Annotated in this window: 51 protein-coding genes and 2 pseudogenes; 4 read left to right on the top strand and 49 right to left on the bottom strand. The window is 35.6% G+C overall.

Features of this window, described 5'->3' with window-relative positions:
- Positions 1 to 431: pseudogene (locus OCV62_RS16230) on the top strand (hypothetical protein); the annotation flags it as partial.
- 14 nt (positions 432 to 445) lie between these two features.
- Here OCV62_RS16230 and OCV62_RS16225 read toward each other — a convergent pair.
- From OCV62_RS16225 to OCV62_RS16125, 21 genes and pseudogenes are all read right to left on the bottom strand, one after another.
- Entirely contained in the window at positions 446 to 2773 is a 2328-nt protein-coding gene (locus OCV62_RS16225; protein WP_262587969.1) for an ABC transporter permease, read from the bottom strand.
- 14 nt (positions 2774 to 2787) lie between these two features.
- Positions 2788 to 3321, bottom strand: a pseudogene (locus tag OCV62_RS16220) (ABC transporter ATP-binding protein); the annotation flags it as partial.
- Between the two features lie 61 nt (positions 3322 to 3382).
- Positions 3383 to 3904 (bottom strand): DUF4314 domain-containing protein, encoded by a 522-nt coding sequence (locus OCV62_RS18735; protein WP_416386355.1) that lies wholly within the window; start codon positions 3902 to 3904, stop codon positions 3383 to 3385.
- 25 nt (positions 3905 to 3929) lie between these two features.
- On the bottom strand, positions 3930 to 4676 hold the full coding sequence (locus OCV62_RS16210) for a hypothetical protein (RefSeq protein ID WP_022462583.1): 747 nt from the start codon (positions 4674 to 4676) through the stop codon (positions 3930 to 3932).
- An 11-nt stretch (positions 4677 to 4687) separates the two neighbouring features.
- Complete coding sequence (locus tag OCV62_RS16205; RefSeq protein ID WP_022462584.1) at positions 4688 to 4912, bottom strand: hypothetical protein; 225 nt, start codon at positions 4910 to 4912, stop codon at positions 4688 to 4690.
- Positions 4913 to 5078: 166 nt separating this feature from the next.
- Positions 5079 to 5984 carry a bacteriophage abortive infection AbiH family protein gene (locus tag OCV62_RS16200; protein ID WP_021651973.1) on the bottom strand — a complete coding sequence of 302 codons (906 nt, stop codon included), beginning with the start codon at positions 5982 to 5984 and terminating at the stop codon, positions 5079 to 5081.
- Between the two features lie 13 nt (positions 5985 to 5997).
- Positions 5998 to 6591, bottom strand: coding sequence for a hypothetical protein (locus OCV62_RS16195; protein WP_021651972.1), 594 nt, complete (start codon positions 6589 to 6591; stop codon positions 5998 to 6000).
- Between the two features lie 164 nt (positions 6592 to 6755).
- A complete protein-coding gene (locus OCV62_RS16190; protein ID WP_055056042.1) occupies positions 6756 to 7226 on the bottom strand; it encodes a hypothetical protein in 471 nt (156 codons plus the stop codon).
- Positions 7227 to 7360: 134 nt separating this feature from the next.
- A complete protein-coding gene (locus tag OCV62_RS16185; protein WP_055056043.1) occupies positions 7361 to 8935 on the bottom strand; it encodes a recombinase family protein in 1575 nt (524 codons plus the stop codon).
- Positions 8925 to 10565, bottom strand: coding sequence for a recombinase family protein (locus tag OCV62_RS16180; protein WP_055218779.1), 1641 nt, complete (start codon positions 10563 to 10565; stop codon positions 8925 to 8927). Before OCV62_RS16180 ends, OCV62_RS16185 begins: the two co-directional genes overlap by 11 nt.
- 43 nt (positions 10566 to 10608) lie before the next feature.
- Positions 10609 to 12276, bottom strand: coding sequence for a recombinase family protein (locus OCV62_RS16175; protein ID WP_055056045.1), 1668 nt, complete (start codon positions 12274 to 12276; stop codon positions 10609 to 10611).
- A gap of 150 nt (positions 12277 to 12426) precedes the next feature.
- Positions 12427 to 12654: a DUF6870 family protein gene (locus OCV62_RS16170; protein WP_158367294.1), complete on the bottom strand. Its 228-nt coding sequence runs from the start codon at positions 12652 to 12654 to the stop codon at positions 12427 to 12429.
- A 26-nt stretch (positions 12655 to 12680) separates the two neighbouring features.
- On the bottom strand, positions 12681 to 13226 hold the full coding sequence (locus OCV62_RS16165; RefSeq protein WP_025578821.1) for a recombinase family protein: 546 nt from the start codon (positions 13224 to 13226) through the stop codon (positions 12681 to 12683).
- Between the two features lie 639 nt (positions 13227 to 13865).
- Positions 13866 to 14321, bottom strand: coding sequence for a sporulation initiation factor Spo0A C-terminal domain-containing protein (locus tag OCV62_RS16160; protein ID WP_025578820.1), 456 nt, complete (start codon positions 14319 to 14321; stop codon positions 13866 to 13868).
- Between the two features lie 26 nt (positions 14322 to 14347).
- Positions 14348 to 14704 (bottom strand): helix-turn-helix domain-containing protein, encoded by a 357-nt coding sequence (locus OCV62_RS16155; protein WP_025578817.1) that lies wholly within the window; start codon positions 14702 to 14704, stop codon positions 14348 to 14350.
- Between the two features lie 552 nt (positions 14705 to 15256).
- Complete coding sequence (locus OCV62_RS16150) at positions 15257 to 15889, bottom strand: PBECR4 domain-containing protein (protein WP_055056046.1); 633 nt, start codon at positions 15887 to 15889, stop codon at positions 15257 to 15259.
- 365 nt (positions 15890 to 16254) lie between these two features.
- Positions 16255 to 16863 carry a hypothetical protein gene (locus tag OCV62_RS16145; RefSeq protein ID WP_055056047.1) on the bottom strand — a complete coding sequence of 203 codons (609 nt, stop codon included), beginning with the start codon at positions 16861 to 16863 and terminating at the stop codon, positions 16255 to 16257.
- 187 nt (positions 16864 to 17050) lie between these two features.
- Positions 17051 to 17380, bottom strand: a complete 330-nt coding sequence (locus OCV62_RS16140) for a winged helix-turn-helix domain-containing protein (RefSeq protein ID WP_055056048.1) — start codon at positions 17378 to 17380, stop codon at positions 17051 to 17053.
- 494 nt (positions 17381 to 17874) lie between these two features.
- Positions 17875 to 19650 (bottom strand): ABC transporter ATP-binding protein, encoded by a 1776-nt coding sequence (locus OCV62_RS16135; RefSeq protein ID WP_055056049.1) that lies wholly within the window; start codon positions 19648 to 19650, stop codon positions 17875 to 17877.
- 64 nt (positions 19651 to 19714) lie between these two features.
- Complete coding sequence (locus OCV62_RS16130) at positions 19715 to 19855, bottom strand: Apre_1838 family putative sactipeptide bacteriocin (protein ID WP_242856411.1); 141 nt, start codon at positions 19853 to 19855, stop codon at positions 19715 to 19717.
- Between the two features lie 123 nt (positions 19856 to 19978).
- Positions 19979 to 21040, bottom strand: coding sequence for a radical SAM protein (locus OCV62_RS16125; RefSeq protein WP_330667438.1), 1062 nt, complete (start codon positions 21038 to 21040; stop codon positions 19979 to 19981).
- A gap of 28 nt (positions 21041 to 21068) precedes the next feature.
- On the opposite strand from OCV62_RS16125, the gene OCV62_RS16120 reads away from it, so the two are divergent.
- A complete protein-coding gene (locus OCV62_RS16120) occupies positions 21069 to 22316 on the top strand; it encodes an IS256 family transposase (RefSeq protein WP_005338314.1) in 1248 nt (415 codons plus the stop codon).
- 127 nt (positions 22317 to 22443) lie between these two features.
- On the opposite strand, the gene OCV62_RS16115 is transcribed toward OCV62_RS16120, so the two are convergent.
- From OCV62_RS16115 to OCV62_RS16030, 18 genes are all read right to left on the bottom strand, one after another.
- On the bottom strand, positions 22444 to 23031 hold the full coding sequence (locus tag OCV62_RS16115; protein ID WP_262587965.1) for a hypothetical protein: 588 nt from the start codon (positions 23029 to 23031) through the stop codon (positions 22444 to 22446).
- 143 nt (positions 23032 to 23174) lie between these two features.
- Positions 23175 to 24413: an ABC transporter permease subunit gene (locus tag OCV62_RS16110; RefSeq protein ID WP_055056051.1), complete on the bottom strand. Its 1239-nt coding sequence runs from the start codon at positions 24411 to 24413 to the stop codon at positions 23175 to 23177.
- Position 24414: 1 nt separating this feature from the next.
- Positions 24415 to 25302: an ABC transporter ATP-binding protein gene (locus OCV62_RS16105; protein ID WP_055056052.1), complete on the bottom strand. Its 888-nt coding sequence runs from the start codon at positions 25300 to 25302 to the stop codon at positions 24415 to 24417.
- A 131-nt stretch (positions 25303 to 25433) separates the two neighbouring features.
- On the bottom strand, positions 25434 to 26498 hold the full coding sequence (locus OCV62_RS16100; RefSeq protein ID WP_055056053.1) for a sensor histidine kinase: 1065 nt from the start codon (positions 26496 to 26498) through the stop codon (positions 25434 to 25436).
- A 14-nt stretch (positions 26499 to 26512) separates the two neighbouring features.
- On the bottom strand, positions 26513 to 27019 hold the full coding sequence (locus OCV62_RS16095) for a VanZ family protein (protein ID WP_055056054.1): 507 nt from the start codon (positions 27017 to 27019) through the stop codon (positions 26513 to 26515).
- Between the two features lie 11 nt (positions 27020 to 27030).
- Entirely contained in the window at positions 27031 to 27726 is a 696-nt protein-coding gene (gene vanR, locus OCV62_RS16090) for a VanR-ABDEGLN family response regulator transcription factor (protein WP_055056055.1), read from the bottom strand.
- A 502-nt stretch (positions 27727 to 28228) separates the two neighbouring features.
- Positions 28229 to 28471, bottom strand: coding sequence for a hypothetical protein (locus OCV62_RS16085; RefSeq protein ID WP_055056056.1), 243 nt, complete (start codon positions 28469 to 28471; stop codon positions 28229 to 28231).
- A 223-nt stretch (positions 28472 to 28694) separates the two neighbouring features.
- Positions 28695 to 29276, bottom strand: a complete 582-nt coding sequence (locus OCV62_RS16080) for an accessory gene regulator ArgB-like protein (RefSeq protein ID WP_055056057.1) — start codon at positions 29274 to 29276, stop codon at positions 28695 to 28697.
- Between the two features lie 4 nt (positions 29277 to 29280).
- Positions 29281 to 29430, bottom strand: coding sequence for a cyclic lactone autoinducer peptide (locus OCV62_RS16075; RefSeq protein WP_081019423.1), 150 nt, complete (start codon positions 29428 to 29430; stop codon positions 29281 to 29283).
- A gap of 141 nt (positions 29431 to 29571) precedes the next feature.
- Positions 29572 to 29985 carry a hypothetical protein gene (locus OCV62_RS16070; RefSeq protein ID WP_026648511.1) on the bottom strand — a complete coding sequence of 138 codons (414 nt, stop codon included), beginning with the start codon at positions 29983 to 29985 and terminating at the stop codon, positions 29572 to 29574.
- Positions 29986 to 30083: 98 nt separating this feature from the next.
- Positions 30084 to 31394, bottom strand: coding sequence for a sensor histidine kinase (locus OCV62_RS16065; protein WP_055056058.1), 1311 nt, complete (start codon positions 31392 to 31394; stop codon positions 30084 to 30086).
- On the bottom strand, positions 31381 to 32109 hold the full coding sequence (locus OCV62_RS16060) for a LytR/AlgR family response regulator transcription factor (protein ID WP_026648513.1): 729 nt from the start codon (positions 32107 to 32109) through the stop codon (positions 31381 to 31383). The genes OCV62_RS16065 and OCV62_RS16060 overlap by 14 nt, the downstream gene beginning before the upstream one ends.
- Entirely contained in the window at positions 32110 to 32484 is a 375-nt protein-coding gene (locus tag OCV62_RS16055) for a helix-turn-helix domain-containing protein (protein ID WP_055056059.1), read from the bottom strand.
- Positions 32485 to 32619: 135 nt separating this feature from the next.
- Positions 32620 to 33282: a DUF6973 domain-containing protein gene (locus tag OCV62_RS16050; protein ID WP_055056060.1), complete on the bottom strand. Its 663-nt coding sequence runs from the start codon at positions 33280 to 33282 to the stop codon at positions 32620 to 32622.
- A 233-nt stretch (positions 33283 to 33515) separates the two neighbouring features.
- Positions 33516 to 33941: a hypothetical protein gene (locus OCV62_RS16045; RefSeq protein WP_117467776.1), complete on the bottom strand. Its 426-nt coding sequence runs from the start codon at positions 33939 to 33941 to the stop codon at positions 33516 to 33518.
- A 27-nt stretch (positions 33942 to 33968) separates the two neighbouring features.
- Positions 33969 to 34751, bottom strand: a complete 783-nt coding sequence (locus OCV62_RS16040; protein ID WP_055056062.1) for an ABC transporter permease — start codon at positions 34749 to 34751, stop codon at positions 33969 to 33971.
- Between the two features lie 2 nt (positions 34752 to 34753).
- Positions 34754 to 35539 (bottom strand): ABC transporter permease, encoded by a 786-nt coding sequence (locus tag OCV62_RS16035; protein WP_055056063.1) that lies wholly within the window; start codon positions 35537 to 35539, stop codon positions 34754 to 34756.
- On the bottom strand, positions 35532 to 36455 hold the full coding sequence (locus OCV62_RS16030) for an ABC transporter ATP-binding protein (RefSeq protein ID WP_055056064.1): 924 nt from the start codon (positions 36453 to 36455) through the stop codon (positions 35532 to 35534). The genes OCV62_RS16035 and OCV62_RS16030 overlap by 8 nt, the downstream gene beginning before the upstream one ends.
- Positions 36456 to 36618: 163 nt before the next feature.
- On the opposite strand from OCV62_RS16030, the gene OCV62_RS16025 reads away from it, so the two are divergent.
- Both OCV62_RS16025 and OCV62_RS16020 read left to right on the top strand, forming a co-directional pair.
- Positions 36619 to 37311 (top strand): response regulator transcription factor, encoded by a 693-nt coding sequence (locus OCV62_RS16025; protein ID WP_055056065.1) that lies wholly within the window; start codon positions 36619 to 36621, stop codon positions 37309 to 37311.
- On the top strand, positions 37311 to 38705 hold the full coding sequence (locus tag OCV62_RS16020; protein ID WP_055056066.1) for a sensor histidine kinase: 1395 nt from the start codon (positions 37311 to 37313) through the stop codon (positions 38703 to 38705). Before OCV62_RS16025 ends, OCV62_RS16020 begins: the two co-directional genes overlap by 1 nt.
- A 39-nt stretch (positions 38706 to 38744) precedes the next feature.
- On the opposite strand, the gene OCV62_RS16015 is transcribed toward OCV62_RS16020, so the two are convergent.
- From OCV62_RS16015 to OCV62_RS15970, 10 genes are all read right to left on the bottom strand, one after another.
- Entirely contained in the window at positions 38745 to 40847 is a 2103-nt protein-coding gene (locus OCV62_RS16015) for a peptidase domain-containing ABC transporter (RefSeq protein ID WP_055056067.1), read from the bottom strand.
- A gap of 70 nt (positions 40848 to 40917) precedes the next feature.
- Positions 40918 to 44055 (bottom strand): type 2 lanthipeptide synthetase LanM family protein, encoded by a 3138-nt coding sequence (locus tag OCV62_RS16010; protein ID WP_055056068.1) that lies wholly within the window; start codon positions 44053 to 44055, stop codon positions 40918 to 40920.
- A 100-nt stretch (positions 44056 to 44155) separates the two neighbouring features.
- On the bottom strand, positions 44156 to 44359 hold the full coding sequence (locus tag OCV62_RS16005; protein WP_055056069.1) for a plantaricin C family lantibiotic: 204 nt from the start codon (positions 44357 to 44359) through the stop codon (positions 44156 to 44158).
- A 354-nt stretch (positions 44360 to 44713) separates the two neighbouring features.
- Positions 44714 to 44878, bottom strand: a complete 165-nt coding sequence (locus OCV62_RS18560) for a helix-turn-helix domain-containing protein (RefSeq protein WP_081019425.1) — start codon at positions 44876 to 44878, stop codon at positions 44714 to 44716.
- Positions 44879 to 44971: 93 nt separating this feature from the next.
- Positions 44972 to 45469 carry a hypothetical protein gene (locus OCV62_RS15995; RefSeq protein WP_055056070.1) on the bottom strand — a complete coding sequence of 166 codons (498 nt, stop codon included), beginning with the start codon at positions 45467 to 45469 and terminating at the stop codon, positions 44972 to 44974.
- A gap of 59 nt (positions 45470 to 45528) precedes the next feature.
- A complete protein-coding gene (locus OCV62_RS15990) occupies positions 45529 to 45819 on the bottom strand; it encodes a winged helix-turn-helix domain-containing protein (RefSeq protein WP_262587963.1) in 291 nt (96 codons plus the stop codon).
- 135 nt (positions 45820 to 45954) lie between these two features.
- Positions 45955 to 46320: a hypothetical protein gene (locus OCV62_RS15985; RefSeq protein WP_128865981.1), complete on the bottom strand. Its 366-nt coding sequence runs from the start codon at positions 46318 to 46320 to the stop codon at positions 45955 to 45957.
- Positions 46321 to 46334: 14 nt separating this feature from the next.
- Positions 46335 to 46991 (bottom strand): P-loop NTPase family protein, encoded by a 657-nt coding sequence (locus tag OCV62_RS15980; RefSeq protein WP_055056073.1) that lies wholly within the window; start codon positions 46989 to 46991, stop codon positions 46335 to 46337.
- Between the two features lie 97 nt (positions 46992 to 47088).
- The gene (locus OCV62_RS15975) at positions 47089 to 47226 is read right to left on the bottom strand and encodes a hypothetical protein (protein ID WP_155512665.1); all 138 of its coding nucleotides are present in this window, start codon (positions 47224 to 47226) and stop codon (positions 47089 to 47091) included.
- A gap of 58 nt (positions 47227 to 47284) precedes the next feature.
- Positions 47285 to 47413 (bottom strand): hypothetical protein, encoded by a 129-nt coding sequence (locus OCV62_RS15970; protein ID WP_257465767.1) that lies wholly within the window; start codon positions 47411 to 47413, stop codon positions 47285 to 47287.
- Between the last annotated feature and the right edge of the window lie 134 nt (positions 47414 to 47547).

The following is a 47547-nucleotide window of genomic DNA, read 5'->3' as shown; positions in this document are numbered from 1 at the left end:
CGTCCCTCTACCCGTTGATTACCTATTATCTGAACAGGCTGAATGACTGGGGGCTTTGCTTCCGGCGGTGCAAGGTCTGTGGGAAATATTTTCTGGCAAAGAGCCAGCGGTATGAGTTGTGCAGCGATAAGTGCCGAAAAGCACAGGCGCTTCAAAACAAGCGGGAATTTGACGAGAGGGCAAGAGAAAATAACTATGACCTGCTTTATAAAAATGAATGCCAGAACTGGCGCAACAAAATAAACCGGGTAAAAAATACCGCAGGCTTTCCGGCTAATCGTCTGGAAAAAATACAGGCTGCCTTTGCCGACTTTAAGAAAGAAGCCTTACAGAGAAAAAAGGCTGTAAAAACAGGAACAGCCAGCCCGAAAGAATTTACGGACTGGCTGTATCAGCAGAGTAATGTAATTGTTGAGCTGACCGAGATATGAAAAACTTTCTATCGTCAATTTCGCATTATTGCAATAACAGATTGCTTCTTCCATGAATGAATAAGCAATATTGTCATCAAACTTTCAAGCATAAACATAGCAACAGCAAAAAGAGTAAAAGCAACAACCGGAAATACAAATCCCGTAGACATGCCTGCATTTTTCAAAAATATACCGATTGCATATCCGCCGGGGATTCCAACAACAGCAGTTATAAGCAATGCAATCAAAGTAGTAAAAAGACCTTCCATCATAAATGCTTGCTCCAACTGCTTATTTGTCATACCAATAGATTTTAGTGTGCCCATTTCCTGTTTCTGTGATAAAAGATTTGTCACAGTAAGATTGATTTGATTGATAACCGCAAATATCCACAAGATGGCTGCAATCGCATAAGCTAATGTAAAACCTGCACGATTGTCTGATTGGTGTTCTACAATAAAATCTTGAAGGGTTTGTAAGCGAACATCCCTATTGTCAGAAACGAGTAATTTGAGTTCTTGCTCGATTATCTCCTGATATTCAGCTTCTGCTTGTATTTCGATTGCGTATGTACAGTCATAACCTGCAAGTTCTTTGAGCATATTTTCCGGCATTCTGAAAATATAGCCACCCATTCCATCATTGCTGGAAGTGATTGCACCAATTTTGAATGCTTTTGTTATTGTTTTACCACTATGATTTTTGAAATTAAAGGTCACAGTATCCCCAATTTGAGGTTTCCAATGGTAAACATCATAAATACGTTCGGGATCACTTACAACTAATTCTGTATCATCAGTAATATTTCCAGACAAAACCGCTGCATTTAGCGACGCCAAATCCTTTTCATTATAGCCGAGCATCAAGGTGCTATCTGAAATATCATTGTCTGTTGAGAAATCAACTGGTACGGTAGCATAAGTAAATATATTGCTAACTCCCTCTATATCTCCAACACGCTTTACATAATCAGAAAAATATTCTTTCTGCAAGAGAGCATCCAAATTTTCACTTTCGTTTTCTAAATCAATGCTGATTTTGAAATCTCCGTACTTCATATCCCAATAACGAGCCATACTCTCGGCATTAAAAGAACTCTGATAACTTGCTGCAAGGAAAAATATAACTCCGCACAGTCCCAATGATAAAATGGTCAATAGAGATTTTTTTCTGTTTCTGGAAAAGCTGATTTTCGCTAAATATACAGGCGTAATACGATGTCTTTTGTGAGTGCGGTAATTTACAATTCCCACTGGATTTTTCAGGGCGGAAATTGGAGAAGTATTCGCTGCAATTTTTGCTGGTTTACGAACACTAATATAAACAAGCAGTATTCCAAAAAGGCATGCGCCACATAGAGAAACAATAAATGCAAATACTGACCAGCCTTTTGATTGCAGACAATAGCTGATGATCGTTCCCATGATACTACCAATTAAAATCCCCGGAACTGCAAGCATATAACCCTGTTTAAGAACTATTTTATAAATTTGCTTTTTACTTGCCCCTATTGTCCGAAGCTGTCCGAACTCAGCAACTTTTTGTCCAACCGAAATATAGAAAATGCTGTAAATTACAAGTGCGGCAGCTAAAAACAAAATGGCAGCAACTACACCATATACCGTATAATTACTGAAGGACAAAGTTGTATTTACATAATCATAGTAACTGCTGACTGTCCAATTATTCAGTCCAGTCTCCTCTGAAATTTGAGATAATATTTCTGTTGCTTCGTCTTTTGTAAGGGTATCTGCATTTTCAAGCCAAACATATCCATTAAGCAGGTCATTTCCACGTAATTCCCGGCATTTTTCAAGTGAAACAAAAACAGGATAAGCGGTAGAAGTTTTATCATGGTAAATACCAACAATAGTATAATTCTTCAAAGTACCATCCAGATTCAACTGAACTATGGCGTTGATTTCCGGAGACTTATTTTCACTGGCAAAAAAGGCATCTGTAACAGCAATTTCACTTGCTTTCTCTGGATATTTTCCGTCAAAGGCAGGAATCAAACTAAGCATGTCATCATCATAATAAATCAGAGACAGTTCTTTAGAATTTTCTTTCACTGTTTTGATATTACAGGAAAGTCCTACACTTTTTACTTCTTCGTTTGCTAACAACTTTTCTTTACTGTCCTGCGTAATGTCAAAGAAAATTCCTTGATGTAATCCTTCGATTTCTTTCTGATTTTGATAAATGATATTTTGCACTGTGAGCAACGACATCATTATCATAGCAACGGCTACAATAATTGCCGAAAGGCAAAATAAGTTTTTCTTCTTATCAAAACGCACACTTTTTCGTGCTAATTTTTTAATTACTGCACTGGTATCATTTTCAAAAGGATAATTCATAATTCCCACCTCCTTTAGCCAACAATTTTACCATCTTCAATCCGTACAATGCGGTCTGCGAGTTGAGCGATCTCGTTGTTGTGAGTAATCATTACAATGGTCTGATTAAATTCTCCGCTGGTACGCTTCAAAAGCCCTAACACATCTGCACTGGTCTTGCTATCAAGATTTCCGGTCGGTTCATCAGCAAGGATAATCGCAGGCTTCGTAATTAAAGCTCGTGCAATCGCTACACGTTGCTGTTGACCGCCTGAAAGATTGTTCGGCATATTTTCCAGTTTATCTTCTAAAGCCAACATATACACAACTTCGTCCATAAATTTCTGGTCTACTGTATCGCCATCCAGTTCCACAGGCAGGACGATATTTTCATATACATTCAAAATCGGAACCAGATTATAATTTTGGAAGATAAATCCGATGTTACGACGGCGGAAAATTGTCAATTCATCATCATTCTTTTTTGCGAGTTCTTCTCCCCGTACAATCACGCTGCCGGAAGTGGGGGTATCAAGTCCTCCCATCATGTGAAGCAATGTAGACTTACCCTATCCTGTCAAGTAATATCCAAAAAAAATTGTCGATTTTTGCAATTAAAGAAAACCATTCTTATCGCTTCTTCTGTACTGGAAAAGGATTTTTCCTCTCCAATTCCTGTCCTTGAATTTCCATCTTTTTTATAAAGATGTGTTGCTGACTGTCAGCTTCATATTGAATTGCTACACCAAGATCTTTCTTTATAAATGCGGCAACTCCCATATCTGCAATAACCTCCTGCCCTTCTTTCTCCTGAAAGCTGATTTTAGGGAAAGCTCCGGATAATTTTTCTGTAATATACAGTTCCATTTTTTCCAAACTCTCAAATGGCATAGCCTGTACTCTTTGTAATATCTCCTGCAAACGTTCCTCTCTCATAATACATCTGCAATGATCAACACCAAATACCATAGCAAGGCTGTGTCCGCAATCCCAGGATACATGAATCTGTCCGGCATCATCTACAAACTGTACGGTTCCTAAATCACCGGGACTCAGTTTTACATACGGATCAGCTTCCATATCTTCCAACTCTACCCGACACCCCGGTGGGTACATATTTCTTAACACAATTCTTTCCGCATTACTTATCACTGTTTTCTTCCTTTCTCCAATCCGGCTACCGTCCCAAAGACTTCTCTGGAACATTTCCCTCCAACAAATGCTCTCTTTCTTTATTCCATTCCAGCACCTTTTCCATAGCAGCTTCCAACTGGTCTTCTGTCGGTTCTCTTGTATAGGTTCTATATTCCTGAAAATATTCTTCCAAAGTGTTCTGCTGTATCTCCAGTTCCTCTTTATCATAACAATCCGGCTCTTCCAGCTCCTTCAACTCCTGCAAGATTTCCCAACATTCCAAAACACTGTCTATCTCCTGCATTTCAAGCAGATAAGATAAAAATGTTTCCTCTGGCATAATACTGAAATAGCATCGGTCAAACCATTGCTCAATATACATGCGTTCATCAGAACCATTGGTATGTGTACCACAAATCAAATCTGCAACAAAGTTTTCAAATAGTTCACCGATTGATAGCCCAACTTTTCCAGACTTCCTACAGAGCTCTTCTACCTCATCTTGATACAACCTGATAGAAATAGTCCGCTTCAGGCTTTTTTCATAGGGTTCTATATCTTCGCCTGTCTCGCAGAAATGCAGATATGTATCCGTATAAATGTTTTCCATATCGCAAAATCTCCGGCTCATTGCCACATAATCCTTACTTTCCCGGTCCCATTCCAGCCGGTAATGATGTTCCCTTGCATGTTCCTCTAAATCTTTCCGTATGATATTTCTGGTTGCTTCCGGCAACTCCGCAATAAAAAAGCTTGTATCTGGAACTGCTAATACTCTTTCTTTTACCACATTTGTCCTCCTTACTTGTAACTATTTCTTGCACGCGGCAAATTCCCCAGTACGTCCATATAGAGGATAATTCCCTGCGAGTCCAGATGTACGGTAATAAATTTCTGTATTTCCTGTAACAGATCACGATCAGAAAACCCAGCCTGGTAGCCAATAAAATTCCTGATTTTTTCTACAATATCCCGTTTACGGAACTCTTGTAACACCAGAATCGGAATCGTGTGCTGACCTCCCATAGCATTATATGGTAGCTTTTTCACAGTCTTTCCATAAAATATATTTCAAGATACATGGCTCTTCTCCCCTTCTTTCTTTTCTAAATTTTCTTCTAAATAAAAGAAGAGGAAGACACCGCAGCGTTTTCCTCTTCTTTTATTAGTCTTTTCTGACTGTATAATCGTATTATAAATTACTTAGCATTACCGGCTGAAAATTTTTAATATCTAACCTTTTTGCAAAATATTCCATATTATCTAAATCACTTTCTGAGAAATATGAAATATACCATTTACACGAATGTAATACTCTCTTTCTAATCTCAACAAAATAATCCATATCTACAGAAGATAACGAATGACCTAATATAAATATTTCATTTATATTTATAAGAGAGTCAAAAAAATTTTGATTCATTTGTATAATACCAAACGTATCTTTATATGTCTTTTGAAAATAGGCTTTAATGATTTCTTTTGTTTCAGTTATTCTAAAATCTTCATCATCATCTTGTATATATATTCCATGTTCTTCCGCTGCATTAAATGGAGAAACAGCTCCGTACTGAAAAGTAGAAATATCATGATGTCCCACTACAAGTTTCTTACTGCTCAGGGCTTTTCCATGAATGTATAAAATATTCTCAGCAGGTACTTTATATGCTCTTTCTAATGTATCCGTATAATTAAAATTTAGAATCTTACACGTATTATTTATTATACGCTTTGATACCAAAGGTAAAACGTTTGTATCTATTTGCTCAATCCATTTCTTAAAATAATATGGAATATAAGATGCAAATGCCAAATCCTGCTCAACCATAAATTGAAAGTCATGATTAGCACTGTCTTTCCAATTTTCATCACCATAATCAAGATAATATGAAGCATTTTCTTCTTGCACTTGATATTTATCTAATTCGCCTAAAGCCATTTCAAATTGAAACCACAATTCTTCTTCTGGTATATATTTACATATAGCTTCATAAAATTCACGAGCATATATTCTCAAATACTCCTTAAAATCATAATACGAAGTGGGCAAATTGTGTGCCCGATCAAAACCATTTCCTATAATAACCAATCTGTCCAATTTCTTTTCTCTCCTAGTAAATATGTTCCAAAAATGTTTGCACTGCTACACAAGCAGCTGTTAGACTTCCGATAAAAGCTGTTAAAGATACTATTAACGAAGAAGCCATTTCTAGCAGATGTACAATTCTGGAAACATTTTGATTTGTACTATTAGGAAACAGTAATCTCCTTACCTTCTGTATTAAAAAATAAAATGTTTTAATGAACGAGATAAGTATATAACACAAATAGGAACACACGATTATGCCCCCTATGCAAAATCCTATATCTCCCAAGTGAGACCCCTTTTTCCAATTAACAAGAATATAATGTATCTCCCAAGAAAATATAATTAAAACAGAAAATGCAGTAATGGCATGGATGCTTACTGTAACTATCTTTTTCTCTTTAGTTTCTCTCGATAAAGCAGGAAAACTAATAAACCAAAATGCAATACATGTGGCTCCTATTGATAAACGTGTTTCATTTGCTCCACCACTATATAAGGCTGGATATGCACCAATCGTTAACATTAAACATCCCATTAACAACAAACCCATATTAAGACTAAGTGCTATTTTCCTTTTATTTTCACGTATCAATGTACCCATTTTAAACATCTCCATTCGTATTCTATTTCTAAGTTAAATTATTAACCTATCATATTTTCTTTGGTTTTTATATTACTTTTAATGCTTATTTTTCTTTATATTTTATTGTACCACTTTTTCAATAATCTTCCTATATCTTATTTTCATAATGATGTCAAAAACCGCTAATACTCTTTCTTTTACCACATTTGTCCTCCCTGTTTGTAAGCATTCCTTGCCACCGGCTGATTCCCCAGTACATCCATATAGAGAATAATTCCCTGCGGGTCCAGATGTACGGTCATAAATTTCTGTATTTCCTGTAACAGATCATGATCAGAAAATCCAGCCTGACAGCCAATAAAATCCCTGATCTTTTCTACAATGTCCGGTTTACGGAACTCCTGTAACACCAAAATCGGAATCGTGTTCTGCCCTCCCATAGCATCATAGGGCAACGCTTTCCGCAATTCTTCTAAGAGATGCCGGTAATAATCAACTACCACCTGGTCTGTTTTCCATGCTTTTTCCTCACAATCCCGGAGTAAAAAATCATACTCTTTTTTTGCCTGTTCCATTTCTTTCAGGATTTCTACTGCCTCCACAGAGCAATACCCTTTCTCTTCTATCAGTTCCATCAGTTCCTCCATAGAATATGTTTCAAGATACATGGCTCCTCCCCCATCTTCTTTGCCTAATTTTCTCCTAATACAAAGAAGAGGAAGACACCGCAGCGTTTTCCTCCTCTTTTATGAAATCTTTTTCTCTACCAGAATCCAGGACAATAAGCTCTCCCGGTTCTTTCTTATCCTACTGCTTCCAGAAATTCGTCCCTGTATTTCCATACAATTTCAATATGTTCCGGATCATAAAAATTTATGACTTCAATCAGCTCATGCAGAACTTCATAAGATAGCTCTTCCAATCCCTTATATTTTACAAAAAGTTGCAGTCCCTCTGATTTCTCCTTTTGTTTTTCCTCCTCCCCTTTTAAAATTTTTGCTTCTATCTCCTGTATCTTTTGCTGATAAACTGCTGTCTTCTCCATACAGGTTTGTTTTCGTGCCAAGTAATCCTTCAGGGAAATCTGTTCTTCTGCATATTGTTCATACAATTCCATTTTCTCCTGTTTACAAAGCGCCAACTTCTTTTCATATTGCTTTTTCCGATATCGGAGTTTCGGAATATTCAAAGTCTGATTGGCTTTCTTTAACTGCTTTATGGTATCCTCTGCAAGGGCTGCCTGCTGTCTTATCATAATTAGCACCAGTTCTTCCAACTCTTTCTGCTTATATTTCTTTGGATAACAGGAAGCATTGGGGGCTGTCGTAACACTTTTACAATAAATCGGCTTTTCTTTGTATTCTGTCCGTATCCGCATTTTCCGACCACAATGCCCGCAGCGGATCAAGCCTGCAAAAATATTCTCAGAAGACGGTGTAGACCCATGATATTTTCTGTCCTTCTGTACCATGTCCTGGATCTTCTGAAGCTCCTGCTCCGTCACAATCGCTTCGTGTCCTCCTTTTACGCAAATCCAATCCTCTCTTGAAATATATCGGTACTCTCTTTTTGACGGAACCCTGGTTTCTGTTTTCCCTCTTACCGTCAGTCCTGCATAAACCGGATTAAACAAAATCAGCTTTACTAAATTTCCGTCCCAGAATTTCACAGATTTCTTTGCTTCTGGCGCCCAGCCTTTCCTTTGAAGATATACGGTAGGTGTTTCAACTTCTTTTTTATTCAGGTCCCTGGCAATGTCTGCATAGGTCTTTCCTTCCAACCTTTGGTCGAAAATCCCCCTTACAACGGAAGCTGCCTCCGTATCCAGATGAAGTTTTGTATGAACACCGTCATGGAAGCAATATCCGTATGTTGGGATTGAACCATGATATTGTCCCATTTCAGCCTGTTTCCTCATAACTTTTTTGATATTGTCGGAACAAATCTGGGGATAAATCCCATTGATCAGGTTCTTAAATTTAATCTCCGTATCCTTTCTTTCGGAAGGTTTCTGGCTGCTGTCATAAAAATCATTGATTGAAATGAAGCGAACCCCAAGGAACGGAAATATTTTTTCGATATAGTTTTGTGTTTCTATGGTATCCCTTCCCAGGCGGCTCAAGTCTTTGACAATGATACAGATCCGTTTTCTCCTGGTAATCAGCCCCATCATGCGCTTAAATTCCGGGCGGTCAAACGTTGTACCGCTGTAACCGTCATCTACGAAGAAGAAAAGCTTTGCCCCTGCAAACTCCGGCTGGTTTTCTACAAAATGCTGGATCAAGAGCCTTTGATTTTTAATGCTGTTGCTTTCCTCCATTTTTTCTTTATCATCTCTGGAAAGACGCAGATAAGCAAAAATAAAATCACACTGCATACGGAAGGCCTCCTTCCATATTGGCCAGTTCTTTTTCCAGCTCTTTTTCAAATAAATCCCCAAACCAGAACACGATTTCCACATAGTCTTTGGAATATACCGTAATCTTTTCAATAAAACGGTCCGCAATCCCTTTCTCTATCTTCTGGAATCTTTGGTACTTTAGAAGTTCCTCTGTCCAGTCCATTCTTGCCTTCACTTGATCTAACAGGTGCTGTCCACGAAGCTGTATCTGCTTCATATTCTGCCTGGCTGCTTGCTGTTCTTCCTGATAGGTTGATTTAATCTCCTGATATTCCTTGCAGTCCAACAGCCCGGTAGCATAATGCTCAAACAAGGTTTCCAGTTTTCTTCCATATTTCTCATACTTCTGTCTGGCACTTTTTACTTTTTCTGCCACCTCCTGCTCCAGCTTTTGATAAAACTCTGCACCATAGGTTTTCTTACTTTCTACAGCAAGCCGGATCTGGTAACGGAGTGCTGCCTTGACTGCCTGATTGATGTAGATTTCATTCACCGTCCGGAAACATTCCGTATGATCTGTAAGGGAAAAGGAAGGACATTTATAAACCATATATTTGTGTTTCTTATTGCCTCCGCTCCTGCTTCTTCCAAGGCGTTTTCCGCAATGTCCACAGAAAATCCTTCCCTTAAAAGGACCATCTGCCCCCTGTTTTTCTTTTGGGTTTGCAGCCCAGTTATCCAACGTATCTTTCCAGCGTTCCTTTGCAATTTTCTGTGCTTCCTCATAAATCGCCCGTTCAACAACTGCTTCCCAGGCATTTTCACACACTTCCCACTGCTCTTTTGGTATCATCTGAAGGGGAATATTCTGCGCAAGCATCTGTTTTGTTTTCCCATAAACAGCAGCACCTATATAAACGGGGTTCTGTAAAATCTTCCGGATACCGTCTGATCTCCATAACCGCCTTTTTTCCGGCACCTTTCCCTGTTTCCTTTTCTGGTAGCTGTCTTCCGGTCCTAATACCTTTCTGCCATTCAGTTCCCTTGCTATATCATAGCTTGACATTTCTTCAAACACATACCAGTAAAAAATCTGCCGGATTATTTCTGATTCCTCTGGTTCCGGCACCAGCTTCTTACTGTTTTCCTCTGCTCTTTGGTATCCATAAGGAGGTCTGGAACCCCAAAACTCTCCCCGTTCCCTGGACAGCCGATGTGCCTGTACCAGTTTCTCTGAAACTTCCCTGGCATAATAATCATTCATAAAGTGTTTCAAAATATTGGGGGTCCTGTTTTCTACACAAGCTGGGTTTGCGCTGTCATATTCGTCCATAACAGAAATAAACCGGATATTTAAGGTTGGGAAAATCACATCAATCAAATCTACAGCATCTAAGGCGTCCCTTCCAAAACGGGCAAAATCCTTTACAATGATGCAGTCAACCTTTTTATTTGCCACATCTTCCATCAACTCTTCAAATGCGTCCCTTTGGAACGTTGTACCTGTCACACCATTATCCGCATAGACTTTTACCACCAGCATTTCCGGGTGTTTCTTTGCGTAGTCTTCACAGATCTGTTTTTGGATATAAATGGAATCCCTTCTGCCATGCCCTCCGTCCCTTTCGGAAAGCCTTACATAAATATAGGTTCTCAGATACTTCATTTCCGGCTTGCTGCTTTGTCTTTTCTGTCCTCTTTTGCTTATCTTAGGCACTTGCTTCCGCCCCCTTTCCTTTCAGGAAGGCTTCCACTTTCCGGTCCGGCTTTGCTCTGTTTACAGTTTCCAGTAGTCCCAATACCTTTTCAAATTCATCTTCAAACCAAAAATGAATGATAATGCGCTTCTGCTCATATACCTCAATCCGTTTGACCAGATTTACCAGCATTAAGCGATCCACTTCCGTCCGGTCTCGGTATTCCAGAAAATATTCCAGCCACTCCTGCTGTTTTTCAAGGGTTTCCTGCAAATTTCGGATTTCCTTTTGCTGGCACTCCATTGCCTGCCGGATTTCCTCTAAAGACTGGTCATACTTTGCTTTGAAGGTTTCAAATTCTGTCCGGTCCAAGATTTCTTCTGCAAAACTGTCATACAGTTTTACTTTAATGTTTAAAATCCTCTGGCTCTCCTTTTCCAGCATCTCCAGTTTTTTGTCTTCTTCCAAAAGCCGCTGTCTTGGGATTGAGGCAGTTTTTACATACGCCAGTATCTCTTTCAGCTCCATCAGAACAGAAATATAATGCAGGATTGCCTCTGTCACAGCTCCTACCAGTTTTTTCTCACTGATACTATGGGAACTGCACTGCTTTTCATAAAGGGAAGTCGAACATACATAATAGTGGTGAACTTTATCTGGGCTTTTCAGTACCATGCTTTCTTTACAGTCCCCACATTTTACCAGGCCTGAAAGAAGCGCTAGCCCCTTTGCACCTCTCATGGTATCCATTTTCATCAGGTTACCTACCACTTCATATTGGTGTCTGTTGATAACCGGCTCAAAGGCATTTTCGTACCGTATCCACTCAGCTTCCTCTTTGTGGATCACAACCTTTACTTTATGGTTTGGCGTTGTTGTTTTTCCCTGTATCAGCACTCCGGTATAGCGTTCATCAAGAAGGATACGACGTACCATAGTTGGCATCCAGACCGGTTTTTCCGTCAAGCGGAACCCTGTCTTTAATTTCTGTTTTAAATACACCTGCTTATACCGAAGAGGTGTCAAGATCCCACGCCGGTTCAATTCTTCGGATATATCTGTCAGGCTGTAGCCCTGCATTTTCATGTGGTAAATATCCCGTACAACAGAAGCTGCCACTTCATCCATAACCAGCTTATGTTTATCCTCTTCGGATTTCAGATAACCATAAAAAGCAAAAGGCGCTACACACTGCCCGGCTGTCATTTTGACATACAAATGGGAACGCACACTTTTGGAAGTATCCGCAGGATAAAGGTCATTGATTAAACTTTTAAATCTCAGGGTAAGGAAATCACGATTTGGCGTGAGGCTGTCATAATTGTCATTGACAAGGATCAGGCGCACACCCATTTTCGGCAGGATACGTTCCACATACTGTAAAACACCGGAAAAGTCCCTTCCATAGCGAGAAAGGTCTTTGACAATAATACAGTCTGCTTCCCCCTCTTCCAGCATACGCAGCATTTCCTGAAAACCAGGGCGGTTAAAGTTTGTGCCGGTATATCCATCATCCACACATTCTTTTACCACCTGAATTTCAGGGTGGCTCTTCAGGAAGCTATGAATCAGTATCCTCTGGTTTGATATGCTGTCGCTTTCCCTGTTATCACCGTCTTCATCAGAAAGGCGCAGGTAAACAACCGCACGATAGATTTTTTTAAGTATTTGATTTTTCATTGTATTCGCTCCTATCATTTAGATTCGTCAGCCGATTCCCTAAATGATAGAGGCTACTGGGTCCTTGCCATCATCCTACCATAGTCCAGAAGGTTTGTCCACCCTGTAATCTGCCAACAATCCGCATTCTTCCCTATCCCTGTCGTGGCTTTACCATTTCATCTGCACAAGGCTTTCTATGGCTTCCTCTATGGTACGGTTGGTAGAAGCAAACCCAATCTTTATGGTGATCCCCTTATATTTCAGAAAATAAGGATTCTTTCCGGACTCCAGGATTTCCCGGATCTTCTCCGGTTTGCTCTTTTTTACATCAATATTCAGTTTCTCTACATCTTGTATCTCTTTCGGGTCAATGTCTTCAAACGTCATTTCCCGCATCTTCAGCAGTTCTGCCCGCGAGAGCATTATATCCTTTCCCTAGTACAGCAACTGCACAGATACGCATCTAACTCCTGCTCAAACTGTTCCTGTTTCTCCCAGGTGTGCATTAAATACTGTTTCAGTCTGGCATAGTCTAAAATTCCATAACCGATACAATCTATCTGTACCTGAAAAGACTGGAGCATTTCCATTGTCTGTAAAATTTCTTCCGGACAATAGGATAACCTACTGAGTCCGGATACCACAATCACATCAATCATGCCTTTTCGTGCAAGCACTGCCAGCCTCTGCCAGTTTTCTTTTTCTATGGAATAATCACACCCTACACCTTCCAACAAAGTAACCACCTGGTATGTCTGCTGTTCACAGTAATGCAGGCTTTTTTCTTTTTCATAATACAAAAGCCCGGCACAGGGAATGGGAATATCCAGATACACTGCCGCACGCTGGGGAATATTCCTATTTTCTATCTCTTCTTTTCCTTTGCAGATCCATGTAGGAAACAGCATTCCTCCCTGAAAGATCTCTTTATCTTCTGAAAACAGTTTCTGTAACCTCTCTCTCTTCATTGCTCTGCCTCCTCTTTCTTTTGCTCCTGTTTTCATTCCAGGGCTATGAGGAAACCTGTTGTTTCCCCATAGCCCTAAAATGAACCTGTTTCACACACCATACCGGCAGGGCTTTCCCTGCCAGCATGATTTTTTCATTTTCTCACCCCGGTGTGAACGGGAGCATGTAGGACCGGCCCGGCTGGCCGCCTGACACCCTGCAGCCCCCTTTCTCGCTGCAGCATGTCCCAGACGCTACCCTGGTTGCAGTGTTTTTATGCAAAGGTATCATTATCATTCGGCTTTCAGGCTGCCTGCCACCAACAGCCTATGTCTGGGCGCTGCTCACACTTTTCCTTCATCTTCTACGATTCCTTGTTTGATCCGCTTCTTTTCTGCCTTACTTGCTGCCACTGCGGACAAATGTATCTTCGCACAGCTCTTGACCCTGCATCATACAAAATAGAATGTGCCGAAATGTTTTGTGTCCTTTAAGATATTTCTATATTTTAGCGTCAGAAATGACACGTTTGTTTCAAAAAAATATCACCATACCGATATTCAGTTTTCAAGGTTCTCTCCGGCTGAAAACATCAGCCTGCCAAAAGACACCATAACCCTGATGTGTTTTGGCAGACTGTTTTCTGTCTGCATTTCTCTTTATTTCTTTAACCGGATAATCATATCTGCCCAGAATTCTGTGTATGCCTGCCGCATTAACTCCAGAAGCCGGGCTTCGGTAATTCCTGTAATTACGTTTTCTTCTTTCTTTTCCGGTTTTGGTTCCTGTACTTCCAGTGCTTCTTCCCGTATCTTCATTGTAAGCATGGATAAGGAAGGAGAATTGGCACAGTTAATAAAACCGATATAATGGTTCACCACATCATAATCACCTCTGCAGCTTCGGACAATATCAAACGCATGACGGATTGCCCGTTCTACCCTCTGTCCTGTCGTGCCATGTTGCTGGGCCACCTTAAAATACAGATATGTCGTTTTAATCTTGCTGTCTTCTTCCAGAAGCAAAACACTGTCTACAATATAGCCAAATCCTTTCACATTGGCCGGCATTCCCATTTTAAATAATACTGCTTCCACCTTTTCTTTTGATAACATTTCCCTTTTCCTCCCCGTCTGTATTCTCACTTCCTGCTGTCTTGCTGATATTCCTTTAACCCTTTTTTAATTCCTTCTATCGAATAAATCAAAAGGCTGGTTTCCCATTCATTACAATCCTGTACCAGATACCAGATCTTTTCCTTCAGCATCATATCTTTTTTCGCTGTACCCATGTGCATGAAGTGTTCTTTTATGGGAATATCCATAGCTTCCAACAGCCGGATATAAGTTTTCATGCCCATGGCCCTGGCATGTGTTTCGATTTTTGCCAGATGGGATACGGAAATATCTGCTTTTTCCGCAAGCTGCTCCTGGGTCAGCCCCCTGGCTTCCCGCAAGGCTTTTATTGCATCTGCTACAATACAAAGTTCATTCTGCATTCTTTTATCTCCTCGTTGATTACAGGCTCTATTATAATTACAAATCCTTTCCCTGGTAATGGACTATGGAGGCAAGATTTTTCTGTTTCATTACCATTTCTTTCCTTTTTTGGTTTTAGAGATTTATTATATCTGAACGAGTTGAAAACGATTTTTGCACCATTTACGAAAAAGCACTGCATTATCTCTTCATTTAGGCATAAAAAAGGAGAGAACGTCACATATCGACTCCTCTCCAATAGCTTCTATTCATCTAAGATATTTGCCAATACATAGGCTTATTTGTTTTTTCTTTCCAGGAACCTCCGTATATCTTCCACACTATCTAATATGGGAATGGACGGGGCAGACGGGCTACATACTGGTTCTTGACTGGACATTTCCAGTGCGTTAATAAATGCTTCTGCCTTTTTGGGGTCTTCAATCACAAGCTCTGTAAGGATACTTGATGTAGCCATATAGAAAGCACCTCTTTTCTCTCATATCTTAAAAATTCTTTCGCAAAAAGATCCTGCAGTATTTTCTATACGCCAAGACCTGTACGCTCCATTTTTATTTATGTAATAAAGTTTGATCCAGCATGTTCTTAATTTCATCTGGAAGACCGTCTATCGTTGCATTTTCATCTAAAAACAGTAAATTTGTATATTTTTTCGCATCATTCGGTGCTGAAAAAATATGAGTTACTGTATATGCTGTTCTACTTTTAGAGAAGCAATCTTCATCTCGCAGCGATTCTACTACAAAGCAATCGCCCTTTTGCTGCCCCTTATCATCATACTCTTTATTTAAGCATAGAGTAAAATTAAGATCTGTTGTGCCAAACTTATAAGTTCTCGTGTCTGTGACAATCTCTTCCAGCATAAATCCTTCTGAGCCAGCCAGCATTGCAATCTGTCCGATATGCTTAATCTTACGCTTACACAATGAAAAAGGGTGCTGCGGTGTAAAAAATATCTGCGAAGCCTGAAGCATTTTTTTTGCTGCATAACTATAAAACTTTTTTGCTGAAAGGTTCGTGGCCACACCTGTCAAGTGCCTAAAATTGGCAGCTTTATAAAGCACCTCAATATATCTGCCTTCAAATACATATAGAAATCTTTTACCTACTAAATGCTTCCTATACAGATCAGCAGCTACTTTAATCTCCTGTACAATTTTCTCTCTATCCTGTTGTTTTCCCATCTATCTTTTCCCAATCATCACTATAGTATAAAAAAACAGCACTGGACAACTTTTTTGTTATCCAGTGCCCATAATCTTAAAAAGCGGTTTTATGCTGGCTGTCAGCCGCGACATCCTTCCGAATGTCTAAAATGTCGCCGGTATCATTGAGTCCCCGGCGCGGACTCACCGTATCTCCCTGGTGTGGGCGTAATACCCTTCCGAGTATCAAATAGTCCCAGTAATTACCCTGCCCGGGCACAGTACAGCTTTTACGTGCCGCTACACGAAACCTTTTGGCTTAATTATATTATATGCGATACCCTAAGAAATATCAATAGTTTCCACAAAAAATTGATTGGTTGTATCTTATTATAACCCGTTACTTACCGTTTCAATAAACGCTCCCTAGAAGCTGTATCCAATACTATTTTATGAAAATCCAGCATTGCGTGCTCTTGCATCAGTTTCTCACCAAGTTTCACAAGAGGATTGGTTTCCCATTCCGAATCAATTCCTGTTTGATGATAGTATCTTGCATAAGCAAATCCCTCAGCTACCGCATCTGAATTTTCAAATATTCCCACTATTGCATCTGTAAACTGTACAATGATTGAGCTCCCAAAAATCCCCTGCAATTCTTCCGCATTCGCATCATCATATTTCTCTACATCAAAAGACAAAGAGAAATCATACGTATTCTCTTTTCCGTCTTCTGTTTCATAAGAAATTGTTCCAAAAATATCTCCCTTGCCAGACGGAAGTTCGATTGACTCTGAAAGCTCTAATTCATATTCAATGTTATTGAACACTGTCGTTGCTTCAAACATTTGTGATATACAGGTACCTTCTTTTTCATAAATATCTTTCTGTAAAAAGGAAATAGGATTATACTCCATATTTTCCCATATCTGTTTTCCCTCCACTGTCCGTTTACACAAGGAATCTAAAAGCAACATCATTGTTTCCTGATCTATTTCTTCATATACGTTCATAGTCAGCCTCCTTTTTCTTTGGATAGTCCACAAAAGCTCTGTAAGAGTTTATCTCAATTTCTAGTTACAACGTGATATTTAGTCAAATGACGTATGTACGCGCTTTCTTATAGTTGCCAATATTATATGGCGTATCTCCCAAAAATTCAATCAGAATATAAAAACTTTTACTCACACTATCCTGCCTTTACATCTTTTTTAGTCTATACCCTACATTGATCAATGTTTCTATAATATCATGCCCCATCTTTTTTCGTATCTTCCATACTACGTGTTCCACTGTTTTGTACGGAATCTGATCATCATAATAATTACTCTCCCAGACCGAACAATAGATATTCTTCTTTGGAATAACCCAATTTGGCCTTTGGGCTAAAAGATACAGAACTTCAAATTCCCTGGGCGTTAAATCTATTTCCTTTCCTTCGTAAATAACCTGATAGGACATTGGATTTAACTGCAGTTTTCCATCGCCCAAAACTACATTCTCTTTATATTCTGGAAAAACATACTTCATCTGTATGCCTCCTCTTGATTTATAAATTTCTAACTGTTCCCATTCCAGAAAGAAATACCGAACGAAATATCCAACATCCGGCACTTTTTTAGTTATTTTTACTTTTTACATAATTTCTATCTCTGCCATCTTTTCTATAATTGTGAACTTCCTGAAAAATTAACTCTCATTTTCTAAAAATAGTTTATTTCAGCCGTTTACAGTGAATTTTATATAATTCCTCGTAGAGTTAATTAACTCTCAGAATTTTACTTTAAATCCGATGGAAACATTGAAAACACTCAGTTGTTTCAATCGAGCGTTAATTTTCACAGAAGTTCACAATAATATGAATATGCTTCTTACTTTTCAGATTAGATATGTTCCGTTTTATGCAAGCGCCTAATTTTAAAGTTGTGCATATCCACCGAATATTCATCCTATAAATAATTGTTGGGAAATGTTAGAACAGCAGCATTTCTCTCTATTTCCAAAAGGAGAGTAGGCATCATGCATTACCCTTTATTTTTTAGGTTCTCTTGATTATATAAATCTTGATATACACTACAATTTTTCAATAACTCTGCATGTGTTCCTATACCTACTATTTTACCCCCATCTAATACAATTATTTTATTAGCATCCTGTGCAATTTTTACTCTATGGGTTATATATATTGCTATCTTATTTTTACTCACCTCAAAAAAACTCTTAAAAATTTTGGTTTCTGCTGTTACATCTAATGCGGAACTAGGCTCATCCAACAAATATAAATCTGCATTTTTATAATAGGTTCTTGCTAACGCTATTTTCTGCCATTGACCACCTGATAATTGACCTCCTTCATCAAACCAATTTCCTAATCCTCTTTTTAGTTCGTATCCTCTTTCGGTTTTTAAAAAATCAACGTTTGCTTTGCACAATGAATTTTTAATTTTATTTTCATCGACTTCTGTACTAATATCTCCTATATAAACGTTCTCTTCCAATGTACCTTCATACTTTAAAAAATCTTGAAAAAGAACAGATATACAATTCCTGTAACTCTTTACATCAATATTCTCCAAATCAAGATTATTAACAAATAGCTTCCCACTAGTAGGTTTATATAACCCACATAAAATTTTAAATAAAGTGCTTTTCCCAGATCCATTTTTTCCTACAATTGCAATCTGTTCGTTTGATTTAATTTTTAAATTAATGGTAGATAGTGCCATTTTACATTGAGGATAATCGAAAGATACGTTTCTTAGTTCAATTGTCTTTATATTATCTACTTTTGTACCACCTAACGCATTCTCCCCTTCTTTTATTTCTAAAAAATCTTTTAGTAATTGTATATATAAATTTGCGTTATAAATAGAATAAACATTAGAGGCAATGCTATTTGTAGCATTTTGCATCATGGACACAGCATTTAAATATGACATAGTGGTTCCTATCATTTTTTTCCCTACGTAAGCCAAATATATTGCAATAATCATTATAATTATACAAACTATATCTTGTATAAACGAAATAATCATATTTAAAACAGCTCTGGTTTTTTCAATTTCATTGGCTTGTTTTATGAAAGTTTTGACTAAGCTACAATATTTATCCAGCAAATATTTTTTTAATCCATATGCTTTTACCTCTTTAAATGCTGTATCATGTGTAAGTAAATATGTATAATACCACGCTTTTCTTTCTTTTCCACTGCGCTCATATCTCATTAGAAATTCTTTATTACCAACATAAATTTGTCCTATAAACATTAATATTGACACAGCAATCATTATAATCACAAGAATTGGATTCCATGAAAGTAGTATCATTGCGGCTGAAAATAACGAAACTAAATTAGATGCTAAGCCTAATACCCCTTGCATGGTCTGATATGGTTTATTTCCAATTTCTTGTTCTAAACGATTTATCATATCATATGTTTCTGTTCTCTCTAACATTTCCAATGATAAATCCCCACATTTTTTCATAAGAATGTAATTTATTCCATAAACTAAATGATTGTTTAAATTGTTTAAATTATAGCTTGCTAAATTCTGTAAAAGCGATTCCGAGATAATTAGCCCGAAATATAAAATCAAAAGATACACCACATATTGATATGATTGTGTCTTGTTTTGTATTTCATTTAACAACTGTTGCATTACCAATAAGGACGAAACAGGAAGAATTCCATTTATTATAGACAAAATAAATGCCAGAATAAATTTTGCTTTACATATTTTACAAATTAATCTTATCGTATAATAAATCAAAAAAATATTCCTTTTTATTTTTTTTAGCATGATTTTTCTCCTATATAGTGAAGGCGTAGCACATATAGTACTACGCCTTCGTTTTTACTACCTCTTAGAGAGTACTAGAACGGAATGTAGCAACAGCATTTACTCTGTTACCTGTACGATACTCTCCTTCGCCACCACAGCCACAGCCACAATGAACACAACCATCATCATTGCCTCTGTAACCTGCATATCCATCAGTACACATGCATGCTCTCGGCTGCACTCCTGATCCAGGTGTTCTTCCAATTGGATTTACAAACTTCATAACGATTCCTCCTTTCTTTGTAATTTAAATACATCTATGTAAATATAAACGTATTTACCTTTGTTAATGAATTTCCATTTCATTATATTGTTCCAATTCGCTTGGATTTGCCTCCATTAATGCATGATATCGTCTTAAATTGTCTTCCAAATACTTTCTTTCGTTTCGACATGAATTATGTCGATATGAAAGATGTAATCCATTAGCATCGTAGCAATTAACATAACATAATGTACATAAATTAACTGCCCAACATTCTTTACAATACTCTTTTGCTTCTTCTATAAAGTCTTCAACATAAAGTTTCTTAATTTTTTCTTTATCAAATCCCTCATTCACATTGCCTAAACAAGGTATATTTCCTACTTTTTCACAATGTAAAAATTCACCTTTTGTAGTGACATAAATCCTTCTTTGTCCCGGCACGCAGCATCCATTCATTCCATACTGTTGAATAGGTGTTTCTGTCAACAAGCGTTTGTGTATAATCATCATTCCCTTATCCATATAACCATCCGTAAACAAAGTTTTTTCTGTATTATCTGGATTTGATTTATACACTTCTTCCCATTTCATTAAAGGTTCATAAAACTCTTCCATAAACCATCTATCTTCTTTTCCTTGCGGTAAAAAGTAATCACTCTCTGACGGTCCATGATCTACCGTTGCAGTCAAAATCATAACGTCTTTGGGAATCCATTCACTTTTTTCGATAAACTCCTGAATTTTTGTATACTGTTCAAGATAACCTGGTCCCGATACAACCATATTAAATCCAATCTTAGAACTCTTTCCTTCCTTATGGAATGCTTCAAATAGTTTTTTTGCTCCCATAACTGTTTTTTCAAAGCTACCTGTCCCATTAACCATAAGCCGATTTGCATCGTGCATTTCCTGAGGACCATCCAAGCTAATAATAATATTGAAATTATTTTTGGCAAAATACTCTGCGATCTTATCATTTACCAATGTTGCATTTGTAGTGATTGCAAAGGACATATCCTCGCCAAATAATTTTTTAGCATATTCAACTGCTCTTTCAATAAGTTCAAAATTTAGTAAAGGTTCTCCACTATAAAAGGGAGTATCCCAAAGTTTGTGTAAACCTCCAAACTGATGTAAGATAGAATTACTCAGTTTGGAGGTTTATTTTATGGCAAGAAAAAAGGATTCACCACAAAAAGCAGCGCTTAGAGAACTCATGGGAAACTACCTGAAAGAAAACAATGTAAAAGTAAAAGATGGAACAGATGTTAATTCCATTATGCGGGATATGATGTCTATCATTTTGGAAGGTGCCCTTGATCAGGAATTGGATGAAGAACTGGGATATTCCAAGTATGATTATCGAAATAAAGAAACCGATAATTCCAGGAATGGACATTCCCAGAAAACATTACATACCAGTTACGGAGATATGGAGATTGATATTCCAAGGGATCGAAAAGGTGACTTCGAACCACAGGTTGTAAAGAAGTATCAGAATTCGATTACGCAGGACATGGAAGAAAAGATCATTTCCATGTACGCAAAAGGAATGACTACTGCCGATATAGAAAGCCACATGCGTGAATTATACGATCTTGAGATCTCCGACAGTACTGTCAGCCGGATCACTGATAAGATCCTGCCAATAGTAAAAGAATGGCAGGAAAGGCCATTAGAAAGTGTGTATGCTGTTGTATTTATGGATGCGATCCATTTCCATGCCCGTAATGAGGGGCGGATTGTAAAACGTGCTGTTTACATTGCGATTGGGATCGATATGGAAGGACGTAAGGATGTCCTCGGAATGTATGTTGGTCAAAATGAAAGTGCCAAGTTCTGGCTCTCCATCCTGAATGGCCTGAAAAACCGGGGTGTAGAAGATATATTGATTGCGTGTGTGGATGGACTGACCGGTTTTCCACAGGCAATTGAAGCAGTATTTCCCCAGACCGAAATCCAGCAGTGCATAATCCATCAGATCAGGAATACCACGAAATTTGTTTCTTACAAAGAGATCAAACCACTTATGGCAGATCTGAAGCGTGTATATGCAGCTCCTACAGAAGAAGTTGCATTGGCAGAACTGGACAGCTTTGACGAAAAATGGAGCGGGAAATACCCTAAGATTGCAAAGTCATGGAAAGATAACTGGGCAAATCTTTCAACGTATTTTAAGTATCCGGAAGCTGTCAGACGTCTGATCTATACCACGAACACGATTGAAGGATTTAACCGCCAGCTCCGGAAAGTCACCAAATCCAAGACGGTATTTCCATCCGATGACAGTCTCCTGAAAATGCTGTATCTGGCCATGATAGATATCACCAAGAAATGGACGGGACACCGTCAGGATTGGGGACAGATCCATTCTCAGCTGGAAATTTTCTTCGAAGAAAGATTGGAAAGGTTATAAGCAGAATGCATGCTAGGCAGGGCTGGCACAGCCAGTCCTGCTTGACATGCCCTAAAACTGCATTATAATACAAACAAGGACAGAACCCTGAAAAACAGGTTCTGTCCTCGATAACTAATGACATATCTTATATCAGTTTTTTCTGTTTACACAAAACTTGAAACGCTCTCCCATAAAATCCAATGTGCCTATTTTCTGCATTTTGGGAATGCTCTTTTAAAAAATCAATAGCTTTTTTTGCAACATCCCATTTCATGTTTTCATGTCCGAACGCCCTGTATTCTGGATGAGAAGGATGATAAATACAATATTTGCAACGTAAATTACATTTTTCAGTAACTTCAAGAGTAACATTCTCAACCTTATTTTCAAGAATATCATCTAACTCTGTTACTGCATCACCTGTCAGCGTTTTTAATGGTGGAGCTTGTAAAATATGTTCATTTTCCATTGCCGACTTAATTTCTGAAATTGCATCCTCAAACTCACTTTTACTTAATTGAAGATTTTTAATATCTTCGACTGGCATTCCCTCCAATAAACTTTTCAGTACAATGTAAACGTTCGAATTTAATTTGGCAACTTTTCCAGTTCCTGTATCATAAAAATAATAATTTTTTTCTGTCTTAAAAACTTTACCCAAGCGCCCAATTCTTCCATTTTTTTCGATTTCAGATACCAGCGATTCTAAAGATATTTTTTTCTGCTCTTTCACTCTAAACACTCCTTTCATTTGGATTTTTTATTATGAACCGATTATATCAATAAATCCCCCAAAATATATTTTGATGTAACAATTTCGATACTTGATGTAATAAATCCTCTATACTTTATGAATATAGCCCTTTTTCCTTATATTTACATCTGGTGCCTACAATAAGTTCGAACTGTAAGAAATAAGAAAACAGGAATCTCAATCAATGCGGAAATTAATATAGTATACGGTGTCCAAAAACTCATTCCCCCAATATGTAGGTAATTAAAATTGATAAGTTGATACAGAAAATTATTTTGCATACCAAGTCCCGCAGATGGAAAAATAGCTGAAATCCAATTTACCCCTAATGCTGTGTAAGCAAAAGTCGGAATAAGGACTATGCCAATAGCAATCAACAATACCGTCAATGTATCTTTGCATTTTGCTGATAAAAAAAAAGTACAGTAAACACAAGCTAAAACAGATATCAACCCTACTAACGAAATAACAATCTGCATCTGTGCTAAGTCCCAGTTTGGCAAGTTAATAATAGAAAACAACATTTGAACAGAAGATTGTAAACAATTTGTTCCAAATGTGATATCTGAAATTGCTAAGTGCAGTGTAATACACATAGTATACACAACCATCACAATCATACTGGAAGCCAATATCTTTGTAATAGCTAATCTGGTACGACCATGCTTTGCACAACGCAAAATACTATCCGCGCCTGATTGATATTCACCAGAAAAAATAGGCGTGATAATGGAAACACATAAAATTGCCAAAATCATAATATAAAGCTCAACATAGTCAAACGCATCTTTGGAATATCCTGCATAAAGTTGAAATGGCATATCGACTTTTTTATATTGTTCTAAGGCTTGTTGTTGTGCGGCCGGATGATTGCGTTGCTCATTCCTCATAACATCTGCCAGATGAGTTTCACATTTCTGATAATAATTTTGTGCAACATCTTCTGGATCAATATCCATAAGATCAGGTCCTATTCCAGTTAACGGATCAGCATATAGTTCTGGCAACGCTTTAAGCAATGGACGAATAGGTACAATCTGTTTAATACTGACAGAAAGCGGAAATGTGTCACTTTCCATAGGACCATATTCGTTTATCAAACTTTGATAAATTCTCAAAGCCTCACTCACTTTTTCTGGAGTAACTTCGCCATTTATAGCAGAATATAAATCACGCTTAAATTCGATTGCCTCCATACCATCAAGTTCTGTTTTTGTTCCATCTGGGTTTGGACGATTTATGGACTCAAAAGCAATCGGCAGATATGCCATAACAACAGACATAACCAGAGCCACAGCAATTAAGATAAGTGTGCGTCGTGATTTCAGGACACGCTTTACTTCTAAACAAAATAAACGCATATTATTTTTCCTCCCTTTCGACATCTTCTTGTGGAAACAACCATAAATACAAATCTTCCAAACGCGGCTCCGCAAGAATGGAACCCTCTACTTCGGAGTGCTCTGCAAGATAACGAATAGATATTTGATTATTGTCCTCGCCTCGCTGATTGATAATCCTCAGACGCATTTCATAGTCCATCATCTTATGAGCAGGAATCGCACAGCTCCATACTTTCCCCTCAATCTGTTTTACCAAATCGCTTGTTGTTCCCACATCAATAATCTTTCCAGCTTTCATAATCGCATTACGAGTTGCAATATATTCAATATCAGAAACAATATGCGTAGAAATCAACACAATACGGTCATGGGAAAATTCCGAAATGAAGTTTCTAAACCGTACTCTTTCTCCAGGGTCAAGTCCTGCTGTTGGCTCATCCATAACAAGAATTTTAGGGTCATTCAGCATGGCCTGTGCAATTCCTACACGACGTTTCATACCACCAGATAGTTGTGCAATTTTTTTTCGCTTCACATCAGAAAGGGTAAGAATATCCAACAGATAGTTGATTTTCTTTGTGGTTTCTCTGAGCGGCACATCCTTTAGTGCAGCAACATATTCCAGATAGTCTTTGACCGTAAAATCGCGGGAATAGCCAAAATCTTGTGGCAAAAAGCCAAAGATATTGCGATAATCTGCTCCCATTTTATGAATGTCTTTCCCATCCAAAGATATACGACCACTACTAGGTGTCATAATGTCTGCAAGTATTCGCATGAGAGTGGTTTTTCCAGCCCCATTTGCCCCCAATAATCCCCATACGCCAGTTGTTAATGTAAGGCTGACATCATCGACTGCAGTTTTATCTTTGAACTGTTTGCTGATGTGTTCAATCTTTAATTCCATAGGTGTACTCCTTTCTCTTAAACAAAAAACTGTCCTTGTTCAGTAACTATTGTACCGAACAAAAACAGTTTAATCTCAAAGATATGGAACAAAATCTCCTAAGAAATTCCTAAGATTTTACTTCTAAATGCCTAATCAGAAATGGGAAGCATAATCACAAAAGACACCATCTCATTTTCGCTAAACGCAGTAATGGTTCCACCATGTAATCGTATAATTTCCTCTGCAATCGACAGTCCTAATCCTGCACCGCCTGTATCAGAAAGGCGGGCTTCATCCAAGCGATTGAATTTTTCAAATATGCCAGAAATTTGTTCAGGTTCAATAGTCCGCCCATGATTTTCAAAGTTTATTTGAACGCTATTACCACAACGCTTTGCAGTTATAATAATCTCTGTATTAGGATAGCTGTATGCCGCTGCATTTTTCAAAAGATTACTAAAAACCCTTGCCAGCTTTTCCGGATCAGCATATACAACTAAATCATCATCAACCGTAAAAGCAGCCGAATTGCCTTTTGCAGATAAAGAGGGATATATTTCATCAACTACCTGTGCCAACAAACACTGTAAGTCTACCTTTTCTTTCTTTAACGAGACAGTGTGTGCATTATATTTTGTAATTTCAAACAATTCATTGATAAGCTTTTCAAGTCGTTCAGCCTTACTTAATGCAATTTGAACATATTTTTCTTTCTGTTTTTCAGGCATATCCGGTGCTTCGTGGAGTAAACTTAAATATCCAATCACTGTTGTTAGGGGAGTGCGTATATCGTGGGCCAGATACATAACAATTTCATTTTTCCTATCCTCAGCTTCTTTTGCTACCTGTTTGCTTAACAACACAGACAGTTTAATCTGGTTAAGTTGTTCCTCTAATTCTTTAAGGGGATCAGACAATGCTACAGGATGATCATTCTGCTCATAAACTGTCTGTGTTGCGGAAATAACTTCATCCAAATATCCCCATGGTTTTTTCCAGAAGTAATTAAATATACATACAAAACCAATGATTAGATAGAAAATAAAAATCATATCTATACGCCAGTATAGCCATGATAAAATTTTGCTATCGAATTTCGGAAAAATGAATTGTGCCAAAATATCCAGTCCTATACCAGTTACAGTATATAAAAATAGTACTAAATATAATTGTACTCCAAGCCGCTTTTCCGTAGTAAGTTGCTTTTTTTTCATAAGCACGCCTCCAATCAATTTAAAAATAAAAGAAGTGCCAACAGACCGATTATGAAGGTGCTCACAATTACAGCAATAACCAAAAATAATTTATCTGCTTTTTCTCGACTTTTTAGCAATCGAGCCACAATAGAATATAAAGCAATACCCAAAAGACCGCCTGCTGTGTTAGTAATCAGGTCGGTAATATCAGAACTACCAATAGCAAGTATATACTGTGTAATTTCCAGCAATAGACTTATTCCAGCAATTATCAATAATTTCAAATAGGATTTGCTCTTAAACAAAAGCATTTGCAGATATATGCCCATTGGGACAAAAATCAATAAATTTTCAAGAACTTCTTTTATGTGAAAATCTACTCCAATCTCTTTATCGTAATAAAATGGAATAATATTTATCTTTCTTACAGTGTCTAAATCATTGATATTGAATTGCAGCTTAAATAATATTATCCAAACCAAAAGTGCCAGATAAATCAAAAAAAGAACTGACACCCCAAATTTTCGCTTTCTTTTCATGGGTTCTCCTTTCAGATTTTATAACCTACTCCCCAAATTGTTTTGATATATTTCGGGGTATCAGAAGTATCTTTTAATTTTTCACGCAAATGTCGGATATGCACTGTGATAGTGCTGCTATTTTTTGAATAATATTCCTCTTTCCATACTGCATGAAATAAATATTCAATGCTTACAACCGTCCCGGCATTTTCCAACAAAACATTAAGAATTGAAAACTCGGTCGGAGTCAGCGACACATTCTCACCATCCAATAGACATTCATGTGTCTGCACGTTCAATCGTAATTTATTGTATGAAAGTTCTGGCTTTATTCCTTCTTCACTTGTAACGGATGAATATTTTTTGTAGCGTCGTAGCTGGGCTTTTACTCTGGCAACCACTTCCAAAGGACGAAATGGCTTTGTCACATAATCATCGGCACCTAATGTAAGTCCAGTAATTTTATCTGTTTCCTCAATTTTGGCAGTTAGCATAATAATGGGGTAAGTATATTTTTCACGAATACGCTGACATAAGGAAAAACCATTTATATCCGGGAGCATAATATCAAGAATAGCAAGATCTATATCGCCCTTTTCAATACAAGGTATTGCATCTTTAGCACAGTAATATTTATAAACAATGTAATTTTCATTTTGCAAATAAACTTCCAGTAAATTTGCTATATCCTTCTCATCATCTATAACTAATATTTTTTCGCACATACCATCATCACCCTCTTTCCATAATTTGAATTATAACAAATTTCCTTTATTTATTCATTATGATTTTCATTAAAAACTATTAAGATTTTCATAAGAACTTTTATATATACAAACACTTCTGCCTTTTCGTGCTATTTAATTATAATCCTATTAAGAATTCTTGATATCGTTATATAAAGCTCTATTACTTACCAGATGTTTTTTGTACAAGTCAACATCTATCTTAATTTCCTCTATAATTTTTTCTCTATCTTGTTATCCCATGTCCATTATCTTTCAAAGCAATTTTATGCTGACTGTCAGCCGCGGCATCCTTCTAAAATTGATTTTTAAGCTAAAAGGTATAAAAGCAAGCTAAAGTTTTCCCTTTCTTTTCTCAATATTATGTGTTAGTGATTTCATGAGATGTCACAAGATTGCTCACATCAGTTGACGCTCGTTTGGTTAACTTTCTGTCACCAGTCAGTTAGGCAATACCGCCTGTTTCCAGGCGGTACCTGCTTTATGAAGTTACCATCCTAAGCATCTCGTGTTCCACAACGAACTTGATCATATAATCATCGATTAATCGTTTCTGATTTTGAAACGCATACATCAAAGCTTTTTCACAGACACGGTTGATCATCCGTGGGATTCCTGCAGATGCCTTATGGATCTCATCCAATGCCTTGGTTGTAAATATCTCTTGCTTACATCCTGTACAGTGCATATCGATGCGTTGACGGATGACTAACTGTTTCTTCACACGCTTTCCTTTTGTATGCTGATGGCAGTATACAGGTTAATTCAGAGACAGGCAAGTAAATCAGTTGTTTGATGATTCATGAGGTCAACAACAATTATGGTATCTTTGTATTCCGAAAAAATATTCTGCATCTTTTCCTCCCACAACAGTCTTTTCTATATTTCTGTACAGTTTTACCATTTTAAATAAAAAACGCGGAAACAATAATATTTTATCATTCCCGCTAATTTTTCTCTTTTTCAACTTTATACTTTATGATGCCGATACATTGTGATATAAAAACGGTCAACGCTGTCAACGCAATCAAGGATAAATATTTTTTCATACCTAAAGCTGTACAACAGCCAGCAGCAATGAAAATAGCTCCTAGTATTTTACCTGTTACTTTTCGGCAATGTTCCTTTTCTTCTTTTTTCAACTCATGGTTAATGTTTTCTACAGGAGAAAGTTTCCATATACAAATGGAACTGACCAAAATAATCCCCCAAGCCACAAACAGCTCTAATGGATATTTGTTATTAATTTGCAAAATCATAACTTGAACAGTAACAGAGCATGTAAAACAAGCCTTAAAGCTATTCAGATGTACACCACCAGCATAGGTTCTTAAAAACATAAAAACACCTGTAGACACAAGGAATTCTGGGATTGTATGCAAGTATATCGCTATACTCATACAGACGAATAGGCAAATTAACATCTCTAATCCAATCTGAAATCCATATTGATATACTGCATACAACTCCTCTGAAACTGCACCGGCATCAATAACGTATCTTGTTATTTTTTCCGATAATTTTCCCATAAAATTAAAGTTTCTTCATTTTTTTCAATGCTTCTGGCATCTTTGGCTGATGATAAATATAACAGCAAGCACTGTCCGCTGACATTTTACCAAGTTTCAGAGATAAATTTGCTAATACTTTTGCTGGCTGATTTTTTAAATTTTTAGATTTCATAATTAAAATCTCCTTTCATTTGTTTACCAATACATTACTACAAAAAATCTCCCATTCGGTTCTCTTGTAAAAAAACCGAGTATTGATGTAATTTTTCCCAAAAAGGCAGAAAAAAAGAAGCAATGTTTCTCCGGTTCTTTCTCAACATTGCCTCTTTTTTGCTGATGTATGTTTTTTTATATACCAATTCCATAAAATCAGGTTCTCTATCTTTTTCTTATATTTTCGTGTGTTATCTATTGTTTCTATATAATCGTAAGCTCCTGCTTTCAGTATAGAAAAAATATCCTGTATTGATCCCCCTTCGCTAATAGCAAGAATAGGCGTTAAATGCCCCAAACTCCCTTTTATTTTTATAATAGCCGCAAATGCCCTTTCCCTCTCTATTATCTCTTTAGTAAAATGGAAAATCACAACATCTGCCGTTGGATATCTATTGTTTTCCAACTGTTGATAAGTACACCATTTTAATTGGTGTTTTTTCCCAATAATCCTTTCAGTACTGTTATACAGTTTCTCATCATCACTAAACAGCAATATTTTCACACTATCCATATATCAGTCCCCATACCGCATACCAAATTTATCTTTCCATTTTACCATTCTTTCCTTTCTCATTATTTTTTATGTAATTATTTCGAGTGTTCATGTAATTATTCCTGCACATTACTATATAAGACTATCCGAATTTTAAATTTTCCTGGTTCTGAATCCTCTATTACCACTGATCCATGATATTTTGCTACTGCCCGATACACAGAGGCTAAACCTACTCCATGATTTTCTGCATCTGACTTTGTAGATTTCAAGCGGTTATCTCTTGTTTTTAACAGCTTCCCTTTATAACTATTGTCTACGAACAATAATAGATTATTTTTATCAAATTTCATTTTGACATTTATATATTTATTTTCTTCAACCTTCTCTGCTGCTTCCACTGCATTTTCCAGTAAATTTCCCAATATCAGACTCAGATCAGCTCCTTTAAAAGGCATTATCATCGGAATACAAATATCCGTTTTAAAAATTATTTTTTTGTTTTGGGCAGTTACATACCAATATCCAATAAGTGAATCAATCACAATATTCCCACTATTCGATATTGAGGCAATCACCATACCGCCCTCTCCCATAATTTCTTCAATAAAACCTGTCATTTTTTCATATTCTTTATTTTCTGCATAAGCAAGAATGGAAATAAGATTATTCTTCATATTGTGTTTTATATCCCGCAACTGCAACATTGAAAGTTCTCTTTCTTGCTGATGACGTTCGCATAATTCCAGTTGCTGTTCATATACTGCTGCCATTCTCCTTAACCGCAAATCATCAGCCAACTTCATATAGACATAAAATATCAATATGTTCATACCAAGTAAAATAAGTACAGTAAATGTAGAGTTTATACGAGTACGTCCATTATTATTTGCAAATCCAAGCATAAATATATTGTTCATGATATAAATGCTTCCTGTTGGGATCAACACAAGTAAAATACTGTATCTGACCGGCAATTCCTTAATATCATCATCTGTGAACACTTTCTTTAATGCAAGAATTACTGCATTAAAAAATATTTTTGAAACAAAAGAGCCTACTTGGCGAACTGCAGCATATTGAGGGCAGTATGTTATCAAAATATAGTTGCACAGGGTTTCCATCAACATCCAAATCGCATTAAAGGTAATTACAAATACACCTTTGTTCCACCATCTACCTTCATAAGTCATCATAACTGCCAAAAACGTAAACATAATCGTCACAGCAATATTGATGTAGGCAGGAAAACTAATAATCGTTGTTATTCCAAATTGCCAAATCACGAACAGCGTTATACCGATCACCGACAAATACCTTTTTCTCTTACGAGCAAAAAATATATCGAAATAAAAAAAGAATAAATATACTGCCCAAAGGCAAAGCAATATATCTATCCCACACATTAATACCCTATTCGTCCACATAAAACGTATCCTCCATAGAACAATATTGTTCACTAATTATCTTTCTCCGGTCTTCACTGATTGAAATTTTTTGTCCATTATCCATTACTACAGAATCATAAGATTGTCCGGAGATATGTTTATAATTCACCAGAAAAGACTGATGAACTCGCAAAAAAGAAATTTTACATGTTTTAAGGGTTTCTTCAATCTCATTAAGTTTTCCGTACAGTTCAAGGATTTCTTGTTCCGTTACAATAAATATTTTTCGTTTGTTGCTTTCAAAATATAAAATATCCTTGATTGGTACTTTATGATTCATACGTTGATAACTATAGCGAAAATAAAAATCTTCACTATTAATGTCTTCATATACCGACTTAAAGCACTTTTCCATTATTTTATCTGTTACAGGTTTTACAAGAAACTGAAACGGTCTTACCTCAAAGGATTCCCTCATATAACTTTCATGGCTCGTAACATAAATAATTCGCACATTTTTATCGTATGTTCTAATTCTTCTAGCTGCCGAAATACCATCTTCTTTATCCATTTCTATATCCAGATAAATAACATCATACCTCTCACCTGCTGCGATAGCATCTGCTAAACTCTTTCCATTCCAGAATACTTCTATTTCAGTATCAACAAAATTTCTTTTAGCTATATCCTGGAGAAGTCTTTCGATTTTTCCAGTTATTTGAATATCATCATCACAAATTGCTATATTTAACATTCACTCCACTCTCTTCTGCATGTTTGCTGATTTTTTCTTCTCACTCGTTTTTTTTACTATTTGTATAATTGACCAAATCATCTCCTGATCACATGGATCTAACTCTTTATACACTTCCACTAAATCGTAATATTCGTCTAGTACTTCGTTCATTTTCATCTGCCCATTCAAATCTCTTTTTACATCTGAAACTCCCAGCAAATAATCTGTTGTTACATTGAAGTAAGCAGCAATCTTTTTCAGAATATCTACTTTTATTAACGTAACATCTCTTTCGTACTTACTCAACATTTGCTGTGTTATCCCTAATTCTACTGCAAGGATTTCCTGTATTAACCCTCTTTTCTCACGTAATTGTTTAATACGACTTTCCATAATTGCCTACCTCTTAATCATGTTGTACTATCATGCTACCCTATTTCATTCATAGCGATACAAATAATAGAAGTAATCAATTACGCAAAATATGCAAAATACGAAGACGAGCAGTGCAATCGCACTGCTCAAATCTTATTCATGTAGCCATATAAATGATGTTGTTGCGGAATATATTTCCTGATAAATAATATCCGCCATTTCACTTTCAGAAGCTTCTTTATTTTTTTCTCCTATTTCTCTTCCCACTTCATTGTTATGTAAGTCCATATCTCTATGTGCTGTTTTTGGATATCCATCTGATTCTGTTCCTGTAACATCTTTGTCTTCATGAGCAGTTGCAAATAACTCTGCCCTTTCTTTTCCTATTAAAACAGTCATTTCAGCATTCCAAATTCCATGACGAAAAGCATCACTTCTGTTTCCTAAACCATTTGTCCCAAATTTTGCCTCTGTCTGCGAAGTAGCAATATTTTTTGCTTTATTTACCTTTAGGGCATCAAAAGGATAACGAATACATAGTTTCTTTTCTGAATCTGTAAGCGCATTCCAAATATCTATAATCCCTCTTTCCACATCTTGATGATTGGCTTCCAAAAAAGACATGAGCATTTCTTCTGAGTAATCTGGGTGAGTAGCCTTAATGTTCTGGATTTCTGCAATCAATTTTTCAAAATCCTCTTCTTCTGCACCAATCAAATCACTTCTTTGCTGGTCATTTTCGCTTGCCATAACAGAGAATGGAAAAGCCATTATCACCACCAGCATTAGGCTGAATACTTTAAATAGTTTCTTCATAGAATATACCTCCAATCTCATATTATGATTATATTTTACCATATTTAATGTACTATCCCATCTACATGTAATTTTTTCGATTCGCTGTGTAATAATTCCCATAGAGGCATTTTCAAAAAAAAGAATGGCAGTATTAAACAACCGCCATTCCACTCTTCATATACTTTTTACCACAGTAAAATGCAACCCAACCGGTATCTTCCAAATTTACCCATTTTTAGCATTTTCTATCTTTATTTCACTTCTATTTTTACTGTTCCTGAAAAATCATTACCTACAATCCCGATATAATTACTGCCATCTGGTAATGTTATTGTATTTTCATAAGTACCTGTTGTTTTTATTAAAGTTTTAGGTTCATTGCTACCAGAAATAATGAATATTTCAGCTTCTCCTTTTGTTATTTCTAGGTTACAAAACAATTCAACCTGCTTCCCTGCCGCTCTTTCTATTGTTGTTCCTCCAAAAAGATATTCTGTATCAGAAAATTTTTTGTACTCTGCTTGATATGTCCCCGTATAATAATCTTCCCCATAATCTCTTTTCCCTTGCAGGTTTATATCATTGGTTAATTGTACTTCTCCCACCTTTTCGACTACTGCATTATATTTTTCCAACACCTCCTCTTTTGAACACCCAGACAATAACAAGCAAAACATTAGAATAAAGAAACAACTTTTTTTCACTTATAACCACCCTTTCTTTGGTTTGACTTTTTTTGTTTTTGTACGAGTTTTTTTGTTCTCCTTTTCTTTCATTGTTGCGACTAAAATTACAGAAATAGCAACAATAATTATCAAGCTACATAAACACAATGGAAAACTCCATTGTACGGATGTATCATAACTTCTATACCCAATTAATCCCAGACTTGCAGTAATAGGATATATATTAGCCAATGTCATATTTCCTGCTGCAAACATACCTCCATATCCATACACAAAAGCAACAATGACACCTATCATAAAGCCGCCTGATAGTCTGCTTGTTATAACAATAATTGGTAATACCGCTAGATACAAAAATAAATTTTCCAATGTTATTTGTACTAATCCTTGAATTACCAAATTTACTGTAAATCCAGGAAAACCAACTATACATTCTGCAATTAACGTAAATATTGTACAAATAAGCCCAAATAATATTGATAACATTGCACATACAATAAGTTTTCCTACCAACAACTTTTTAAATGAAATTGGAATGGTAATAATATTCTTCAAAACATCGTCTTTTTCTTCCCGCGATATAATATATCCAGCAATCAAAGCTATGCACATTGGGAAAATCATTGACATATTATTTTTGATTACCTGCTCTATTAAGTATCGAAAATCCCATACAGATCCATCATTAGCCATAGAAGTAAAAAGTGTCAATAGAACAGAGAGTAGCATAAGAGCTATCCCCGCCCATATAATATGATAACGTTTTAATTTCAATAATTCGGTTTTTACAATAGTCCTCAATTTTATTCCCCCCTTTTCTTGTACAAACAGTCAATTAATAGTATTGAAATTCCTGCCATAATCCCAAGAATTAATATTACTTGAAAAGTTGAAGGAATTAATCCATTCATTTGTTCAAGGTTCATATTAATTCCATGTCTTTTCATATCTCCAGCACTCCAAAATGTTGTAAGCGGCGTAGGAAGTAACCATAATATTGTCTTAGGTAATGCATCGAAAAGTGCTGTTGCACTCATATTTAAAACGCTATAAAAAATACATAATAAAACAGAGAAAACATAAGTACGACTAAAAAATACCACTATAACAATCAATGGTAATGTTCCTGCGGTAATAAATATTCCTGTTTCAACCGCCAGAAATATTTTGTATCCTAAACCGTATACATCTAACGTAAACATACCAACCAGAACTGTTGCTACCGTTGATGCTATGCAAAATACAACGCCTATAATAAATAGCACTATAATTTTTGCTGTAACTACTTGCGTACTGGATAATGGGATTGTTTTAATATTTTTAAATGTATCATTATCACGTTCAATAAAAAACAACATAGCAGCTACTACTCCGATAATACAGGGTAATAAAAATTGGATTCCATACCCCAATACCATATTGAATAGTCCGTCAAATGCGTCCGCTTTATCAATATATTGCTCCATCATAGCTGGTGTTGTCATTAAATAAGCCAATGGAAGCGGAAACATAAATGCAGCTAAAGTTACTAAAAGAATAAACTTTTTTCTTTTCAATTTTTGAAATTCAACCTTAACTAATTTAAGCAATTCCTTCACCTCCGGTCACCCTTTTAAAATAATCTTCCAATGTTTCTTCGCATAAATGAACTTCTGTAATTTCCAATCCTTGCTTTACAAAAACATAAGTAATTTCTGATCTAGGGATTGTTGTATTATATAATTGAAGTCTATTTTTATCACATATTTGAAAATCATCACATTCAAATTCTTTTCTTAAAATTTCCGCTGCGCGCTGGCTATCCGATACCATAAAATTGACATAGCGACTATTTTTTTTCGCCAATTCTTTCATACTTTCTTCTTCAAGTAAAATTCCCTTATCAATAATCCCTATATCATCTGCCAGTAATTCTATCTCTGATAATATGTGACTAGAAATCAAAATAGTTTTTCCCTGAACATCACATAACTCTCTAATAAACGAACGTACCTCTGCAATACCTATAGGATCCAAACCATTAATAGGCTCATCTAATATCAGCAAATTGGGATTGTGCATAACTGCCAATGCAATGGCCAGTCGTTGTTTCATCCCAAGTGAATATTCCGCAAATAACTTTTTATCACGATAGGGCAAACCGACAACTTCCAAAGCATCTCTTACACACTTACTTTTATTTAATCCTCTAAGCTCCGCAAAAATACGAAGATTTTCAGTCCCAGTCAAATTAGGATAAAATCCTGGTGATTCTATTAAACTACCTATATGCGGTAAAATATCTTTACTATTGGTTTCCATACTTTTCCCAAATATTTTTATGTTTCCCGATGTCGGTTTTGTTAATCCTAACAGCATTTTCATTGTAGTCGTTTTTCCTGCTCCATTACGTCCCAACAGTCCATAAATTCTTCCTTTTTTCACATGCAAGTTCATTGCAGAAACACTCTTTTGCTCTCCATACTGTTTTGTTAAATTATTGGTTTGAATAATATATTCACTCATTTTTTTATACCTCCTTTTTTTATACTGTAATTATATACCAACTACATTGAGATTTCCTTGAAGTAACCTTGAGGTAACCTTGAGATTTTCCTCTTTCTCTATACTTCTTTTTCCACAAGATGTATAATAATTTAAACTATAAAATTTTAGGAGATAAAAATATATGTATGATAAATTTATACTTATCGTTGATGATGAACAAGAACTACTCACCCTTATTAAAACAATCTTTGAAAGAGCAGGCTATACAAAAATAATGACCGCAACATCTGGAGAAATGGCTTTACAAATAATAAGAGAAACTCTACCTGACATGGTTATTCTTGATGTTATGTTACCTGGTATGGACGGATTTGAGGTATTGCAAGAAATCAGAGCCCTCAGTAAACTTCCGGTTCTTATGCTGACCGCCAAAGATGCAGCCGAAGATCGTTTTTCTGGTTTTGAATTGGGAGCAGATGATTATTTAATCAAACCATTTTTGCCTAAAGAACTATTGTTACGTGTTCAAGCTATTTTAAAAAGAAGTTATCCTACAGAGAAACGAATTATAGAATTAGAAAATTCTTTTATAGATATTGATAAGGCAGAAATACATCGTGAAAATAAAATTATTCCTTTGACTGCTAAAGAATACAATATATTATTAAAACTTGTAGATAATGCCAATCACATTGTAACAATAGGAACTCTTTGCCAAACTGCTTGTGGTGAAATGTGGCAAGGGTATGAAACTACCCTCATGACACACATTCGGCATCTTCGAGAAAAAATCGAAAAAAATCCTTCTTCTCCTGTTTCACTGCTAACAGTTAAGGGGCTAGGGTATAAATTGCTAGTGAAAGGAGTAAAATAATGAAGCTTGCCAAGCGTTTTTTTAAAAAATATCTTCTTTCCACCCTTATTATATTGATTTTATTTTTTGTACTAAATATTATTTTAATATGTGGGACTTTACTCATGGCATGGAATAATTCTACTGATCCAGATATACCCGTCCAAACCATTAGCAAAAATATCACGCTCAATGTAGATGGAACAATTTCTTCTACTGATTATATAGAAAATATTCTAAAAAATAAAAGTGCCTGGGCGATGATTTTAAACGAACAAGGAAATGTCATTTGGGAAAAATTTTTACCCGAAGAATTGCCAAGAACCTATTCAAATTTACAAATAGCCAAGTTTAGTCGGTGGTACTTACAAGAATATCCTGTTTTTATCCAAGAACATTCTGCCGGCTTATTGGTTATCGGGTGCGAACCTAATAGTATAACAAAATACAATTTTTCAATAGATATTAATTATATTCACAGCCTAATAGTCGGTATCTTTTTAATGATTTGTTTTAATATATTACTGATATTTATATTATTCTGGCGTAATACACATAAAATAGAAAAATCTATAGTGCCAATCATTGACGGTATTGACTCTATTGCTCAGGGAAAACCCATTACCCTTTCAGAAACAGGTGAACTTTCAAGTATAAATGCTGAACTAAATAAGGCTGGAAAACATCTTCTACAAAAAGAACAGGCGCGTGCCGAATGGATTAATGGTGTTTCGCATGATGTCCGGACACCTCTTTCTATTATTTTGGGATATGCTTCTGAAATCGAAAAAAATGAAGATGCTTCGCAACCTGTACAACTACAAGCAAGTATAATTCGTAAACAAAGCGAAAAACTCCGTAGCCTAATCGCAGATTTAAATTTAACTTCAAGACTAGAATACTCTATGCAGCCTTTAATAAAAACCAGTTTTTCTCCTGTGGAGATTGCCCGCCAAGTAATCATTGGCTTTATGAATGGACCAATAGACAACAAATATTCTTTTGATTTTCATTCATCATCTGATATGATTCCAGTATTGATCAAAGGAGATACGGAACTTTTTTCAAGAATGCTAAGCAATCTAATTCAAAATTGTATTAATCATAATCCTCATGGTTGTGAAATAACAGTTGAAATTTTAAAAGAAAATGATACCTGTATTATTTCCGTCATTGATAATGGTGGCGGTATGACTTCTACACAAATAGAAAAAATGAATAGTGGTATTTTTCCTAATAATATGTACAATTCAAATGGGGAGTCTGTTCATGGATTTGGTCTAAAATTGGTTTACCAAATATTAACCGCCCATAACGGAAATATCAAATATGAAAATATACTTCCTCATGGCTTAAAGGTCATATTAGAGATACCTATTGAACATATTGATCCGTATGAAGAAAAGATCTCTTAAAAGAACAGGTGAAAGCCATTATCTGACTTTCACCTGTTCTTAATTATTTACACTATCATAATATGCTCCCTTTAACTGAAGTAGTTCCACATGTGTTCCGGATTCAATTATTTTTCCTTTTTCAACTACGTATATTGTATCAGCATCTTGTATGGCATTCAGTCTATGTGTAACTACAATCTGGGTAATATGTAGTTGTTTCAAATTATTACATATTCTTCGTTCTGTAAGAGGATCTAAGTTGCTTGTGGCTTCATCAAAAATAATAACTTCCGGTTTCAGTGCCAATGCTCTTGCTATAGCAATACGCTGTTTTTGTCCTCCTGAAATGTTCTGTCCATTTTCTCCCACAAATGTATTAAGTCCCAATGGGAATTTTTCTATATCATCTTTCAGTTCTACTAAATCTAAATAATGATATATTTCCTCATCTGTCAACGTATTTGTAATATCCACGTTTTCTCTAATTGTTCCATTCATTGCCATTGGAACCTGAGTAACTATGGCAAATATCCGATCTATATCCTCTTTGCATATTTGTTTTATATCTTCCCCGTTTACTAAAATTTGTCCTTGATAATGAGAAAAGACGTTCAATAATAATTTTGTAATTGTAGTCTTTCCACTTCCTGAACTTCCTACAAATGCTATCTTCTCCCCCTTTTTTAGCATCATACTAACATTCTCTACATCTGGCTTCGTGCTTCCATAGTAAGAAAATGTTACTTGCTGCATTTCCATAGACTCAAATGAATTAATATGCTGAGTACCATTTTTACGGTTAGATTTATAATTCATTAACTCTTTTAAACGAATCATTGTTTCCTTTAAAACATTAATTTGAGGTACCACCAAAGATAGAGTTTGAAATGGACCTGTAAAATATCCGGCAAGTGTGACAAAGGCTATTAACGTTCCTAATTCCAACCTATTATCACAAACCAAGTATCCTCCTATAACGTAAAGTATCAATGAAGAAGCTATTGAAAAAGCCCCCACCACCGACTCCATAATATCACTTATTTGTACACGCTCACGTAATCTCTTAATTAAATGCTTATAATCCTGTTTCAGACTATCACTCAGCATATTCTCTATTCTCATGCACCTTATTTGCTGGATATTAGTCAAAGTTTCTACCATTCGTGCCTGTAATGCACTCTGATCTGCAATATAATTTTTAACCTTTATTCTAGCTTTTTGATTTAAAATCATTACTATTGTTATCTGTATAACAGTCATTACTATTATAACTGCAAACAATGGTATTGACTGTGTTATCATCATTATTCCGCAAAAAACAGCAGTAACCACATCTATCACTGTTGAAATTAGAGCTGTTGATATAAATTCGTATATATCACTGACACTATTAAAGCGATTTTCAATATCTCCTGATGAATGGCTTTCAAAATAACTTAAATCAATATCAAATATTTTATTCAGCATTAAAAATATAGTATCTTTGTATATATTATTCTGTAAAATAAGTATTACCCTTTTTTTAGCTAAATTTGCAAGTAAATAACTTAATGCCACTGATAATATCAGTAACGCATATTTTACAAAATTGAAGCCTAATGTATCATACGTTATTTCATTGACTATTTTTTTTATAATGAGCGGTGGAATCAATATAATTCCCTGTGTAACCAACGTTAGAATACTTGCCAGAAATAATTTGCTTTTATTTATAGGTATAAGAAAAGACTCACGTTTCTCACGTTTATAATTCTTTTCTGTTGGTCGAACACATACAAGTACATCTAAAAAATTCTTTTTAATATATGAATAATCAACCTTTTCTTTTCCTTTTAAAGGATCTAAAAGTATATATTTCCCATATTTTTTCTCCGCAACTACAACATAATGATTTTCTTTTGAACACATGATAATCGGTAAACATTTTATCAAATTTTCTTCGGTTTCGTAGTTTCCATACGCCTTGAATGAAAAATTATGTTCTTCCGTAATTTCTTTCATTTTTGCTAAAGACATACCATTTCTTCCAATACTTGTTGTAGCTTTTAATTCACTAATATCTATCTTATATTTATAATATTGGAAGATCATTGTCAATGCTGCTATACCACAGTCTGTTGTCCCCATCTGGCGAATCAATGGCACACTTTTTTTGTGCATAAATACACCTCCCTAGTATAATAAATTAGTATTGGAAATAATAAATTCTATTATTTCCAATACTATCATTTTAGACTTCCAGAGCAATTACACAAGGTAAATCCTTTTTTATATCTCGCAGCAAAGAATATCCCATGCCACATAGTCCTGTCATAAATCCTTGCAATTTATATCCATATAGATACGCATTATCGCAATCAAATACACCATTACATACATTCTCAGCAATAATATCACGAATATCTACATAATATTTTTCTATCTTTTTATCTGAATGGTCTTTTAAATATTCAAATAAAATTTCTGTATTACCTAAATTACCATGACATAGACAATTGTTTCCTAAAATTCCCTCTTTTAATATTGTATTCACTGCTACTTTTATATCATTTTCTATCAAATCCGAATACCGCCCATTCAATATGACATTTACTTTAGATCGGCTAAGCAATATGCCTGCAGCGCCATGACACCAAGCAACGGTAAAACTTCCTCCATCAGATGCTTTTTCTCCTGCATATACCCTTTCGTCTTTCCAATTTCCTTTTTCTTTCACAAATAAAGAATTTTCAAATTTAATGCCATCGAGCAGTGATAATAAATACTCCTCTTTCTGAGTTACCTGCCATAGTTTTGCCAGTGCTAAAACTATTCCAGATGCTCCATGTGAAAATCCCGCTAACGGCGAAGTTCTTCCATCTCCATTCCATCCGCCTTTAATAGAGCCTTCCTTTTCCTGAGCATTTACTATTATATCTCCTGCTATTTCTGCCGAAGCGATATACTCTTTATTTCCAGTTAGCTGATACATATTGATCAATGTAATAACTGCGCCTGCATTACCATAGACCAGATCAAAACTGTTATCTCTGGTAATCGCTTTCTTTAATATTTTATAGTGCTTTTTTGCATAATCCAAATATTTTTCTTTATTTGTAATTTTATACAGTACCTCATAAGTGTACATTATAGACGCTTCTCCACCAAAGGCGCCACTGCTTTCATTTTCTATTCCCTCATTTCGTTCACACATCTCATCTGTGTATGTAAATAATTCCTTTTCAATCGCATTGCATATAATAAGGTACTCCTTTTGGGGATCAACAGCATACAATGCGTTAAAGAAAATTGCTAGCCCAGACATTCCTTCATATAAATAGGTACCAAGTGGTCTTATATCCCATGAGCAGTCATCTTCATTTCCTATTAGAGTAACACCAATCCAATTAACTTCTGTTCTATCTTTATTAAAAACAGCAGTTTTTATAAGAGAATCAGCCAATTTCTGAACAGCTTTTAACAGATGAGCCTTATTTTTTTCTCTGTGCGGAATCATTTTCATTTGTTGAAGCTCTATCTTTTTATCCTCAACCTGAAATTCGTTTATCTCTGTCAGAATAATATTCATGAACATTAATTGCCTTTTTAAATCATCTTCATCTAACAATACTATCTTTTTCTTTAAGTGTTCCAAACTGGTATATTCAAAATAGTCTTCGATTTTCTCACCTTCTGATCCGAAAAGAGATTTACCTGATGTATTGAGATAAAAATATGGAATGTCCATGTTTAACATGTCTTTTATCTCACATTTCACAACACCTTTATCTCCTTGTGTAGCTTCATACTGTTTAAATAAACTACACAAAAACATTTGTCTATCTCTTCCATCTTGCATAAAATCCGGATGAAAAGATGTGTGTAATAACATAGAATATCTTTGGGTATCCTGAACTAAATGGCGAATATTTAAATTACCAAACATGTCGGCATATTCAAGAAACTTTTCTTTGTTCTCCAAAACATATTTATACGCATCTTCAAATCCTGCATTTATTTCTTTTAGATAATGAAATGCTGATACATTTTCTCCATCTAATTTAACAAGATTTTGATTTACTCCAGTTGTAGGATGTTCATATACAAATCTCATATTTGAAGTACATAAATCCGCTATTTTAGGAATAACTATAGGATATTCCTTTCCCTCACTACCTTTAATTGCACTCATATCTACGCCTTGGCCCAAATTTGAAAACCTATAGTGTGGCAATAAACCTGAGTATAATACTGACTCATGAAGGATATAATTTATTTCCTCCTTTGCAGAATTTGTTCTCCCTCTTCTACGGTTGTCTAGTATAGTTTCTGCATCTATAATAATTGGATATTCTCCTGCGGCAATCACATTTTCTTCATGTAAATCATTTGTATTAAGAATATAACTACCGAAAATCAATATTCCAAATCTATAAAAATACCGTCTGATTTCATCCTCTGTTTTACAACTTTTATAATATACAAATTCCTCCCAACCATACTCCTGACAATCTAATATTTTTGGTTCATACATCTCATATTTACAACCAGCATTTATCTTTCCCAGAAAATCGAAATACACTTTTTCAATTTTTAATGAACGTGGTTTATACACAATTTTAGTGCCATTATCCAACTTAAGAATACTTACCCTATTCCCTTTTTTATGAGAATCCGAGATATTAGAACTTATTTCAACTACATTTTTAAATTCTAAACCTCCACAAAATTTATTCGCAATTTCATTTTTATCTTTATTAAGTCTTTCTAATAAAAGTACATAATAAGAAGATAAGTTTTCTACGGTTTCTGTAACTGAACGTAGTAAACATGGATATATATTGAAAATCTCCTGTTTATACGATTTCTTACTTAAAAAATTATTATTATAATAATCGTATTCTTCCTCTGAATTTCTTCCATTCAGTTTTCCCGTCTTCTTACAAAGATACATTTCAAACATTAATATTCCAAGACTGATCTTCCCTAATCTCTCTAATAAGGTATTTGCGTATGTATCTATAATAGAATCCGTCAAAAAAAGACTTGTTCCATTTTTTAATATGTCTATTCCGTAATTGATTAAAGGTATAAAAAAATTATCAAATGCCAATTTTTCTCCTTTGAATCCGGAATAGTTATAATTGATTGGTTTTTCAAATAATTCTATTTTTACCTTTTCCATTTCTGACATCACGTGATTGTTTTCACATACATAATTTTCAGAATTTAAAACTTTTACTAAATCAATACCATAACATTTCTCAGCAACTCTTAATGTATCTTCTCCTAAAATCTTTTTCCAATATTCAAATATATCTTTTTTATTTTCTGCTTCTGATGTTGTATAACTTCTTTCTGTAAAATATGATGCTCTCTCAGTATTCATGTTCTTAAACACCCCATTCTGCTTTCCATTTCAACTCACAATTCGTATCTGTACTGCACAAACTTCAATTAACGCTTACCCTCTTTATCAACACCTGTGTTTATTTCTTAGGGCAGCAAGGTTTCAGCAAAGTACCAAAATAGCATTCTGCTGTACTTGTACATAAAACTCCGCCGGAATTTCTGGTTTCACCAGCTCCTGCTACAAATTTGTTTAAATCTGCTTCCTGCAGCTCCATCATAACGTTACCAGCTGGATTGCTAAAGTTTTCTTCTCTTGTAATAGGATTTCTCATTTCACTCATAATTATTTCTCCTTTCATAAATCAATTTTGTACAGTACAGATACTAATTCTAAATTGAAATGGTTGAATTATTTTCTTCTGTTCCTTACATTTTAGATAATACACCTTTTATTTCTTGAAATTTTATTCATGTAATAAAATCGACTGTCTATGTAATTTTTGTTAGAATATTAATAGTTTTATTTTTTCACATCTTCCATATAAAAATATTACTGTCTACCAACGTAACCGTTCAAAACAAAAATCTTTTCTACAATGTCAAAAGCGGATATGCGCTAAATCGCATATCCGCTCCAAATTCTTTCAAACCGCAAATAATATTTCCCTATATATTCTCTGCAACTCTCATAATATTCAATTATCCCACCATATTTTTCGATATTTGCTAGGTGTCCTCCCATACTTCTGCTGAAACGCCTGGTTAAACGTCCTTTGGCTTTCAAATCCGAATTCAAGATAAATATCCATAATCCTTTTATCTGTATTTTCCAGCAGATTGGAATAATAATGATGTAATATTCATCACCAAAAATGATTATCAAATTTCAACAAAAAGATGTAAATAATATCAAATACACCGTCTACCTTTTACCTCAATTTTTTTAATCAATCTTATTTCCGCTTACCAACATTTTCTTTTTTTAAAATTTTAGAAGTTTTTACAAGTGCTTCTATTAAAGTTAAACCTGTCAGAATTACAGCAACCCCCATCATAAATAATGTCCATGCTTTGCCCTTATCAAAGGTTACCAAAATAGCTATCACAGCTACAGGCATGTTTATATATCCTAAACTTGTTGCCCATTGAATAAAAAAGTTCGGCCAAAACTTTTTCTCTTCTTCCACTTCATTCACTGTTTTCACTTTTTTGGCGAAATAAAGCATACAGACTATAGATACAGCTATCAGTATTATTTTCCATACACAATTAACTTTCGTTTCCTCTGGTGGAAAAAAGGTATCTATCATGATAACTGCTATTCCAATGATAAATGCTATTTCACTATACAATCCTGAATAAGCGGAATCTTTCATGTCATTTACTTTTTTCTCTAAAGCAGTAATTACAGATTGGTGATACTGTTTTGCACTTTTCTTATTTCCGTTCATGTAATAAATCCTCCATTAATAATAACATACTATTTCATCTCAATTATATCTCCCAAAAACTATAACTTTTTCAACCGATACCCCACATTGACCAACGTTTCGATAATATCATGTCCCATCTTTTTTCTTATCTTCCATATCACATATTCTACTGTTCTGTATGGTATCTGATCATCATGATAATGAATACCCCATACAGAATGATAAATAGTTGTCTTTGGCATTACCCAGTTTGGCTTTAAAGCCAGTAGATATAAAACTTCAAATTCCCTGGGTGTCAGGTCTATCTCCTTTCCTTCGTAGATAACCTGATAGGACATTGGATTTAACTGTAATTTCCCGTTGCCCAACACTACATTCTCTTTATATTCTGGAAAAACATACTTCATGTGTATGTCTCCTCTTGATTTGTAAATTCAACTTTTCTCATTCCAGAAAGAAATACTGGACGAAAACTCCTCGCCCAGCACTTCTTCAATTATCAGTTATTTTAATGCACTCTCTATATCCTCCGCTGCTTTTTCTATAATTTGAAGATACTCTTGGAGCTTTTCAGACTGGATATTTTTTTCTGCAAGTGAATTGATTAGAAAGCAACTTGTTTTTATGCAGCTTAGCGGATTTCGGATATTGCTCTGCAGTTCCGCCCGCATAGTACGATAATCATTTTCTATATCCAGTGTCATTGTTACTGCCCTCTCACAAATATCCAGCAGTTGATTGATACACTCTGCCAACTCTTGCACCGGATCATTCAAATACCTGCACCTAACTCTTTGTTCCAAACATTGTTCAGAAAGAATATCGTTCAAATCATTTAACAGCAGTCTACATTCTCTATCACGTTCCATTTCTACAGCTCCATTCATGCACGAAAATCAATAATAGAAAATTCCTTTTTCTCCGGTCGGTATTTGTATATAAAATCATAAGCGCCATAATTTTCGTCTAAATCTTCACTTATGTAAAGAGCAGATATTCCCAAACTTTTTGCTGCATGATAAGTAAGTATTGCAAGTTCTGCCTTGCTCTGCTCTTGCATTCTTTTGAATAAATCGAATATCACAACAACCTTCCTGCCTCCGGAAAAGGCACGCGCACAGATACATCTCATTTCTTCTCTATGATTAAGATCCGAAGGATATTTTTGTAATAAGTACCCTATGTCAAAAGCCTTAACCAATTCCTCTATATTGGTTTTATCTCCGTCTAACAGACTTGGCATAGAAATATTTTCTTCAATCGTCATAAATTCAATCAGCGGAAACTCTTCTGCCGCTATCCCAAACAAGCGCCTGTTTAAAAGAGAACGACTATTTTCGTCCAAATCAAGCCAGTCTTTATTACATACAAATATCTCATCTGTTTTCGGTTTTCTATATCCGCAAAAGATTTCAAAAAGTATCCGTCCAAAATTTTCCCCACACATAAAAAAGCAAACTTCTTTGGAATTTACCTCAATGTTTAAATTTTGTATATAGGCTTCCTCGTCTGTCATATTTTCAACTAGAAGTGGATACATAGTTTCTCTCCCTCACATTAAAAGGCACTAGATAACAGAAAATTTTATTCTTACCTAGTGCCTTTTTCTAAACTGCCTTTGCCTGCATTTGCAAGTTTTACCACCAACCAGTTACTACTGCTGTACAGTTATTGTATCCACTCTCCATACAATCTTGTAAACAATCATCAGGATCACAGTACTGTACTTCGATTTCAAACATTTCTTCCTGTACTACTTTTTCTAATTCCTTCATAATAACCTCCTTTTCTACAAAGCGATGGGCAGATACCTGCCCACCGCCCTGTCCAAAACTACATAGGAACAATCGCAATTACAATAATACTTAAAATTGCGCCTCCCGCACTTGCCGCAGGGACAAAGTCTGTCAACATAGCCTCGTCTAATGATGTTCCGTTTAACATTGATAATGGTTCAAACATGTCACATCCTCCTTTCTACAAGCGTTTTATAGGAACTTCCTATGGATTAAAAGTAAGCGATGAATAATCCACCGGTTTTTCAGTATCCAAAATTTATGAGATAATCCCTCTAAGGAGTGGTATCTCTATAACTT

Source organism: Gallintestinimicrobium propionicum (assembly GCF_025567525.1).
GTDB lineage: Bacteria > Bacillota > Clostridia > Lachnospirales > Lachnospiraceae > Gallintestinimicrobium > Gallintestinimicrobium propionicum.
This window is presented reverse-complemented; position numbering and strand designations above follow the sequence as displayed.

Coding starts and splice junctions, on each gene's coding strand:
- OCV62_RS16070 (WP_026648511.1), bottom strand. CDS start 29,985: ATGGATAGTGTGAAAATATTGCTGTTTAGTGATGATGAGAAACTGTAT.
- OCV62_RS16020 (WP_055056066.1), top strand. CDS start 37,311: ATGAAGCTTGCCAAGCGTTTTTTTAAAAAATATCTTCTTTCCACCCTT.
- OCV62_RS16030 (WP_055056064.1), bottom strand. CDS start 36,455: ATGAGTGAATATATTATTCAAACCAATAATTTAACAAAACAGTATGGA.
- OCV62_RS16130 (WP_242856411.1), bottom strand. CDS start 19,855: ATGTGTACTGATGGATATGCAGGTTACAGAGGCAATGATGATGGTTGT.
- OCV62_RS16100 (WP_055056053.1), bottom strand. CDS start 26,498: ATGAAAAAAAAGCAACTTACTACGGAAAAGCGGCTTGGAGTACAATTA.
- OCV62_RS16135 (WP_055056049.1), bottom strand. CDS start 19,650: ATGCTAAAAAAAATAAAAAGGAATATTTTTTTGATTTATTATACGATA.
- OCV62_RS16050 (WP_055056060.1), bottom strand. CDS start 33,282: ATGAAGAAACTATTTAAAGTATTCAGCCTAATGCTGGTGGTGATAATG.
- OCV62_RS15995 (WP_055056070.1), bottom strand. CDS start 45,469: ATGAACGGAAATAAGAAAAGTGCAAAACAGTATCACCAATCTGTAATT.
- OCV62_RS16160 (WP_025578820.1), bottom strand. CDS start 14,321: ATGTTATCAAAAGAAAAGGTGGAAGCAGTATTATTTAAAATGGGAATG.
- OCV62_RS16005 (WP_055056069.1), bottom strand. CDS start 44,359: ATGAGTGAAATGAGAAATCCTATTACAAGAGAAGAAAACTTTAGCAAT.
- OCV62_RS16025 (WP_055056065.1), top strand. CDS start 36,619: ATGTATGATAAATTTATACTTATCGTTGATGATGAACAAGAACTACTC.
- OCV62_RS16010 (WP_055056068.1), bottom strand. CDS start 44,055: ATGAATACTGAGAGAGCATCATATTTTACAGAAAGAAGTTATACAACA.
- OCV62_RS16165 (WP_025578821.1), bottom strand. CDS start 13,226: ATGAAGAGAGAGAGGTTACAGAAACTGTTTTCAGAAGATAAAGAGATC.
- OCV62_RS16180 (WP_055218779.1), bottom strand. CDS start 10,565: ATGAAGTATCTGAGAACCTATATTTATGTAAGGCTTTCCGAAAGGGAC.
- OCV62_RS16080 (WP_055056057.1), bottom strand. CDS start 29,276: ATGGGAAAATTATCGGAAAAAATAACAAGATACGTTATTGATGCCGGT.
- OCV62_RS16055 (WP_055056059.1), bottom strand. CDS start 32,484: ATGGAAAGTCGTATTAAACAATTACGTGAGAAAAGAGGGTTAATACAG.
- OCV62_RS16015 (WP_055056067.1), bottom strand. CDS start 40,847: ATGCACAAAAAAAGTGTGCCATTGATTCGCCAGATGGGGACAACAGAC.
- OCV62_RS15970 (WP_257465767.1), bottom strand. CDS start 47,413: ATGTTTGAACCATTATCAATGTTAAACGGAACATCATTAGACGAGGCT.
- OCV62_RS16225 (WP_262587969.1), bottom strand. CDS start 2,773: ATGAATTATCCTTTTGAAAATGATACCAGTGCAGTAATTAAAAAATTA.
- OCV62_RS16075 (WP_081019423.1), bottom strand. CDS start 29,430: ATGAAATCTAAAAATTTAAAAAATCAGCCAGCAAAAGTATTAGCAAAT.
- OCV62_RS16120 (WP_005338314.1), top strand. CDS start 21,069: ATGGCAAGAAAAAAGGATTCACCACAAAAAGCAGCGCTTAGAGAACTC.
- OCV62_RS16150 (WP_055056046.1), bottom strand. CDS start 15,889: ATGGGAAAACAACAGGATAGAGAGAAAATTGTACAGGAGATTAAAGTA.
- OCV62_RS16170 (WP_158367294.1), bottom strand. CDS start 12,654: ATGCGGGAAATGACGTTTGAAGACATTGACCCGAAAGAGATACAAGAT.
- OCV62_RS16110 (WP_055056051.1), bottom strand. CDS start 24,413: ATGCGTTTATTTTGTTTAGAAGTAAAGCGTGTCCTGAAATCACGACGC.
- OCV62_RS15980 (WP_055056073.1), bottom strand. CDS start 46,991: ATGTATCCACTTCTAGTTGAAAATATGACAGACGAGGAAGCCTATATA.
- OCV62_RS16175 (WP_055056045.1), bottom strand. CDS start 12,276: ATGAAAAATCAAATACTTAAAAAAATCTATCGTGCGGTTGTTTACCTG.
- OCV62_RS16095 (WP_055056054.1), bottom strand. CDS start 27,019: ATGAAAAGAAAGCGAAAATTTGGGGTGTCAGTTCTTTTTTTGATTTAT.
- OCV62_RS16060 (WP_026648513.1), bottom strand. CDS start 32,109: ATGTTAAATATAGCAATTTGTGATGATGATATTCAAATAACTGGAAAA.
- OCV62_RS16190 (WP_055056042.1), bottom strand. CDS start 7,226: ATGTATCTTGAAACATATTCTATGGAGGAACTGATGGAACTGATAGAA.
- OCV62_RS16195 (WP_021651972.1), bottom strand. CDS start 6,591: ATGGAGATGTTTAAAATGGGTACATTGATACGTGAAAATAAAAGGAAA.
- vanR (WP_055056055.1), bottom strand. CDS start 27,726: ATGTGCGAAAAAATATTAGTTATAGATGATGAGAAGGATATAGCAAAT.
- OCV62_RS15985 (WP_128865981.1), bottom strand. CDS start 46,320: ATGGAACGTGATAGAGAATGTAGACTGCTGTTAAATGATTTGAACGAT.
- OCV62_RS16155 (WP_025578817.1), bottom strand. CDS start 14,704: ATGCAGAATGAACTTTGTATTGTAGCAGATGCAATAAAAGCCTTGCGG.
- OCV62_RS16185 (WP_055056043.1), bottom strand. CDS start 8,935: ATGCAGTGTGATTTTATTTTTGCTTATCTGCGTCTTTCCAGAGATGAT.
- OCV62_RS16045 (WP_117467776.1), bottom strand. CDS start 33,941: ATGTTTTGCTTGTTATTGTCTGGGTGTTCAAAAGAGGAGGTGTTGGAA.
- OCV62_RS16140 (WP_055056048.1), bottom strand. CDS start 17,380: ATGAAGTATGTTTTTCCAGAATATAAAGAGAATGTAGTTTTGGGCGAT.
- OCV62_RS16205 (WP_022462584.1), bottom strand. CDS start 4,912: ATGGGAGGTCAGCACACGATTCCGATTCTGGTGTTACAAGAGTTCCGT.
- OCV62_RS15975 (WP_155512665.1), bottom strand. CDS start 47,226: ATGAAGGAATTAGAAAAAGTAGTACAGGAAGAAATGTTTGAAATCGAA.
- OCV62_RS16105 (WP_055056052.1), bottom strand. CDS start 25,302: ATGGAATTAAAGATTGAACACATCAGCAAACAGTTCAAAGATAAAACT.
- OCV62_RS16065 (WP_055056058.1), bottom strand. CDS start 31,394: ATGTGGACGAATAGGGTATTAATGTGTGGGATAGATATATTGCTTTGC.
- OCV62_RS16145 (WP_055056047.1), bottom strand. CDS start 16,863: ATGAACGTATATGAAGAAATAGATCAGGAAACAATGATGTTGCTTTTA.